This window comes from Nocardia pseudovaccinii NBRC 100343 (genome assembly GCF_001613225.1).
Classification (GTDB): Bacteria; Actinomycetota; Actinomycetes; order Mycobacteriales; family Mycobacteriaceae; genus Nocardia; species Nocardia pseudovaccinii.
Genome location: NZ_BDBY01000118.1, coordinates 1 through 57671 on the forward strand (window position 1 = coordinate 1; position 57671 = coordinate 57671).

Annotated in this window: 50 protein-coding genes and 1 tRNA gene (1 of these 51 running past the window's edge); 24 read left to right on the forward strand and 27 right to left on the reverse strand. The window is 65.3% G+C overall.

The annotated features are described in order from the left end of the window. Positions 1–190 precede the first annotated feature (190 nt). Positions 191–3193, forward strand: coding sequence for a UPF0182 family protein (locus NP3_RS13670; protein ID WP_063041270.1), 3003 nt, complete (start codon positions 191–193; stop codon positions 3191–3193). A 109-nt stretch (positions 3194–3302) separates the two neighbouring features. Here the strand turns inward: NP3_RS13670 and NP3_RS13675 are convergent, their stop codons facing one another. Next, positions 3303–3854, reverse strand: a complete 552-nt coding sequence (locus NP3_RS13675) for a transglycosylase family protein (protein ID WP_063041272.1) — start codon at positions 3852–3854, stop codon at positions 3303–3305. 567 nt (positions 3855–4421) lie between these two features. Between NP3_RS13675 and NP3_RS13685 the strand changes: the two genes are divergently transcribed. After that, positions 4422–4495, forward strand: a tRNA-Met gene (locus tag NP3_RS13685). A 199-nt stretch (positions 4496–4694) separates the two neighbouring features. On the opposite strand, the gene NP3_RS51815 is transcribed toward NP3_RS13685, so the two are convergent. The 4 genes from NP3_RS51815 to NP3_RS13705 all read right to left on the reverse strand — a co-directional run bounded on the left by NP3_RS51815 (position 4695) and on the right by NP3_RS13705 (position 6785). Then, on the reverse strand, positions 4695–5210 hold the full coding sequence (locus tag NP3_RS51815; RefSeq protein WP_157124300.1) for a hypothetical protein: 516 nt from the start codon (positions 5208–5210) through the stop codon (positions 4695–4697). 312 nt (positions 5211–5522) lie between these two features. Next, entirely contained in the window at positions 5523–5780 is a 258-nt protein-coding gene (locus NP3_RS13695; protein ID WP_063041278.1) for a hypothetical protein, read from the reverse strand. A 57-nt stretch (positions 5781–5837) separates the two neighbouring features. After that, a complete protein-coding gene (locus NP3_RS13700) occupies positions 5838–6044 on the reverse strand; it encodes a hypothetical protein (protein WP_063041280.1) in 207 nt (68 codons plus the stop codon). A 168-nt stretch (positions 6045–6212) separates the two neighbouring features. Further along, positions 6213–6785 (reverse strand): TetR/AcrR family transcriptional regulator, encoded by a 573-nt coding sequence (locus tag NP3_RS13705; protein ID WP_063041369.1) that lies wholly within the window; start codon positions 6783–6785, stop codon positions 6213–6215. A gap of 199 nt (positions 6786–6984) precedes the next feature. Here NP3_RS13705 and NP3_RS13710 point away from each other — a divergent pair, with 199 nt between their 5' ends. From NP3_RS13710 to NP3_RS13745, 8 genes are all read left to right on the forward strand, one after another. Next, positions 6985–8001: a 3-ketosteroid-9-alpha-monooxygenase, oxygenase component gene (locus NP3_RS13710; RefSeq protein WP_063041282.1), complete on the forward strand. Its 1017-nt coding sequence runs from the start codon at positions 6985–6987 to the stop codon at positions 7999–8001. After that, a complete protein-coding gene (locus NP3_RS13715; protein ID WP_063041284.1) occupies positions 7998–9098 on the forward strand; it encodes an NAD(P)H-dependent amine dehydrogenase family protein in 1101 nt (366 codons plus the stop codon). The genes NP3_RS13710 and NP3_RS13715 overlap by 4 nt, the downstream gene beginning before the upstream one ends. 113 nt (positions 9099–9211) lie before the next feature. Beyond that, entirely contained in the window at positions 9212–10792 is a 1581-nt protein-coding gene (locus tag NP3_RS13720; RefSeq protein WP_245720919.1) for an FAD-dependent monooxygenase, read from the forward strand. 356 nt (positions 10793–11148) lie between these two features. Next, the gene (locus NP3_RS13725; RefSeq protein WP_063041288.1) at positions 11149–13416 is read left to right on the forward strand and encodes a hypothetical protein; all 2268 of its coding nucleotides are present in this window, start codon (positions 11149–11151) and stop codon (positions 13414–13416) included. An 81-nt stretch (positions 13417–13497) separates the two neighbouring features. Next, a complete protein-coding gene (locus tag NP3_RS13730) occupies positions 13498–14367 on the forward strand; it encodes a MurR/RpiR family transcriptional regulator (RefSeq protein WP_063041290.1) in 870 nt (289 codons plus the stop codon). Between the two features lie 41 nt (positions 14368–14408). Beyond that, positions 14409–15173, forward strand: a complete 765-nt coding sequence (locus tag NP3_RS13735) for an HAD family hydrolase (protein WP_063041292.1) — start codon at positions 14409–14411, stop codon at positions 15171–15173. Continuing rightward, a complete protein-coding gene (locus NP3_RS13740) occupies positions 15170–17515 on the forward strand; it encodes a glycoside hydrolase family 65 protein (protein WP_063041295.1) in 2346 nt (781 codons plus the stop codon). The genes NP3_RS13735 and NP3_RS13740 overlap by 4 nt, the downstream gene beginning before the upstream one ends. An 18-nt stretch (positions 17516–17533) precedes the next feature. Further along, a complete protein-coding gene (locus NP3_RS13745) occupies positions 17534–18961 on the forward strand; it encodes a lipase maturation factor family protein (RefSeq protein ID WP_063041297.1) in 1428 nt (475 codons plus the stop codon). Here the strand turns inward: NP3_RS13745 and NP3_RS13750 are convergent. Continuing rightward, on the reverse strand, positions 18955–19356 hold the full coding sequence (locus NP3_RS13750) for a nuclear transport factor 2 family protein (protein ID WP_063041299.1): 402 nt from the start codon (positions 19354–19356) through the stop codon (positions 18955–18957). The two genes, NP3_RS13745 and NP3_RS13750, sit on opposite strands and share 7 nt — an antisense overlap. Positions 19357–19443: 87 nt before the next feature. Here NP3_RS13750 and NP3_RS13755 point away from each other — a divergent pair, with 87 nt between their 5' ends. Next, complete coding sequence (locus tag NP3_RS13755; RefSeq protein WP_063041301.1) at positions 19444–19998, forward strand: PadR family transcriptional regulator; 555 nt, start codon at positions 19444–19446, stop codon at positions 19996–19998. Between the two features lie 6 nt (positions 19999–20004). Here NP3_RS13755 and NP3_RS13760 read toward each other — a convergent pair whose 3' ends face one another. Both NP3_RS13760 and NP3_RS13765 read right to left on the reverse strand, forming a co-directional pair. Further along, positions 20005–20658 carry a VC0807 family protein gene (locus NP3_RS13760; RefSeq protein ID WP_063041303.1) on the reverse strand — a complete coding sequence of 218 codons (654 nt, stop codon included), beginning with the start codon at positions 20656–20658 and terminating at the stop codon, positions 20005–20007. Positions 20659–20779: 121 nt separating this feature from the next. Continuing rightward, a complete protein-coding gene (locus tag NP3_RS13765; RefSeq protein ID WP_063041305.1) occupies positions 20780–22102 on the reverse strand; it encodes a lipase family protein in 1323 nt (440 codons plus the stop codon). A 326-nt stretch (positions 22103–22428) separates the two neighbouring features. On the opposite strand from NP3_RS13765, the gene NP3_RS13770 reads away from it, so the two are divergent. Further along, entirely contained in the window at positions 22429–23670 is a 1242-nt protein-coding gene (locus NP3_RS13770) for a PucR family transcriptional regulator (protein ID WP_063041307.1), read from the forward strand. Positions 23671–23864: 194 nt separating this feature from the next. Next, a complete protein-coding gene (locus NP3_RS13775; RefSeq protein ID WP_063041309.1) occupies positions 23865–24326 on the forward strand; it encodes a DUF2231 domain-containing protein in 462 nt (153 codons plus the stop codon). Between the two features lie 150 nt (positions 24327–24476). On the opposite strand, the gene NP3_RS13780 is transcribed toward NP3_RS13775, so the two are convergent. After that, on the reverse strand, positions 24477–25301 hold the full coding sequence (locus tag NP3_RS13780; RefSeq protein WP_063041311.1) for an amidohydrolase family protein: 825 nt from the start codon (positions 25299–25301) through the stop codon (positions 24477–24479). Positions 25302–25320: 19 nt separating this feature from the next. Further along, on the reverse strand, positions 25321–26112 hold the full coding sequence (locus NP3_RS13785) for a phosphatidylethanolamine N-methyltransferase family domain-containing protein (RefSeq protein ID WP_063041313.1): 792 nt from the start codon (positions 26110–26112) through the stop codon (positions 25321–25323). Between the two features lie 103 nt (positions 26113–26215). Between NP3_RS13785 and NP3_RS13790 the strand changes: the two genes are divergently transcribed. Further along, positions 26216–27022 carry a nuclear transport factor 2 family protein gene (locus tag NP3_RS13790; protein ID WP_063041315.1) on the forward strand — a complete coding sequence of 269 codons (807 nt, stop codon included), beginning with the start codon at positions 26216–26218 and terminating at the stop codon, positions 27020–27022. Between the two features lie 46 nt (positions 27023–27068). Here the strand turns inward: NP3_RS13790 and NP3_RS13795 are convergent, their stop codons facing one another. Continuing rightward, positions 27069–27968 carry a sterol desaturase family protein gene (locus tag NP3_RS13795; RefSeq protein WP_063041371.1) on the reverse strand — a complete coding sequence of 300 codons (900 nt, stop codon included), beginning with the start codon at positions 27966–27968 and terminating at the stop codon, positions 27069–27071. A gap of 215 nt (positions 27969–28183) precedes the next feature. Here NP3_RS13795 and NP3_RS13800 point away from each other — a divergent pair, with 215 nt between their 5' ends. The 3 genes from NP3_RS13800 to NP3_RS13810 all read left to right on the forward strand — a co-directional run bounded on the left by NP3_RS13800 (position 28184) and on the right by NP3_RS13810 (position 30585). Further along, positions 28184–29347, forward strand: a complete 1164-nt coding sequence (locus NP3_RS13800) for a sensor histidine kinase (RefSeq protein WP_245720920.1) — start codon at positions 28184–28186, stop codon at positions 29345–29347. Continuing rightward, positions 29344–30006, forward strand: coding sequence for a response regulator (locus tag NP3_RS13805; protein WP_084508561.1), 663 nt, complete (start codon positions 29344–29346; stop codon positions 30004–30006). Before NP3_RS13800 ends, NP3_RS13805 begins: the two co-directional genes overlap by 4 nt. Before the next feature lie 171 nt (positions 30007–30177). After that, complete coding sequence (locus NP3_RS13810; RefSeq protein WP_245720921.1) at positions 30178–30585, forward strand: hypothetical protein; 408 nt, start codon at positions 30178–30180, stop codon at positions 30583–30585. On the opposite strand, the gene NP3_RS51475 is transcribed toward NP3_RS13810, so the two are convergent. The 3 genes from NP3_RS51475 to NP3_RS13820 all read right to left on the reverse strand — a co-directional run bounded on the left by NP3_RS51475 (position 30547) and on the right by NP3_RS13820 (position 33242). Continuing rightward, positions 30547–31068, reverse strand: coding sequence for an endonuclease/exonuclease/phosphatase family protein (locus tag NP3_RS51475; RefSeq protein ID WP_373864752.1), 522 nt, complete (start codon positions 31066–31068; stop codon positions 30547–30549). The two genes, NP3_RS13810 and NP3_RS51475, sit on opposite strands and share 39 nt — an antisense overlap. A gap of 99 nt (positions 31069–31167) precedes the next feature. Beyond that, positions 31168–31887 carry an aldehyde dehydrogenase family protein gene (locus NP3_RS51480; protein ID WP_373864750.1) on the reverse strand — a complete coding sequence of 240 codons (720 nt, stop codon included), beginning with the start codon at positions 31885–31887 and terminating at the stop codon, positions 31168–31170. Between the two features lie 1154 nt (positions 31888–33041). Further along, positions 33042–33242, reverse strand: a complete 201-nt coding sequence (locus NP3_RS13820) for a hypothetical protein (RefSeq protein WP_063041321.1) — start codon at positions 33240–33242, stop codon at positions 33042–33044. A 258-nt stretch (positions 33243–33500) separates the two neighbouring features. Between NP3_RS13820 and NP3_RS13825 the strand changes: the two genes are divergently transcribed. Continuing rightward, positions 33501–34649 carry an alpha-hydroxy-acid oxidizing protein gene (locus NP3_RS13825; RefSeq protein ID WP_063041323.1) on the forward strand — a complete coding sequence of 383 codons (1149 nt, stop codon included), beginning with the start codon at positions 33501–33503 and terminating at the stop codon, positions 34647–34649. A 1-nt stretch (position 34650) separates the two neighbouring features. On the opposite strand, the gene NP3_RS13830 is transcribed toward NP3_RS13825, so the two are convergent. Continuing rightward, complete coding sequence (locus NP3_RS13830) at positions 34651–35277, reverse strand: TetR/AcrR family transcriptional regulator (RefSeq protein WP_063041325.1); 627 nt, start codon at positions 35275–35277, stop codon at positions 34651–34653. A gap of 91 nt (positions 35278–35368) precedes the next feature. Here NP3_RS13830 and NP3_RS13835 point away from each other — a divergent pair, with 91 nt between their 5' ends. Continuing rightward, on the forward strand, positions 35369–36652 hold the full coding sequence (locus NP3_RS13835; protein WP_063041327.1) for a glycosyltransferase 87 family protein: 1284 nt from the start codon (positions 35369–35371) through the stop codon (positions 36650–36652). 6 nt (positions 36653–36658) lie between these two features. Here NP3_RS13835 and ctaD read toward each other — a convergent pair whose 3' ends face one another. Next, positions 36659–38404, reverse strand: coding sequence for an aa3-type cytochrome oxidase subunit I (gene ctaD, locus NP3_RS13840; protein ID WP_084508562.1), 1746 nt, complete (start codon positions 38402–38404; stop codon positions 36659–36661). 197 nt (positions 38405–38601) lie between these two features. On the opposite strand from ctaD, the gene NP3_RS13845 reads away from it, so the two are divergent. The 3 genes from NP3_RS13845 (at position 38602) to NP3_RS13855 (ending at position 42391) form a co-directional block, all read left to right on the forward strand. Further along, positions 38602–39903, forward strand: a complete 1302-nt coding sequence (locus tag NP3_RS13845) for a cytochrome P450 (RefSeq protein ID WP_063041331.1) — start codon at positions 38602–38604, stop codon at positions 39901–39903. Between the two features lie 124 nt (positions 39904–40027). Beyond that, on the forward strand, positions 40028–40312 hold the full coding sequence (locus NP3_RS13850; protein WP_063041333.1) for a hypothetical protein: 285 nt from the start codon (positions 40028–40030) through the stop codon (positions 40310–40312). A 123-nt stretch (positions 40313–40435) separates the two neighbouring features. After that, on the forward strand, positions 40436–42391 hold the full coding sequence (locus tag NP3_RS13855; RefSeq protein ID WP_063041335.1) for a cytochrome c oxidase assembly protein: 1956 nt from the start codon (positions 40436–40438) through the stop codon (positions 42389–42391). A gap of 1 nt (position 42392) precedes the next feature. Here NP3_RS13855 and NP3_RS13860 read toward each other — a convergent pair whose 3' ends face one another. Then, a complete protein-coding gene (locus NP3_RS13860; protein WP_063041375.1) occupies positions 42393–44675 on the reverse strand; it encodes a heavy metal translocating P-type ATPase in 2283 nt (760 codons plus the stop codon). 43 nt (positions 44676–44718) lie between these two features. Next, positions 44719–45453: a zf-HC2 domain-containing protein gene (locus NP3_RS13865; protein ID WP_063824763.1), complete on the reverse strand. Its 735-nt coding sequence runs from the start codon at positions 45451–45453 to the stop codon at positions 44719–44721. 65 nt (positions 45454–45518) lie between these two features. On the opposite strand from NP3_RS13865, the gene sigC reads away from it, so the two are divergent. Next, a complete protein-coding gene (gene sigC / locus NP3_RS13870; protein ID WP_063041339.1) occupies positions 45519–46085 on the forward strand; it encodes an RNA polymerase sigma factor SigC in 567 nt (188 codons plus the stop codon). A 230-nt stretch (positions 46086–46315) separates the two neighbouring features. Here sigC and NP3_RS13875 read toward each other — a convergent pair whose 3' ends face one another. The 3 genes from NP3_RS13875 to NP3_RS13885 are packed head-to-tail and all read right to left on the reverse strand — an operon-like array spanning position 46316 to position 49271. Then, entirely contained in the window at positions 46316–47185 is an 870-nt protein-coding gene (locus NP3_RS13875) for an ABC transporter ATP-binding protein (RefSeq protein WP_084508564.1), read from the reverse strand. Continuing rightward, the gene (locus NP3_RS13880; RefSeq protein WP_084508565.1) at positions 47182–48231 is read right to left on the reverse strand and encodes a FecCD family ABC transporter permease; all 1050 of its coding nucleotides are present in this window, start codon (positions 48229–48231) and stop codon (positions 47182–47184) included. Before NP3_RS13880 ends, NP3_RS13875 begins: the two co-directional genes overlap by 4 nt. Beyond that, on the reverse strand, positions 48228–49271 hold the full coding sequence (locus NP3_RS13885; RefSeq protein ID WP_063041341.1) for an ABC transporter substrate-binding protein: 1044 nt from the start codon (positions 49269–49271) through the stop codon (positions 48228–48230). Before NP3_RS13885 ends, NP3_RS13880 begins: the two co-directional genes overlap by 4 nt. A gap of 204 nt (positions 49272–49475) precedes the next feature. Between NP3_RS13885 and NP3_RS13890 the strand changes: the two genes are divergently transcribed. After that, positions 49476–49937, forward strand: coding sequence for an STAS domain-containing protein (locus NP3_RS13890; RefSeq protein WP_063041343.1), 462 nt, complete (start codon positions 49476–49478; stop codon positions 49935–49937). Positions 49938–49949: 12 nt separating this feature from the next. On the opposite strand, the gene NP3_RS13895 is transcribed toward NP3_RS13890, so the two are convergent. From NP3_RS13895 to NP3_RS13920, 6 genes are all read right to left on the reverse strand, one after another. Beyond that, positions 49950–51170 (reverse strand): DoxX family protein, encoded by a 1221-nt coding sequence (locus NP3_RS13895; RefSeq protein WP_063041345.1) that lies wholly within the window; start codon positions 51168–51170, stop codon positions 49950–49952. A gap of 76 nt (positions 51171–51246) precedes the next feature. Then, the gene (locus NP3_RS13900) at positions 51247–52110 is read right to left on the reverse strand and encodes an alpha/beta fold hydrolase (protein ID WP_063041347.1); all 864 of its coding nucleotides are present in this window, start codon (positions 52108–52110) and stop codon (positions 51247–51249) included. A 110-nt stretch (positions 52111–52220) separates the two neighbouring features. Then, a complete protein-coding gene (locus NP3_RS13905; protein ID WP_063041349.1) occupies positions 52221–53963 on the reverse strand; it encodes an N-acyl-D-amino-acid deacylase family protein in 1743 nt (580 codons plus the stop codon). A gap of 4 nt (positions 53964–53967) precedes the next feature. Next, positions 53968–55647, reverse strand: coding sequence for a steroid-24-oyl-CoA synthetase (casG, locus tag NP3_RS13910; RefSeq protein ID WP_063041351.1), 1680 nt, complete (start codon positions 55645–55647; stop codon positions 53968–53970). A gap of 20 nt (positions 55648–55667) precedes the next feature. Beyond that, complete coding sequence (locus NP3_RS13915) at positions 55668–56708, reverse strand: NAD(P)-dependent alcohol dehydrogenase (protein ID WP_063041353.1); 1041 nt, start codon at positions 56706–56708, stop codon at positions 55668–55670. Then, positions 56708–57671, reverse strand: the 3' portion of a protein-coding gene (locus tag NP3_RS13920; protein WP_063041355.1) for a serine hydrolase domain-containing protein. 176 nt of this gene lie beyond the right edge of the window; the window shows 964 of its 1140 coding nt (coding positions 177–1140); its start codon lies beyond the right edge, outside the window — the gene reads right to left on this strand; the stop codon is at positions 56708–56710. The genes NP3_RS13915 and NP3_RS13920 overlap by 1 nt, the downstream gene beginning before the upstream one ends.

The window sequence follows — 57671 nt, forward strand, 5'->3', positions numbered from 1 at the left end:
GCGAACGCGCCGCGCCGTAGGCGCGGCAAATTAGACAGAGCACGGGCAGCGCGGAAGGCGCTGCCCGTGTCACAGCCCGATTCCGTAGAGTGGGCCGAAACGGTCCCTTTGGACCACCTGCAACATCGGACTGCGGTGTCACGGCCGAGAACATCGGTGCGCGCGCCGCCGGACCTTGGAGAGTGGCATCGTGGGCATGCGGCCCCCCACCGGCTTACCTTCGTTGTCCCGACGCAGCCGAGTGCTGCTGGTGGCGGCCATCATTCTGGCGGCGCTGTTGCTGCTGGGACCGCGGCTGACCGACACCTATACGAACTGGTTGTGGTTCGGCGAGGTCGGTTTCCGCAGCGTCTATCTCACCGTGCTGCGCACGCGGATCCTGTTGTTCATCGCCGTCGCGCTGTTCGTCGGTCTCGTCGTCTGGTTGGCGCTGTTGCTGGCCTACCGGACCAGGCCGGTATTCGTGCCGGTAGCGGGGCCGAACGATCCGATCGCGCGCTACCGCACCACCGTGATGAGCCGGCTCAAGCTGTTCGGCATCGGCATCCCGCTGCTGCTCGGCGTGCTCTCCGGCTTGGTGGCGCAGTCGAATTGGGTCACCGTGCAGCTGTTTCTCAATGGTGACTCGTTCGGCCAGAAGGATCCGCAGTTCGGCCTCGATGTCGGTTTCTACGCCTTCGACCTGCCGTTCTACCGGATGGTGCTGAACTGGCTGTTCGTCGCGGTGGTCATCGCGTTCTTCGCCAGCCTGGTGACGCACTATGTCTTCGGCGGTCTGCGCCTGACCGGGCGTGAGGGCACGCTGACCCGGCCCGCGCGCATCCAACTCGCGGTGATCGCCGGAATCTTCGTGCTGCTCAAGGCGATTGCCTACTGGTTCGACCGCTACGAGCTGCTGTCGAGCAGTCGTAAGGAGCCGACCTTCACCGGTGGTTCCTACACCGATATCAACGCCGTGCTGCCCGCGAAGCTGATCCTGCTGTCCATCGCGGTGATCTGTGCGATCGCCTTCTTCGCCGGTATCGTGCTGCGCGATCTGCGGGTGCCCGCGATGGCGGCCGCGCTGCTCGTGCTCTCCTCGGTCCTGGTCGGCGCGGTATGGCCGCTGGTCGTCGAGCAGTTCTCGGTGCGCCCGAACGCCGCCGACAAGGAGAGTGAATACATCGAACGCAATATCGCCGCGACCAGGCAGGCGTTCGGCATCACCTCGGACAAGATCGAGTACAAGGACTACAAGGGCGACAGTTCGAAGAGCCCGCTGGAAGTTCCGGTCGATGCGGCGACCATCGGCAATGCCCGCCTGCTCGACCCGAATATCTTGTCGCCTACCTTCACCCAGCTCAAGCAGCTGAAGAACTTCTACGGCTTCCCGGAGTCGCTGGATATCGACCGCTACACCCTCAACGGCGATACCCAGGACTACATCGTGGCCGCCCGCGAACTGCACCCGTCGGCGCTGAGCGGTAATCAGACCGACTGGATCAATAAGCACACCGTCTACACCCACGGCAACGGCTTCGTCGCGGCGCCCGCCAACCGGGTCAACCGGCCGCAGTACGAGGACCCCAACGCCAATACCGGCGGCAGCAGCGACAGCGGCTACCCGATCTTCCTGGTCAGCGACCTGTTCAACTCGACCGACCAGCAGCAGATCAAGGTCGAACAGCCGCGCGTCTACTACGGCGAGCTGATCTCGCAGTCCAATCCGGACTACGCGATCGTCGGCGCCGTGAACGGTTCGCAGCCGCGCGAATACGATTCCGACACAGCGCAATTCACCTACAACGGCAAGGGTGGCGTGTCGATCGGGAACTGGTTCAACCGGTTGGCCTTCGCGGCCAAGTACACCGAGCGCAATCTGCTGTTCTCCTCGGCTATCGGGGACAACTCCAAGATCATCTTCAACCGTAGCCCGCGCGAGCGGGTTCAGAAGGTCGCGCCCTGGCTGACCACCGACGGCAATGCCTATCCGGCAGTCGTCAACGGCCGGATCCAGTGGATCGTCGACGCGTACACCACGCTGGACAACTACCCGTACGCGCAGACCACCTCGCTGGAGGGCGCGGTCGAGGACAGCATCGATAAGAAGACCGGAAGGCTGTTGCCGCGCAAGGAGGTCAGCTACATCCGCAACTCGGTGAAGGCCACCGTCGACGCCTACGACGGCACGGTGACCCTCTACGAGGTGGACCCCACCGACCCGGTGCTGAAGGCCTGGCGCGGTGTGTTCCCTGGCGCGGTCAAGCCGCAGAGCGAGATCTCGCCGGAACTGCGCGCGCACTTCCGCTATCCCGAGGATCTGTTCAAGGTGCAGCGCGAAATGCTGACCAAGTACCACGTGGACAATCCGCGAGAGTTCTTCACCAACAACGCTTTCTGGTCGGTCCCCAGCGATCCGACCACCGAGGGGGGCACCTTCAATCAGCCGCCGTATTACGTGCTGCTGGGCAACGCGTCGGCGAACAATAAGCCGGTGTTCAATCTGACCAGCGCCATGGTCGGCTACAACCGGCAGTTCCTGTCCGCCTATATTTCGGTGCGCTCGGATCCGGACGGCTACGGCAAATTCACGATCTTGCAATTGCCGACCGATACGCAGACACAGGGTCCGCAGCAAACGCAGAACAGTATGACGACGGCGCCCGAAGTCTCCAGTCAGAAAACGCTGCTGTCGAACTCGAACAAGATCAGATATGGCAATCTGCTGACCTTGCCGATCGCCGACGGCGGAATCCTTTATGTGGAGCCGTTTTACAACGAGCGAAATACCGGGGCAGGCAGCTCCACGTTCCCGCAGCTGCTGCGGGTACTGGTGAGCTATCGCGATGTGGCGGGCAGTGTGAAGGTCGGTTTCGCCTCCACCCTGGCCGATGCGCTGAATCAGGTACTGCCGGGGACCGGTTCGCTGGCGACCCCGTTCGGCGGTGATCCGGCCAGCAGGCCGAAACCGGGTACCACGCCACCGACGGATCACGGCGCCACGGCGCCGACGCAGGGCACAACACCGCCGACACAGGGCACCACGCCGCCGCCGGCGACCGGGTCCGCCGCCAAGGATGCGGCGGCCGCCGAGCTGAGCAAGAAGATCGAGAGTGTGCGAAATGCCATGAAGTCCGGGAACTTCCAGGACTTCGGCAAGGCGCTGGAGGAACTGGACGCCGCAGTGAAGGCGTATCAGGACGCCGGTCGCTGATCCAACTAGAACGGCCCCGTCACCCGGATTCGGGTGACGGGGCCGTTCTCATCGACGTCGAACCGACGTCCACCTCGGCGCCGTTGCCGAGTGACGTCCGATTCCTACGTCAGCGACCGAACGAGTCGATCAGTGCGCCGTTCTGGTCCAGCAGCTGCTGGTACTGGCCCTCGAGGCCATTCTGCTTGGCCAGCTGGTAGCCCGCGGACTTGGCCTGCTCGATGGCGGACTTGACATTGGTGGCCGGGGCAGGGGCGGCTTCGGCGGGGGCGGCGGGCTCCGGCTCGACGACGGCCGGGGCGCTCGGCTCGGACTCACCGGCACGCAGGTACTGACCGCAGACCGGCCAGGCGCCCGCACCCTGGGTGGCGAGCACATTCTCGGCCACCCGGATCTGCTCTTCTTTGCTGGCATGATTGGCGGAACCGGCGCCACCGTTGGCGGCCCAGGTGCTCTGCGAGAACTGCAGGCCGCCGTAGTAGCCATTTCCGGTGTTGATACCCCAGTTGCCACCGCTTTCGCACTGCGCGACGCCATCCCAATTGTGGGTCGGGGCGGCCGCTGCGGTGCCGGTGGAAAGACCGAACGGGACGGCAACGATTGCGCCGGTGACAGCGGCATAGCCGAGGGCGCGGGTGCTGAGCTTTCGGTGCTTCGACATGTTGTATTCCCTCCCTGCGCCCACCGCCCCCGGTAATGCGAAAGCCGAGTCCCTGCCCCCAGGCGTGTCGGGGATCCTCGAACCGCGGGACAGGGTCGCCGGTGTTCGGCGGTTCGAGTTCGAGCCCATCACGTTTGATCCGGGCCGCGAATCGACGGTAACGAAGAAATCTCGGCAGATCACATCTTGATAACTTCGCAATTGCATGATGCGAATAACGTGTATACCGGTGTTTGCGCAGGTCGCAAATGCCATAAGAATGGATTCCGGACGGTCGGTTATAGCATCGTTATGTGTTCGGGATCACTACGAAATAGTGGCCCAGGTCACGTTTGAAGCCATTGGCCGACCGGTCTATTGCGTTCTGGACGACTTTCGCCGCCGCCCTCGCTCAGGTCTGATGGATGGATTCGGCAGATGTCCGCTACCGACCCCTCGGAGCCATCTGTGTGCAACCTCACCCGCTCGCCCGCGACCCCGGATTCAACTCGCTGACCAGGGCAAACCCCCTGGAAGATAAGCGATTTGCCTTTCGTGCGTAGACGTGTGTAATGTTGTGTTTACCGACGCGGGGTGGAGCAGCTCGGTAGCTCGCTGGGCTCATAACCCAGAGGTCGCAGGTTCAAATCCTGTCCCCGCTACGAGGGAAACGACCCGGAACTCAAGTGTTCCGGGTCGTTTTTCATTTGGTGCTCGAGCGCGTATTGGGAACCGTGGCGAGGCTTGTTGTGGCCTCCTGTTCGCCGGTCGGTGTGAGCCTGCGATAGGTCAGGGGCAAGTCGCTGATCGAAGCTCGGTGACCGTCTGCGACGGCTGCTGCAGCTACGTCTGTGCGTGGCGCTAGGGCGACTTGGTCAGGCTGCGGACGTGTGGCCATGCTTTGGTGAGTGTGAGTAGCTGGTGTAGTTCCGTGGTGAGGTCTCGTGTGCCGGGTTGGATTTGGTGGCGGGGGTGGGCTGGGTCGTGTTCGGCGGTTTTGGTGGTGATGGCTTCGGCGATGTGGCGGGGGTAGGTGTGTGGGTCGGCGTCGGTGGTGGCGAGGTTGTCGGGTTGTGGCTGTAGCGCTTGAGGTGGAGCAGGCTGTCGCGGATGTCGATGGTCATGCGGTGCAGGTGGATGGCGGGGTCTGTTCGGTGGTCGTGCCGTTTTTCGAGGACGATTTCGGGTACGGCCGTGATCGGTCCACATCGGGTGCAGGCGGCGGCAGTATCGGCTGGTGCGGTCCCATCCGGTGTGGGTGAGCAGGGTGCTGATCAGCGGCACGGTGACAGTGGCGGGAGCGCCGACGGCTGAGAGCAGGAAGCCGCTCCAGGCTTTCCAGTGCATCTCGGGATCGAATGCCGGGTGGCCTGTCATGACACTGATGGCTGTCTCGAGCGGGTATATAACCGCTACGATCCCCAGGTCCACCGTGGTGCCCAGGACCGCTGGTGTACAGTGCCCGTTCCTGCCAGTGGTGGCCCCTGCGGCGCGCATCTCGCGCATGCTTACCCGGCTGAGGAGCATTGCTGTGGCGCCGAGCGGCAGTGAGAACGCGACGCAGGCCATGACAGTGGGCCAGCCCAGGGTTGGGTCGATCAACTGGTCAGCGTGGCGGGCGGGTGTGCCCGCGATCAGGATGACGGCGGTGGCGGTGATCGTGACGAGGTAGTAGCGCCGTTGCCTGCGTCACGTGTCGGCGGGGTCGGCGCCCGCCCGCAACTTGGCGAAGCCGTAGATATTCGACATGGTCAGCAGGGTTGCTCCCGGTGAGAGCTGCCGGGCGATGTTGACCACGTCGCTGTCGTCGCCGGGCAGCAGCCAGGTCAGTGACTGTTCGAACCATGCGTCCCGTAATAGGTTTTCGCAGAGACCGGCGGCGAGCGCGCGGTTGATGAGCCAGTCGACGTTGTTGTCCCGTAACGGCCACCACCGACCGGTGAGCACCAATGTGAGACCTGTCGGGACGGGCCAGGTGATCAGACCGGGACCGGGGCGGTCATCTCAGCGATGCCGGTTTCGGAAGTCTTGGCGGCGGGCGATCCACAGGCCGCCTCCGTTCCCCAAGAGGGCGCCGATGTCGATGGGGCACAACGTGATCGGCCGTTCCCGGTATTCTGCCACCCGCGCGATGTATTCCGTTATGTCCCACGGGTCGGGGATCGGTACCAGGCGACCCAGCTCCTCGAATCGCGCGGCGAGATCCACCATTACGCCTTCCCTCGTCGATCACCTGACCCATGCCGATATTGCGGTGAGCGTAGTCGCTGACGGAGCACTGTCACGGACATGGCTTGTCGCGCAAGCATTCTCGCATCCGCCTTCGATGGATCAGCCGCAACATCATCGGCCTTGATTCGCTCACTGGGCGAGCCGGAATCAAATTGTCGTTCGACCTGAATCCTCGAGGTACGCGACGATCGCGTTGGTGAGCCCGCGGCGGGCCTTGTCGAGGTCGGAGTAGGTGCCGAGCTGGCGTTCGGAGTTTATGCCACGCATGGCGCCGGGAATCAGCGCTGCGATCTCCTCGACGCGGCCGGGGTCCACGCCGAGGTCCGCGAAGGCGTTTTGGCAGGTTCGGAGCCAGCCGTGGCCCCAGGATGCGAGTTCGGCGGCGGTGCGCGGGTAGAGCTGTTCCAGTTCGGTGTGATCGCGCGGCAACGCGGCACGAAGGTTCTCGATCGCGCGGGAGTCGGGGGAGGTGAGTCCCGCGTAGAGCGTGTCGATGATGCCCGCGACTCGCTGACGAAGCGGTGCCGCGGTGTCGGTGAAGGTGAGCATTTCGGCTCGCCGCTCGGCGGTGTAGTGCAGCACGGCGGCCCAGAGTCCGTCGTTATCGCCGAACTGATATTTGACCGCGCCCCAGGTGGCGCCGATCTCGCGGGCGATCTTGCTGGCCGATACCGCGCCGGGGTCTCCGGTGGCCAACGAGCGCACCGCCGCTTTCAGCATGTTCTCCCGGGTGGCATCGCCACGGCGGTTCGTGCGTCGCGCATAGCTATCCCGGTCGGTCACTTTCCAGATGTTAGCTGGTGGCGCGCACCCGGCCGCATTCGAATCCCTGCCCGCTGAGCGGTTTTTCATAGTTTCACAGTACCCACTATGATAATTTCATAGCGGTCACTGTGATCTGCCGGGAGAGGACACCGAGATGGCGAAACCGCCGCTATCGATGCAGCCGACGGGATGGTTCCAAGTCGCGTGGTCGGCCGAGATCGCCGTCGGCGCGGTCCACCGGATGACGTACTTCGGCCGGGAGCTGGTGGCATGGCGGGCGCAGTCGGGCCTGCTGACGGTGATGGATGCCTACTGCGAGCATCTGGGCGCTCATCTCGGATTCGGCGGTCATGTCGAGGGCGATGTCATCGAATGCCCGTTCCATGGCTGGCAGTGGAACCACGAGGGCCGCAACGTCTGCATTCCGTACGAGAAGCATCCCAATCGGGGTAGGCGCATCCGTACCCACCCGGTCGTCGAGCGCAACGAATCGGTCTACATCTGGCACGACGTCGAGGGTCGCCCACCCTTCTTCGAAGTGCCCGACGTGTTCACCGGATTCGGCGACGACAGCAGCTCGGCCGACTACTACCCGCAGGCCACTCTGTTCCGCGAGCGACTGGAACTTCATCCGCAGTACGTGCTCGAAAACGGTGTCGACTTCGCGCATTTCAAGTTCGTGCACCAGACGCCGATCGTGCCGGTGTTCACCCGGCACGACTTCGACGAACCGGTGTCCTACGTCGACTTCACCATCACCTTCGAAGGCGATGACGGGCAGTCCATCGAGGATGTCAATAGCGGCGTCGAGGCGATCAACGGCGGACTGGGCGTTGCGGTGACCAAGAGTTGGGGCATGGTGGACAACCGGACCATTACGGCGGTCACCCCCGTCGACGACAGCACCTGCGATGTTCGTTTCAGCGTGTACATCGGCCGTCGGCCCAGCTCTGATCCGGCGAAGGCCGAGCAGCGAGCCCAGGCGTTCGCTCGAGAGGTCATTCGCCAGTTCACCCAGGACGTCGATATCTGGCAGCACCAGCGCTACTCGGATCCACCGGCACTGTCCGGAAGTGAGTACGAGGGCTTCACCGCCATCCGCACCTGGGCCGAGCAGTTCTACCCGATCCCGACCCAGGATCAACGCATCCAGAAAAGCAGGCATCAATGAACGCACCAACCAAAGCGCCGATCCGGGTGTTCCAAGTCGCCACCGGCAATGTCGGAACCGAGATGATCAAACGAATCGGCAACCATCCGGATCTCGAACTCATCGGATTGCATTGCTACACACCGGAGAAGATCGGCCGCGACGCCGGCGAGATCGCCGGTCTGGCGCCGAACGGCATCATCGCGACCGGCTCGGTCGACGAGATCATCGCCGCCGCACCCGATGTGCTCACCTTCCACGGCGTATTCCCCGACGAGGACCTCTATGTCCAGGTGCTCGAAGCGGGCATCGACATCGTCACCACCGCGGACTGGATCACCGGTTGGCATCGCGACACCAACCACCCGCATCCGTCGGGTAAGCCGGTGACCCAGCTCCTGAGCGAGGCGTGCGCGAAGGGTGGATCGACCTTCTACGGCACCGGCATGAATCCCGGCCTGAACCAGGTCCTCGGAGTGGTGTGTTCCGCCGACGTCGCCGAGATCGAGAGCATCATCACCCTCGAATCCGTCGACGTGTCGTGCCACCACTCGAGGGAGACCTGGATCGAGGTCGGCTACGGGTCACCTGTCGAAGATCCGAGCATCCCCGGCAAGCTGGAGAAATACACCAGTGTCTTCGCCGACAGCGTGCTGATGATGGCCGACTGCTTCGGTCTGGAACTCGACGAGGTGAAGTTCACCTATGAACTCGGCGCCTGCACCAAGGATGTCGACCTGGGCTGGTACCGGCTGCCGAAGGGCTCGCTCGGCGGTAATCACATCAAGTACCAGGGCATGGTCGACGGCGTTGCGCGGATCGAGACGCATCTGGAGTGGCAGATGACACCGCACACCGACCCGAGCTGGAATATCAAGGGCTGCTACATAACTCGGATCAAGGGCGATCCGTGCATTTACAACAAGCACATGATTCTCCCGAAGCCCGGCGTCGACCTCGCCAACCCGGACAACTTCGCCTCGATCGGCATGACCGTCACCGGATTGCCCGCACTCAACGCGATCGCGTCCGTTGTCGCCGCCCCGCCGGGACTGCTGACCAGTGCAGACCTCCCGCTGCGCGGATTCGCCGGTCGGTTCAAGAACCCCCGCGACTAGGAAACGGGGCGCACCCACTCGTTTCCCTTCTCAACTTATAACGCACCCGGGGGATTGCGGCAAGGCCCGGGTCGTGCTGCAGAATCGCTGGCCGAGGCCAGAACCTGCGTGAGATGGGAAGTAACCGAATGCATGTGACCGACACCGATGTGATCATCGTGGGTGCGGGCCCGACCGGGTTGATGCTGGCCGCCGAGCTGCGTCTGAGCGGTATGCGACCGCTGGTGTTGGAGCGTAAGTCGCAGCCTCGGGACATCCCGAAGGCCGGTGGTATCGGCGGGCGGATTCTGGAACTGCTGCGCTACCGCGGCCTGTTGGAACGCTGTGAAGCAGCCAATACCGACCCCATCCCGGCTCCTCGCTTCCCGTTCGGTGGTGTGCACGTGGACTTGACGCGGCTGCCGGATCCACCGCTGCACGCGCTGCCACTCGCACAGCATCGACTCGAGCGTGTGCTCGCCGAACGGGTCACCGAACTGGGCGTCGACATCCACCGCGGACACGAGGTGGTCGGGGTGAGCCAGGACGGCGCCACGGTGACCGCGGACGTGCACGGGCCGGACGGACCGTATCGAGTGACTGCCCGATATCTCGTGGGCTGCGACGGTGGGCACAGCCGGATCCGCGATATGGCGGGCATCGCATTCCCTGGCACCACATATCCGGAGGTCAACCGGCTGGTCCAGGTCGCCGTGCACGATTCGGTGACCGTGCTCGACAACGGCGACCTCGACGTCCCCGGGTTCGGCAAGATCCGTGCGGGATTCACGCAGACGGATCGCGGTATGTTCGCGAACGGGTCGACCACCCCCGGACTGCTCGGGCTCTTCACCACCGAAGACGAGTCCACCGAATACGACGACGACGAACCGATGACCCTGGCCGAGTTCCAGGACAGCGTCCGCCGCGTGCTCGGCGCGGATCTTCCACTGGGAGAACCGATTCGGCTGTCGCGCTTCACCTTCAAGGATCGACTGGCCGAACGGTACCGCGCCGGGCGGATCCTGCTGGCCGGCGATGCGGCTCACCTGTTCCCCGCCACGGGTGTGGCGATCAATGCGGGCATGCTCGACACGGTCAACCTGGCCTGGAAACTGGCCGCCGACATCGAGGGCTGGGCGCCGGACGGTCTGCTGGACACCTACCACGAGGAACGCCACCTCGCGGGCGAGCGGACACTGCTGCACACTCGGGCCCAGGTGGCATTGCGGCGCGGACAAGATCCGGCCGCCGAAGCACTTCGGCAGGTCTTCCAGGAACTGCTTCTGGACGAGCAGCCATTGCGCCGCGTGGGAGCGCTCATCGCGGGCACCGATATCCGCTACCCGCTACCCAATCCCAACGAACACCCCTTGACCGGCGCCTTCGCGCCCGACCTCACCCTGCACACCGACGAAGGCGCCACCAGCGTCGCGGAACTCATGCACACCGCACGGCCGATCCTGCTCATTCTCGCCGACCGGCCGGAGCTGCGCGAGATCGCCCGCGACTGGCAGCATCGCGTCGAAATCCACACCGCCGCAACCGATCACCGACCAGCCGATGCCCTGCTGATTCGCCCTGACGCTCATATCGCCTGGGTGGCAGGCGTCGGCGAACCCATCGATACCGCCGCGCCCACGCTGCGAGAAGCGCTCGCTGGCTGGTTCGGTGCGCCTCTCGAAACACCGGTGCCCGCCGATCAGCCCGGCTGATCGGCCGTTGTCCCGCACCACTTCTCCCGCCATTTCCCACTGACGGGAGAAGTGGTGACGCTCCCGAGGATCCCGGTGCTGAGCGCGGTTACGGTGCGGGAGTGCGGTTTTCATGTGCGCAGCGTCGATGGTGGAGATTTCGGCGAGACGTCACCGGCGCCGCACCGATGTGGCGTCGGCGATAGCCCGTGGAAAGCGTGCGAAGTGGACGTTAGGTGAACAACTGGTTTCGCAAAGGTATTGCTACGCAACAATAGTTGCGTCATGCTGAAGGCATGGCCAGACGGTCGAAGAGGCGGCCGGTCCGGCCGAGGTGGGGATCCGAGGATCCGAAGGGGTGCTGTCCGCGCCCCGGTATGTCCCATGCAATTCGTTGGCGGCGACGCGTCGGCTGGGTGCTGGCCGTCATCTTCGTCCTATTCGTCTTTCCCGGACTCGTCGGCGCGGTGGCCAACGCGCAGTACCTGGCCGCGGCGACCGGCAGCGGTGTCTCCGAAATCGACGGCCTCAGTTGGATGCACATCCGCGATTCGTCCGGAGTGCCGCTGGCGAACTACGCCTTCGCGACCGACCACGGCGGGGTGCTGGACCCGGGCTCGACGATCCTCTGGGCGATCCTCGGCTTCGAATTCATCGGCTATATCGCCATCGTGACAACCGCGATCTGGTTGATCGGCAATGCGCTGAGCTTCCAGTGGCTCAATATGTTCGGCTCGGCATTGACCGGCGTCGCGGACCGGCTGACCGGTCAGATCGCGACACCGATGCTGCTGATCACCGCCGCTACCATCGGCGCGTTCTGCGTCGCGTGGTTCTGGTTGCGTGGCTATCACGCCAAGGCGATGCTGCAGGTCGTCACGATGCTCGGTGTCGCGGTGCTCGGTCCGGTATTCCTGGCCGAGCCACTCGGCGATGTGCTGTCCTCGGACGGATTGCTCGCCAAGGGCAGGGATTTGGGAATTTCGGTCGCGGCCGGGCTGAACGGCAACAACAACCCGAATCCGAACCAACTGGTGACGACCATGCAGCGCGATCTGGCGGACAACTTCGCCCGCGGCCCGGTGCAGGTGTGGAATTTCGGGCATGTGGTCGACGAGCAACCGGCCTGCCGGTCGGTCTGGTCCACGGGGATGACCGCGGGCGACGACGAACGGGTTCGCAAGGGCATGCAGAGCTGCGGTGATTCCGCCGCCTACGCCAAGGCCCAGAATCCGACCATGGGTCAGGTCGGTACCGGTCTGATGCTCTTGATCTGCGGCGGCATCCTGTTGGCCTTCGCGGTGGTGCTCGGCATCAGGGTCATCAAGGCCGCACTGGACGCGATCTACCACGGGTTCATGTCGATATTCGGTTTCGCAGCAGGCGGATTCGTCTACGGACCGACGCAGACCTTTCTGGTCCGCAATCTCGTCGACAGTATTGTCGCGGCGGGCCGAATGACCGCGTACACCATCTTCCTCGGCGTCTACGTGCTGTTCATGGGCAATCTGTTCGCGCAGGCGAAGGGGCAGACCATGGCGGTGATCGTCATCGCGGGCACCGTCGAGATAGGGGCCATCTCCCAGCTGAAACGGCTGAACCGCAGCCTCAGCCGGGGCAACGACTGGATCGCCAACCGGTTCGCGCTGGCGATCCAGGGGCGTCCGGTCACCGCGGGCAGCGGCGGCGTCGCGCTGGGGATGGGCACCTCACGTTCCGGGGGCAGTATGTCCGGATCCGGGCTCATCACCGGCTTGGCCGCGATCAATACGGCCAATACCTCGCCGGTGCTGGCCTGGCTGGCGATGAAGACGCCCAAACCGCTGGATCCCAATGCGAGACTGCGGAAAGAGGCCGAGCTGATCAATATGCGCATCGCGGCTTCGCATATGACACTCGACCAGCAGGAGGAACTGCGGGCGGCGCGAAAGGTCCTCGACGCCAAGGCCACATCGCGCGCGGCAGAGTTCGGCGGCATCCACGATCACGTGGGCGCTGCCCATGCGTGGGACGGTCTCGGCGATATGGATGCCAGTTACCAGGGCAAGATGGGCTCGCTGACCCGGCTCGATCTCGACGCGAAGAAGATCGGCAATATCGCCGCTGTGCATTCCATTCAGAAGGCGAGCACGCCACCGAACCCGTTCGAGTTCGCGCCGCGGGCGAAGGCGCAAGCCGCCTTGCAGGCGGCGGTGAACCGTCCAGGTTCGGCCATCGCCCCCGAATTGGCCGGCCAGGCGCATGTCGCGGCCTACAACTTCCGCAACAACGCCCCGGTGGCCGCCCCCAACGCCGCCATCGATCATGGGCTGGTGAACGACGTCACGGCCGCGATCCAGAACAACCAGGCGCTCGACACGGCCATCGATCCGGATCGTTGGAGCACGGCGGACAAGGCGACGTTGCAACACATCGGAAGGAATCTCGCGAGCGACTATTTCGATGCCGTGCACACCTGGGCGTACGACTCGACGGATCAAAATCTCGCCGCGGCCATGACCAGACTCGAACATGCGCACATGTTCGATGGCCTCACCGACGGCCTGGTCAATGATCCGTGGGGAGGCTTGCGGATGCGGAACCTGAGCATCCAACCGGATGATCCATTCGCGCAGGCGAGCTGGCGAAGTCTGGGCCAACCCTGAGGGTTGGCGGCGGTTGCCGTGGGGCACTAGAACCTTACGGCCCGTCAGTTATGGTGTGGGCCTATCGTTCGAGTACACCGAATGATCGCGAGGCTCACCGTGCGGGACAGCGCTCCCACCACCTATCAGGAACTACGCGCCCTCCTGCAGCAGCGCCTGCCCGAACTGGCCGACGGCCAACAGCGCATAGCCAGGCTGGTATTGGACGATCCGGAGGGAACCGCATTCCGCAGCATCGGCCAGAGCGCCGAACTCGCGGGCGTGCACCGTTCCTCGCTGGTGCGTTTCGCGACCATGCTGGGCCTGCCCGGCTATCCGGGCCTGGTCCAACTCTGCCGCAGACAACTCGCGGCCGAGGCGTATCTGGTGCGTAGACCCGCCGACGCGCCACCGCCGAGCTCGAACGACGAGTTCTTCACCGCGATAACCGAATACGACACCAACAATATGTCTCGTACCTTCGCGCGGATCGATCGCGGCGACTGGGACCGGGCGGTCGAGACGCTGGCGCACGCCTCCACCGTGCACGTCATCGGGCTGCGGCGTTGTCTCGCGATCGCCTATGCCGCCACCTACCAGCTGCAGCTGGTGCGCCACCGGGTCCGCCAGCTCGGGGCGACCGCCCGGGTGCTGACCGACGAACTGCGCGATATCGAGCCCGGCGACGCACTCATCGCGGTATCGATCCGGCGCTACAGCAGTGACACCGTCCGTGCGGTCGAATCGGCACGCCGTCGCGGCGCCACCACCATCGCACTCACCGATGACGCGTCCTCCCCGCTGGCCCGCATCGCCGATGTGACCTTCTATGTCGGAACCGGCTCCCTCACCGTCCTGCGCACCCTGACCGCCTTCACCGCCTTGGTGCACGCCATGGTCACCGCCGTCGCGATGCGCCTGGGATCCGTCGGCGCCGATACCGACATCCTCGACGATCAATTGCTCGACTAGTCGCGCCGTTTGCGGCTGCTGTCCCCGGGTACCGCTGGGGTATGACGCCAAGCCATGATCTCCGGGGGCTCGGATTGCCCGAAACGATCTCGGTGGCGCTGTTCGACCTCGACGGTGTGTTGACCGATACCGCGGCGGTGCACCGGCGGGCGTGGAAGGCGGTCTTCGACGAGTTTCTGGCCGGACGCAGCCCCGGCCCGTTCCACCCGTTCACCGATGCCGAGTATCTGGGCTATGTGGACGGACGCTCGCGGGCGGACGGTATCCGGGAGTTCCTGAAGTCGCGCGGGATCACGCTGCCGGAGGGGGACCCCGATGCGGCGGAGGGGGAGCCGACCGTGCATGGGCTCGGCAATCGGAAGAATCGGCTGCTCCTGTCGTTTCTCGAACGCGACGGGGTGCACGTCTATCCGGGGTCGCTGGACTATCTGAACGGGGCACGCGCGGCCGGGTTGCGGACGGGTGTGGTTACCGCTTCGGCGAATGCCCATGAGGTGTTGGCGGTCGCGGATCTGACCCGGTTCGTCGATGTGTGTATCGACGGGGTCGAGATCGCCGGCCGCGGCCTGCGCGGCAAACCCGCGCCGGACGCATTTCTCGCGGCCGCGGAGGCACTCGACGCCAAGCCGGAACAGGCCGCGGCGTTCGAGGATGCCATCGCCGGGGTGACGGCCGGTCGGGCCGCGGACTTCGGATATGTGGTCGGCGTCGATCGAGTGCGTGATGGCACGCAGGCCGAGGCATTGCGTCGGGCGGGTGCGGATGTGGTCGTCACCGATCTGGCCGAGCTCGGGCCACCGCAATGACTACCGACTGCCGTGGCTTCGAGATCGCGCCATGGCACTTGCGTTGGTGTGGACTGGATCTCGAGGCATTGCACCGAACCGAGTCGATCTTCGCACTCGCCAACGGACATCTCGGGCTGCGCGGCACCTTTGAGGAGGGAGAGCCGGTGGGCAAGCCGGGGACCTACCTCAACGGCTTCTACGAAAAGCGCCAATTGCCTTATGCCGAAGCGGGATACGGCTATCCGGAGGATGGTCAGACCCTCGTCAATGTGACCGACGGGAAGATCATCCGGCTGCTCGTCGAGGACGAGCCGATGGATATGCGCTACGGCGAGGCCGTCGAACACGAACGGGTGCTGGACTTCCGGTCCGGCACGCTGCGGCGCAACACGGTCTGGACCTCGCCGACCGGCCGGTGCGTGCGCATCCGCTCGGAACGGCTGGTGTCGTTCACCGAACGCGCCCTTGCCGCGATCCGCTACGAAGTCGAACCGCTCGACGACGATCTCGAGCTGGTCATCCAATCGGATCTGCTTGCCAATGAACCGGTTCCGGCCTCGCACAACGATCCTCGGCTTGCCGCTGCACTCGACCACCCACTGGTGGCGGACTTCTGCGCGGCCCGTGATTTCGCCGCGGTGCTCGTCCATCACACCCGGCGCTCCGGGCTGCACATGGCCGCGGCCATGGACCACGAACTCGAGGTCGACGCGACCCCGCGCTGTGGTGTGCACGCCGAGGAGGATCTGGCACGCTTGACGATCGCGGTCGATGTCGCGAAGGGCCAGCGCGTGCGGTTGACGAAATATCTCGGCTACGGATGGTCGAGTCGACGCTCGGTACCGGCGCTGCGGGCCCAAGTGGACGCGGCATTGGCCGCGGGTCTGGAGACGGGCTGGGATACGTTGCTGGCCCGGCAACGTGAGTACCTGGACAACTTCTGGTCCACCGCCGATATCGAGATCGACGGGGATCCCGAACTCCAGCAGGCAGTCCGATTCGCGCTGTTCCATGTACTGCAGGCGGGTGCACGCGGCGAGACCCGCGCGATACCGTCCAAGGGGCTGACCGGGCCGGGCTATGACGGCCATTCATTCTGGGACACAGAGACTTTCGTATTGCCGGTATTGACTTACACGATGCCGGTGGCGGCGGGCGACGCACTGCGTTGGCGGCACGCCACCCTCGACCGGGCCCGGCAGCGCGCACACGAACTCGGCCACACCGGAGCGATGTTCCCGTGGCGCTCCATCAACGGCGACGAGGGTTCGGGCTATTGGCCGACCGGTACGGCGGCCGTGCACGTCAATGCCGATATCGCCGATGCGGTGGTCCGATATCTCGCCGCGACCGGCGACGAGCACTTCGAAAGAAGCTGCGGTGTCGAGCTTTTGGTGGAGACCGCGCGCTCGTGGGTGAGCCAGGGCCATTACGACACGGCGGGGAACTTCCGGATCGACGGCGTGACCGGTCCCGACGAATACTCCGCACTCGCCGACAACAACATCTATACGAATCTGATGGCGCAGCGCAATCTCGCCGAAGCCGCCGAAGCCTGTGTGCGCCAACCGGATATCGCCGAGCAGTTGGAAGTCGACGCGGAGGAGATCCGCGGCTGGCGCGACCGCGCCAAATGTATGTACCTGCCCTATAACGAGGAACTCGGGGTGCACGAGCAATCCGAGGGCTTCACCGAACATGCCCGCTGGGACTTCGCCGCGACTCCGCCGGAGAAGTATCCGTTGATGCTGCATTACCCGTACTTCGATCTGTATCGCAAGCAGGTCGTCAAACAGGCCGACCTGAGCTTGGCAATGTACTTGTGCCCCGACGCTTTCACGCCCGAGCAGAAGGCGCGCAACTTCGATTACTACGAGGCATTGACCGTCCGCGATTCCTCGCTGTCGGCTGCCGGTCAGTCCGTTATGGCCGCCGAGGTCGGCCACCTCTCGCTCGCCTTCGACTATTTCGCCGAAGCCGCACTGACCGACCTGCACGATCTGCATCACAATGTCGCCAACGGCCTGCATATGGCCTCACTCGCCGGAGCATGGCTCTGCTGCGTCTTCGGTTTCGGCGGCATGCGTGACCACGGTGGTGAATTGAGTTTCGCACCACGACTTCCCGCGAATATCGAGCGCCTGGCCTTCCGGATCATCTGGCGCGGCAGTGGTATGGCCGTCGAGATCACCGGCGATTCCGCGACTTATCGGCTGCTGTCCGGAGATTCGTTCGTCCTGCGTCATCACGGTCGCTTTACGACGCTCGGCAATGTCGCGGTGACGCTGCCGATTCCGCGGCAATCCGATCGACCCGAGCCATTGCTACCCGAGGGGCGGGCGCCGTATCGGCGGGGGTAGCGGTACGAAGGAGCGGGCATGCCATCGTTCACCGAATCCGAGTACTGGTTGGGCAGACTGGTTTTCCAGCACGGTCTGGCCGTCATCTATTTGATCGCCTTTGTCGCGGCGGCGCGGCAGTTCCGGGCACTCATCGGTGCGAAGGGGATGTTGCCGGTGCCCCGATTCGTCCGGCGGGTCGAATTTCGCCGGGCGCCCAGCATCTTTCATTTCCACTATTCGGACCGGTTCTTCGCCGTGATGGCGTGGTCCGGTGCCGCGCTGTCGGCCGCGGTGGTGGCGGGTGCGCTGAATCTGGTGCCGCTGTGGGCGGCGATGCTGATGTGGGCGGTGCTGTGGGCGCTGTACCTGTCGATCGTCAATGTGGGGCAGGCGTGGTATGCGTTCGGATGGGAGTCGCTGCTGCTGGAGGCCGGATTCCTGGCGATCTTCCTCGGCAATGATCGGGTCGCGCCGCCGGTGCTGGTGTTGTGGCTGGCGCGGTGGCTGCTGTTCCGGGTGGAGTTCGGCGCCGGTCTGATCAAGATGCGTGGCGATTCCTGCTGGCGCGATCTGACCTGTCTGTATTACCACCACGAGACCCAGCCGATGCCCGGCCCGCTGAGCTGGTTCTTCCACCGCCTGCCCAAACCGCTGCATCGCGTGGAGGTGGCGGCCAACCATTTCGCCCAACTTGTCGTGCCCTGGGGACTTTTCGCGCCGCAGCCGGTGGCGAGCGTGGCCGCCGCGTTCATCATCGTCACGCAGTTGTGGCTGGTGCTTTCCGGCAACTTCGCCTGGTTGAACTGGGTGACGATCGTATTGGCCACCACCGTGATCGATGTGTCCTCGGCGAAAGCGATACTGCCCGTGCCAGCTCCGCCGTCGATGCCCGCGGCGCCACCGTGGTTCGCCGGTCTGGTGCTCGCGTGCACCGTCGCGGTGGTTTTGCTGAGCTACTGGCCCGCCCGCAATCTGCTTTCGCGCCAGCAGCGGATGAATGCGTCCTTCAACCCCTTGCACCTGGTCAATACCTATGGCGCGTTCGGCAGTATCGGCCGGACCCGCGAGGAGGTGGTGTTCGAGGGCACCGACGAGGAGGAGATCACCGACCAGACATTGTGGCGGGAGTACGAGTTCAAGGGTAAGCCGGGGAATCCGCGCCGATGGCCACGACAATGGGCGCCGTACCACCTCAGGCTGGACTGGCTGATGTGGTTCGCCGCGATCTCCCCGTCCTACGCCCGCAGCTGGCTGCTCGCTTTCGTCGAGCGACTGCTGCGCAACGACCCTGCGACGCTGCGATTACTGCGCAGCTGCCCCTTCCCCGACTCGCCACCGACATATGTGCGGGCGCGAATCTACCTGTACCGCTTCGCAACTCGTGCCGAACTCCAGCAGGAGCACATGCTGTGGCGGCGCACGCTGGTCGGTGAGTACCTCCCGCCGATGGCGCTCGGTCAGTAGTAAGTGCGGCCGCTGGGGCCGCCGGAGGCCGACCAGACCTCGGTGATCTGCCCGGCGGTGACGCGCAGGATATCGGTACCGCTCACCTCGATCTGCTCGCCATCCGGTCCGGTGAACGACGCACCGTACGGCCTGGCCACGAATCCCGTTCGGGTGTCATCCATTTCGACGACCGGCTCACCCTGGGTGGTGAATCGGATTCCGGGACGCTGCGCGCGGAATCCGGCGACCTTGGCGGCAAGGGTCTGTGGGTCGCGGATTGTGTCGTACTCGCTCGCGCCCGGCTGGGCGTAGCGGAGGGTGAATTCGGGGGCCATGATCTTGTGCGCGAGCGCCAGGTCGCCGTTCCACATCGCGGTCCATTCATCGAACAGGGTGATGCCGAAGTCGCGCATCCATACTCCTCAATAGTCTCATTGATACGGTCTCGATGGCAGTAATTTATAGTCTCAGTGAGACGGTGTCAATGAGATTGAGGAGCCATGGCGGATCTCGGGCCGCAGGACCACATCGTGCTCGGGCTCATCGCCCGGCACGGACCGCTGACGCCCTATGAGTTGAAGGCCAAGCTCGAGGAGAGCGTCGACTACTTCTGGCCGGTGCCGCATGCGCAGCTCTATCGGATTCCTGTGCGCCTGGCCGAGCAGGGGTTGCTCGACGAGGAGGCCGAGGAGGGCGGGCGGCGGCGTCGACTTTTCCATCTGACCGATAAGGGCCGGGCCGAGCTGAAGCGCTGGCTCGCCGATCCGCAGAGCCCGCCCGCCGAGACCCGGGATCCGGCACAGCTCAAGCTCTTCTTCGCGGATCTGGGCGCGCCGGGCGATGTGGTCGACCTGGCGAACAGCGAGGCCGCGGAGCATCGTCGCCTGCTCGAGCTGTATCGATCGCTGTACGCCGACATAGATTCGAGCGACAAGCTGCGCGCGGTCTCCCGCGCGCGCATCCTGCGGCTCGGCATCCTGCACGAACAGGCCTATGTCGAGTTCTGGGAAGACCTCGCCGCCGACCCCGAATATCGGGACCGGCGGCGGAAGTAGCCGGAGTCAGGCGCGGCGGGCGTGCTTGACGAAGCGGACGCTGAGGGCGATCAGCGGGGTGAAGAAGATGATCGACAAGACCGGCGAGAGCCAGGCCATGGTGTGGATGGGGAGTTGGTAGGCCAGCAGGATGCGGACCGTGGCTTCGGCGACAAGGCCGACGCCCCATGCCATGGCGAGGGTGTTGAAGCCACGGCGCTTGGCGGGGTTCGCCTGGTAGGACGCTTCGAATTCGGCGAGTTTGGCCGGTCCGGCGGCCGCGAGTGCCTTGCGCGCGGACAGGTAGGTCAGCGGTTTGCCGACCACGGTGCTGATCAGGAAGGCGATACCGACGATCGCGGTGCCCGCGGAATCCTTGACGATCATCATGCGGGGATCGCCGCTGATGAGCGAACCGATCAGACCGAAGGCGAAGACGCCGAGCATGATCGCGGCGAACGGCTCGAGGCGCCGCGTCCGGATCGTCTCGATGATCAGCACCGCACCCGAGAACAGGGTGCCTGCGAGCAGGCCGGTGAAGTCGCTGTAGCCGAGGCCGGTCAGCAGGAAGTACGCGCCGATGGGCACCGCGACATCACGGGCGATCGGGGCGAGTACGCGGATCAAGCTGAAGCGCGGCGCTGCGGTCGGCTCCGCCGCGGGCTGTGCGGTGGTCGTCATTACGGGTGCTCCTGGCTGGTGATTCGGCTGTGCACTACGCGAAATGACGTTACGGATCGGCGCTCGGCTACAAATCTGCCAACCATCATGGGTCCGGCATGACAACTGTCATGCCCGCCGCCTACCGATGCAACTGGCGGATCGGTCTGCGTGCGAGCATGCGCACGAGGAGTACGGCGAAACGCAAGTGGCCCAGTGCCTCTCGCTTCGTGAAGGCCACCGACCACACCGTTTTCGTACCCGCCGAGGGCAGCGGGCGATGGTCGAATCGGTCCGCCAGCCAGTTCATGGTGACCGGCGCGCCGATGAACAACAGCGGCATATGCAGGCTGAGGCGGTCGCGCAGATAGTGCACATGCGCGCCGCGGACCGTGTAGCGGGCAACGTGCTGGTCGATGTCGTCGACGGCGATCAGCTCATCGTTTACGCCCTGGATGACCAGCATCGGCATGGCAGGCGCCTGCACACCGGGACGGATATCGGCCATGATCTGCTGCAGGCCGGGTTCGGCGAGCAGGTCGGCGAAGGTGCGGTGGCTGTAATGGTCGACGTTTTTGCCCATCAAGCGGAACAGCAGATGCAGTGTGGTCCGCGATTCGGCATCGGTGAGCAGATCGAGGAATTCGGTCTTCACATGGGCGCGCAGGATGCGATCCAGATCCGCGTAGGCGCGGCGCAGTCCGGCCACGCACACGGTCGCGAAACCGGCGAAGAAGGTGCCGTTCAACCGCGCGAAGGCCGAACCTGGATCGCCGACCGGTGAGCCGGCGACCGCGCCGACGATATCGAGTTCCGGTGCGTATCCGGCCGCCAGTTCCGCGGCCCACGCCGTGGCGAGGCCGCCGCCCGAATAACCCCACAGCGCAACGGGAGTCGTCTCGCTCAGGCCGAGCGGTGCGAAGCGCAGGCTCGCCCGGATGGCGTCCAGGGATCGGTAGCCGGGTTCGCGCGGCACGCCGAAATGTCCGGCCAGCCCGCCGTGATCGGGCACCGAGATCGCCCAGCCGCGGGCCAGCGCGTAGGTGATGACGGGTAGTTCGATCTGCGGAATCGAGCCGAGTGCCCGCGCGCCGCGCCGCAGTGCGTACGAAGGCAGACATTTCGAGCTGACGCCGTCGATGGCGCACTGGAACGAGACCAGCGGCCGCGGCTCGCGCGGGTCGGCGCCCCACGGCAGCAGCACCGTGGTCACCGCCGCCTCCGCGGTGCCGTGGAAGTTGCTGGTGCGGTACAGCAGCTGCCAGGCCGAAAACCGCAGTGGTACACGGCCGAACAGTGCCAGTTCGACCTTGCGTGTCCGCAGGATGGTGCCGGGGGCGAAGCGTGCGAATCCGGCGGGCGGCCGATAGAACCGATCCAGCTCCGGCGGTTGCGGCCGACCAGCACGAAACATTTCGGCAATCGGGTGCGCCGATTCCCATCCGGCGTCGGCCTGCACGCTCATTCCTGTACATCCTTTCGAGGGTGCACCGGCACGGTGTTTTATTTGAAATGACGCCGGAATACCGATACTCAACGTAGCAATGCGGGGGTGGGAAAATAATTGTCCCGAAGCACAATTGAGGCGGGTGTTTTTCTCCGGCTCGCGGTGTTGACGGTGACCGTCGTCACCCGGTACTACATGGGAACACGCAGGTGAGCAGCGTCATGCGAGTTCTGCTGTCACTGCACGCGGACGAGAAGAATCCGCGAAAATCTTGTGTTCGGAGACAAATGCCGAGCGGTTACGGGATTTATCGATAAATGGCCGCGTTGGGTAACGTGCAAGTCATGTCCGTTGTTCTGCCCCCGCTGTCCGGAAACGCGCCGATAATCGCCCGACTGGTCCGTCGGTTACCCGAAATCGCCGAACGCATGCTCGAGGCGGGCCTGGGCTCCACGCCACCGGCCGCGGATCTGCCGGACGGGCATTTCACCGGCGAGGTGCTACCCGCGATCGCCGGATGCGGCCAGGCCTTCCTGCGCGCGACCCAGGAGCAGCGGGTGTTCACCGGAGCCGAGGTGATCGAATTCGTCGGCCCGGTGGCCGAGCGACATGCCGAGGACCGAATTCCGTTGGGGCTGTTGATGCATGCCGTGCACGGCTCCGGTCAGGTGATCCTGCAGGAGGCGGCGGCGGTGGCCACGCCGGAGGATATGAACGATCTGATCGCCTTCGGCGCCCGGCTGCTCGATCTGCTGCGGGATATCAATGTCGCGGTAGTGGAGGCGTATACCGATGTGGAGCAGTCGATCTACCACGCCGAACGCGAGGCGCGCCGGGCGCTGTGCTCGGCCCTGCTGCGTGGCCAGCCCGCGGAGGAACTGGCGGCGCGCGCGGATGTCGTTCTCGCGGAACGCTATACGGTGCTCGCCATCCATATCCGCCCGGACGATCACCCGATCGTGGTCGCCGATCTGCTCACCCGTCGCCGCATCCGGGTGCTGCAGCGGGCATTGGACGGCATCGCCGGAACCAAGGCCTTGAGCACATTCGACGGCACGACCGGAATCGCACTGCTGCCGAGCGGTTCCGAATCCAAGGAGTATGAGCGGCTGGCCGCCGAACTCACCGACCAGTTCGGTGTCGATGTCTTCCTGGCCGAACGTCGCGCGGTCGAACGGGATCTGCTGCCGCATGCGGTACAGGAGGCGACCGATCTGGCCGAACTGGCCCGGTTGCTCAACCGGCCGCGCGGACTGTACGACCTGGATGATCTGCTGCTCGAGTATCAGCTGACCCGGCCGGGTCCGGCGCGGGACCGACTGGCCGACCGCATTGGCCCGCTGCTGTTGCGCTCGCACCTGTTCGAAGCACTGGAGGCGCATCTGCGGCACGGGTCCGATCGCAAGGCGGCTGCCGCCGAAGTGCATGTGCACCCCAATACCTTCAGCTACCGGCTCAAGCGCGTCGCCGAACTCACCGGTATCGATCCGAGTGAGCCCAATGGCTCGCGGTTGCTGGCGGCGGCGCTCACGGTGCATCGCTTCTATCCGGTGGGTGAAGCGGCGGAGATTGTCGAGGGGGAGTGATCGCTTTGGCGCGGGCACATCAGGGCTGGCCACGCATCGAGGCCTGCTCGGATCCGCGCTGTGGTATCGCCGCGGTGGCGCCGCTGCCGCCGACCGTCGTGCCGGGATGAACCGTGTACCGCGCTGAACCGTGAGGTGGGGGAGATACTTGGGCCGCAACCGTCGCCGCGGTCACGAACTCCGGGAGTTGCCTCATGTCGACGATCAACGGGCTACCCGCCCATGTGCTGCTGGTGCACCTCATCGTGGTCTTCGTGCCGCTGACCGCGGTGCTGCTCATCTTGTCGGCACTGTGGCCTGCGGCTCGTCGGCGGCTGATCTGGCTGGTCACGGCCCTGGCCGCGATCACTGTCGCCCTGACGCCGGTGACGACCGAAGCAGGTCAGTGGTTCCAGCGCAAACTCGGCGGATCCCCCGCCATCGATAAGCATGCCGACCTCGGCAACACGATGATCTACTTCGTGGTACCGCTACTGCTCGTCACGGCATTGCTCATCGTCGTCCACCTGCGCGACGAGCGTGGGCGTCCGGTGGGGCGCGCGGTCACCGTGCTGGCGGCGGTATTGGCGATTGCCGCAGGCGGTGCGGCGACCACCCAGGTGTACCGCGTGGGGGACTCCGGCTCGCACGCGGTGTGGGGTGCGCAAGCGCTGTAGCGGGCCACACTGGACTTCCCCGACGCCGAGTTTCCCCGCAGGACAACCAGTTTCGCATCGAGTTGCTCGCTTGGTCGCATATCCAGGGAGTATCGCGCAAAGGCCAAAAGCTTGTGTGAGATAGCGATCGGATGTGCCACCGCCACAGTGTCAGTCGGACTTGGAAAGGCCGAAGATGCGGGTGGCGTTGCCGGAGAGGAACAGGTCGCGGCATTCGTCGTCAAGGCCGAGGTCGTCGAGGCCCGCGAGGGCGCGCTGTGGCGGGATCATCGGGTAGTTGGTGCCGAAGAGGACCTTGCCGCGGCCGTGGGACTTCAGGTACGTCACCAGCTCCGGCGGATATCTGCGCACCGTGTAGGCGGAGGTGTCGATGTAGACGTTCGGGTATTTCGTCGCCATCGCGATCATCTCGGTGGTCCACGGATAGCCGATATGGCCGCCGACGATGACAAGTTCGGGGAACTCCAGTGCGACATCGTCGAGATATGGAATCGGGCGGCCGGTTTCGGAGGTGCGCAGCGGGCCGGTGTGGCCGACCTGTGTACAGAACGGGATGCCGAGGTCGACGCATTCGGCGTAGAGCGGGTAGTAACGCCGGTCGTTCGGCGGCAGGCCCCACAGCCACGGCACGATCCGCAGCGCCTTCATCCCGAGTTCGGTGACCGCACGGCGGAGCTCGCGCACCGCGACCATCGGCTTGCGCAGGTCCACCGACGCGACGCCGACCAAGCGCCCACCGGATTCCGCTACGAATCCGGCCACCTCGTCGTTGGAGATCAGCACGCCCTCCGGCCCGTACCAGGCGCTGATCAATGCGGTATCGACACCGCCCGCATCCATGGCGGCGAGCGTCGTGGAGACCGGCGGCGGCTGGTCCGGGATGGTGTCGCCGGTCCAGCGGCGCAGCGAGTCCAGCATTTCGTGCTGGAGCAGCCGTACCGTCGGATGCTGGGCCCACGCATCGATGATCGCCATCACGTCACTGTATGACGCCTCAGATAACGAAGGGAATCAAAGCCTTTCGATCGGCCGGATAGTCGGCGAACTTCTCGCGATACCACTTGTGCGTGGCGAATGCGCGCGGCACCAGATTCCCCGCGGTGATCAAGAAGATCACCACGCCCGCCAGGGACCAGGTGAGCAGGGCGAACCCGGCCCAGGCGATCAGTTCGGCGAGATACGCGGGGCTGCTGACGAGGCGGAAGCCCGCGCCGTGCGGGATGCGGTATTCGGTCGCACCCGGATTGTCCTTATCGCGCAGATCGCGCACGATCGATTCGGAGCTGACCAGCAGCGCGAAGCCGCCCAGGTAGATGACCAGACCGATCAGGAAGCGCGGATCGATCAGCCAGTCGGTGCCGTATTGGTGCAGGTAGTCGTGACTGAAGAGGGCGCCGTTGAGGTAGCCGTGCAGCGCTGTGACAAACATGCCCGCGGCGATTACCGAGACATTGAAGCTGCTGCGCTTGCCCGGGACCTGTCGGATCGACAGCGGGAAGAACCAGCCGCGGTTGCCGTAGTGCAGCAGCCAGATGGCCGCGAGCACCAGTGCGGTCGGCTCGAAGCGGTCCGGGCCGGTTAGATAGAACACCGCGAAGACAACCGTCGCGGGAATCTCCATCAACCACCAGCCGAGCTTCGGATTTAGGTTGAAGCCCATCTTGGTGGTGCCGAAACGGCCGTAGGGACTCTGCGCGAAAAGGCCGCCGATCAGCACGAATGCCGCGAAGGCGAAGCCGATCGTCAGCACCGTGTCGTAGGCGGTGTTGCCGGTGTACCAGTCCATAGGCGTCCTTGTCGACCAGGGCGCCGAGCACTTCTCACCGAACCCCCGGCGCCGAAATTAGAACATGTTCTACCATGTGACGCAGTAGCTAGGAGGAATTGCCATGCCGCTGGATTCCAGAGCCGAAGACCTGATCGCGGCCGTTCAGGCGTCACCGCGTGCGGTGGCGGCACACGACAAGGTGGCCTGGGTCGACCTGTTCACCACCGATGCCACCGTCACTGATCCGGTCGGTTCCCGCCCGCATATCGGCCGCGCGGCGATCGAACGGTTCTACGACACCTTCATCGGACCCAACACCATCGCCTTCCGGGTCGACCACGACTTCGTCGGCCTGTCCACCGTGGTGCGTGACTTGCTGATCCGCACCACCATGTCGACCGGCGCCACCGTGGCGGTGCCCATGCACCTGCGCTACGACCTCGTCGAGGACGACGGCGTCTGGAAGATCACCCGGCTGGCCGCTCATTGGGAGTTGGCCGCGATGATCGTGCAGTTACTGCGCACCGGACTGCCCGGACTCGGCGCGGCGCTGAAATTGGGTCCGCAGCTGATCGCGAATCAGGGCTTCGACGGCATGCTCGGCATGATGCAGGCGCTGCGCGGTATCGGCCGATCGGGCAAACGCGCTGCGGCCCAGGTGTTCGCGGCCGCCGCGGCCACGGATATCTCGCGGGTTCGCCGCCTGCTCAGCGAGCGCACGATTATCGAACTTCCGGCCGGAACCAGGATTTCGCTGGAGGAGTTCACCAATCGGGCTCGGAATATGCAGTGGGACAAGCTGATCGCCGCCGGACGCACGGTCAGTGCCAGCGTCCGGCTCGAATCGGCCCAAGGTGTCGCCTTCGTCGAATTCGCCCCGGACAGTCGTCGAATCACCGCTATCCGCATATTCATTCACTCGGTCTAGAGGTGGTCCGCGACGACGGTGAGCCGCCGCGGCCATCATGACGAAGCTATGCGGCGATCGATCCCTCGCGCGCTGGTTCGGGCAGGACCTCCTCGGCCTGCGCCGCTTCGGACCAACCGGGCGGCCCGAAGATGTAACCGAGCCGCCCACGCCACGTATTCGCATGGCGCACATCACTGATCAGCGCACCGAGCTCGTGGTAGTTGACCTTCAGCGGGTTATCGGTGCCGATGTTCTTGGTGAGGCCGTAGCGGATGGGTTCGCTCTCCGCGGCGAAGCTGCCGAAGAGCCGGTCCCAGATGATGAAGACACCACCGTAGTTCTTATCGATATACGGCTGATTCGAACCGTGGTGGATGCGGTGGTGCGCCGGGGTGTTGAACAGGAACTCGATCGGGCGCGGCAGGGTCCGGATGCGCTGGGTGTGGATCGGGAACTGATAGAGCAGCCCGATGGTCTGCAGCAGGAAGATCATCCACGCGGGCAGGCCGATCAAAGCCGCAGGCACCCAGGCGAATCCGCGCACGATGGTGGCCGCCGGATGCACCCACGGCAGGCGGATGGCGGTGGACAGATTGAAGTACTGACTGGAGTGGTGGACGCTGTGCGCGGTCCACAGCAGCCGCACCCGATGGTCGGCGCGGTGCGCCCAGTAGTAGCAGAAGTCGGTGACCACCAGTCCGAGCACCCACACCCACCATGTGGTCGGCGACAGGTGCAGCGGAGTGATCGCGGCCGCGACCACCACCGCCGAGAACGGAATCAGATACTGCAGCACCGGCTTCAGGAATCGGCCGAGCAGATAGGTCGCGACGTTGGAGGCCATATCCCGTCCGGAATGACCGTTAGCGGGACGATCCGGATCGCGGCGATAGTCGATCCACTCCACGAACATGAATACGGCGAACGCCGGTAAGGCGTAGATAAATAACTGCGCACCGATCACGATGGCTCCTCCGCTCTGCTGCTTCAACGCCACGTTACGGGCGCTGGCCTGGGCAAACATCGCGCTGCCGAGGGATTAGCGATCCCCCGGGCGGGGGATGCGCCGCGGCTGGCGCCCGGGCAGAGTTCGGTCCGAGGAATACGGGCGAACGCTGGGTAGGATCGCCCGCGGACGTCTCGACCCGGACTGCGCGAAGGTGGTGCGAACTGTTGGATGTGAGCAGATCGCTCGCCCGCCAATCGCTGGTCGTCGCTGGGGCGGCGGCTGCGGTCGATGCCGCGATGTTGACGTTGAACGGGATCTTCGCGGTGGCCCCATGGCAGGCCACCGCGGTGCTTATCGCCATCGTCGTGGCCGATCTCGCACTGGCCGCGCCGCCGCGCACCGCCGGTGCCGTTGCCGTGATCCAGGTGGCGCTGCGACTGGCCGAGGCCCTGATGCTGCACCGGCACGGCTTCGCCGCACGTTTCGCCGATGTCGGATTCCTGGTGGCGGGATATCGGGCGGGCGCCTGGATGGTCGGTCCGAAGTCCGTGCTGACCGTCACCGCGATGTCCGCTGGCTTCGCGAGCGCGCATCTGCTGATCAGCAGCAATACCTCGCACGATTGGCGGCTGCTGCTGGCCTCTACGGTATCGGCCGGGGTGGTGCCGTGGCTGGTCGGCCGGTATACGGCAGCGCGCGGCGCGTATATCGCGGATCTGGAGCAGCAGGCCAAATTGCGCGAACAGGAGCAGCGGACCGCACTCGCCCGTGCCGTCGCCGAGGAACGCGCCGCCATTGCCAGGGATCTGCACGATGTGATCTCCCATCACGTCAGCGCCATCGGCATCCACGCCGGTGCGGCCCGAATCGCCATGGCCGACACCGGGAATGCCGCCGCAGCTCGATCGCTGACCGCGGTGGAATCGAGTAGCCGCGCGGCCATGGTCGACCTGCGCCGCCAGCTCGATCTGCTACACGGACGCGAGGAGGACGGCCAGCGGCAGCCCGGACTCGCCGATATCGAGGATCTGCTGGAGCGGGTACGCGCGGCCGGTCTGGCCGTGGAATTCACCGTGCGCGGTGCGGTCGTCGAGCTGCCGGATTCGCTGAACCTGACGCTGTATCGCATCGTGCAGGAGATGCTGACCAATGCGTTGCGCCACGGCGACGGCGCGCACGCACGGCTGATCGTGGACTATCAGCCGAACCGGGTGGTGCTGGAGTCGATCAATCCGCTCGCCGACACCGCCGCGGTGGGCGATACCGCGGAGCACCGTGGACTGAGCGGTATTCGCCAACGTGCCGAATTATTCGGCGGCGAACTGCGATTCGGTCCGGACCAGACGCAAAACCATTGGCACACCAGGGTTTCCCTGCCGATCGGAGGTTCGTGAACGCACCGGTCCGGGTATTGATAGCCGACGACCACAGCATGTTCCGCTCCGGACTGCGCGCGGTCGTCGACAGTCAGACCGATCTCGAATGCGTCGCCGAGGTCGGCGACGGCCGCGGCGCCGTCACCGAAACCGCGCGGCTGCGCCCGGATGTCGCGATTCTGGATGTGCGCATGCCGAAGCTGGACGGACTCGCGGCCACCGCGGCGATCGTCGCGGCGGGCGGCACCCGCGTCCTCGTACTCACCACCTACGACAGCGATGCCAACCTGTACCGGGCGCTGCAGGCGGGAGCCAGCGGATTCCTCTTGAAGAGCCTGCCGCCGGAGGAATTGGTGGCCGCCATCCGGATCGCGGCTCGCGGTGACGCCCTGATCGATCCGTCGATGACCCGACGGTTGATATCCCGGTTCGCGGGCACGCTCGCCCCGCCCGACACCCCGCCCGAGGTGGAACAACTCACCGCGCGCGAGCGAGAAGTGTTGCTGCTCTTGGCCGATGCGCGCAGCAATGCCGAGATCGCCGCGACACTCGGCGTCGGCGAAGAGACGATCAAAACCCACGTATCCCGGGTACTCGCGAAACTAGGTGTGCGCGACCGCATTCACGCCGTCGTCTACGCCCACAAGCACGGCCTCGTCCCTCCGCGCAACCACTAGCAGGGCCAACGCACTCGCACCAAGCTTGCTGGCCCGACTATCCCGACACCGTTGCGCGTGGTTAACCTGGCGACCCGTTCGCGCGATAATCTCCAGTGAAGCCCCGGACCATCCCCTTCGGCCCGGGGCTTCGCCGAGCAGCGGGACTCATCGCATGGCACGCTGGCACCCGTGTCTGAATCGCCGAATCTCACAGGTCAGGGCCGGATTGCGTCGGTACTGCGTTTTGCGACCGAGCTCATTGCCTGGGTCGCGACGCCATGGGCGCTGGCCGGGTATTCGGTTGTGCTGGCCGTGCTTTCGGTGGTTGTACTGATCGGGCTGCCCGCCGTGTTCGCCACACCGGGTGATAAGAAGCAGGTGCTCGTCGCCGTACCGGGGTGGGGCACCATCGCGCTTGTGGTGTTGCAGCTGGTTGCGGCGGTCATTGCCGCCTGGGTGGCCTGGCCGGTGTGGCTTGCCGTCCTCGTCGGTGTGCTGGCAGTGCTGACGGTGATCGCGGAGTTGCCGCGCTGGCGCTGGCTGTGGGGCGGCAGTTCGCTATCCGGTGATGGTGGCGCGGACGAAATTGTGGTCTGAGAGGCCGTCGACCGCCACTACCGACGCGTCCTGAACGCGCGTGCCGCGCACGATCACATGGTCGATGAACTGTGATTTGGTGCCTGAGGTGCGCGGACGGGTCGGCGCGGAGGCGGGTGGCAGTTCGGCGATGGTGAAGTCGGGGCCGAGTGCGGTTGCCACGGCGGTGCGGTCGATATTGAAGTCGCCGAGAAGCACTGTAGTGCGGTCTGGTGCGGCGAGTTCGGCCAAACGGGCCAGCTGGCGGGCGCGACGCAGATCACCGGTCACGTGGGTGTCACGATGACCACGCCCGCCGTTTCGACCGCCAGTGCGCCATTGCCGGGATCGTTTTCGAAGGATTCGGCCGCGATTTCTCGGCCCGGTTCGTCGAGGACCAGGACGAGATGTTCGGTGGGATCTTGCAGCGGGGTGGTTCCGTTGCGTGGTCGCGGGACGCGCGGATAACGCAAGGCATGAATGTCCTTGTCGGACAGGGCTGATCGCAGACTCGCCAGTTGATCGCCGCTGACCTCCTGTAGCGCGATGACCTGTTCAGGTCGTTCGGCGATCCAGGCGGTCACCGCGGCAATGCGCGCCGCCTCATCGGGCCAGCGGGTCGCGATATCGGAGCCCCAATTCTCGTCGTGCACGCGGTGCAGGACATTCCAACTGGCCACAGTGATCACAGCTCACGATGCTAGTGCTCATCTGCCCGGAAGTTCGCGCGCGAATTCCGCCATGGGCACCTGCAACATTTGCCACCGTTCGGTGGGCCTGCGCGGCGGTGCGTCGAGATCGACCAGCAAATCCGGTGGCGACCGTCTTGGCGAGCCGGACGGCCTCGTCCACATCGGTGACCGGATAGAGAGCGACCAGTGGTCCGAAGGTTTCTTCACGGGCGCAATCCATTTCGGGGGTCACACCGGTCAGCACCGTAGGCTCGAAGAAGATGGGACCGAGATCCGGCCGTACCCTTGCCGCCGGTAACGACCGTCGCGCCTTTGGATTTCGCGTCGGCGAGATGTTTGGAAGCGATAGCCAGTGCGGCTCCGAGGTCCGAAGTCGCCGCGACGCCAGGCGTCGGGCTGGCGGGAAATTACCTGCGTGGTGCGCCGCTCGAGGTGTCGTGTTGCTCTGGTATCTGGGCGGCCGAAAAGCGATCTCCATAACGCCCCCGGGCAGCGACCAATTACCGGAGTCGCTGCGGCGCTGCATCAGGATCGCGCCACGGTCATCGACAACCAGCGCCGATCCTCCCGGAACCAGACTGTTGGCCTTGGGTGCGTTCGGGTCTCGGTAATAATCACGCCGTCTGCTCATATGGGTTACTGGAGAGTGAAGGCTATCCCGGGTTCTTCGTCGCTACCGCATTTCCTCGCCTAATGCATTGACGGCAGCATTTTTCGGCCACTTGGCCGCCATTTCGCGGTGGAGGACTCGGATGAATCCACTCAGTCGGGAGCCGGGAGTAGCAACTCCGACTCGCAACGCATCCGACGCGCGTCGGCCGGCCGCTTCAGGTTCTCCGATACCGGCCAGCGCACAAGCCAATTCGGCGACATACCAGGTTGCCTACTCGGATGTGAGCAAATCGGGATCGAAGCCAGTCAAGCCGCGCTCCAGCGACACCACCGCCTTATCCCACCGCCGGGCCAAACGGTAGGCCAAACCGCGCTGCATCTCGATCAGCGAGTCGGAGTAGAAGTACTGGGCATCGGGTCGATCGGAGTCCCCGCGGGCGATCAGCTCGGCAGCTTCGTCGAGTTTGGCCTCCAGTCACATTCACGCCCATACCGGACATCGCCGTGATCGCAGACCGCACACCGCAACCACACACACAACCACCTGGATCTCCGGCACTCGACGCGATCCAGGACTGGGTGGCTACACTTGAGGCCACCGCCGGTCCCGGCTGGCACGTGCGACGTGAACCCAACCCGCCTTACGGCTGGAATCTGCTGAGCGAGCAGGGCATGACTGTTTGCAGTGGCAGCCTCGACCGGCTCGAGCAGTGGCTCGAGCGACGTCGGCATGATGCGACGACACCGCTCCGAACCCATCTCGCCATCGACACAACCCTTCATCGAAAGGATGATCCCTCTTTAGGTGCACCGCCAAATTGCTTGCTGTCAAAGCGCATTCGAGCTACGCCCACAGGCTGGGTAACCTCGATACGCGGCGATGAAGCGTCGACGCCCTAGCGGTGGAGGTCGAGCTCCCGTCGATCACCGAGCCTGCGACGCCGGCTCAGCTCGACCGTGCAGCCAGCGCGATAGCCGTACGACTTGGATTCGGCCAACGGCGGCCACCGCGCAAACCTTCGATCGCGCCGCAGTGACCGAGCGCGGCGCGATCGAAAAGGGCCGGGAACGCACCACCGGCCGAATACGGCGACCTGCTCGCCCGGGGCGGCTTTCAGCTGCGCCGGGTGGTCGCCACGGCCGGGCCGCATTCGGTTATCGAGCGGTACCGGTCTAGAACTCGCCGCTGGTCGCCGGGTCGGCCAGTGCGCCCTCCGCGGTTCGTAATCGGTCGGTGAGCGCCGTGAGCAGGTCCATGGACTCGGTGGATAGTCCGAGCGCCAGCTGTACCAGGCGGCGGAGTGGCAAGCTCTTGATCTGACCGGCCACCAGAAGGTCGTGGTCACCAGGTCTGTCGAGGTAGTCGAGATTCACGGCGCGGTTCTCACAATCTGTCAGCTGCGTCCGGATTACCCGTCGCTCCAGCGGTTACTCGCGCTACAGCAGGTACGGCCATCGGACCTCGATGCGCAGGTCATGCGGTTCGAACACCCCGGCACTGTGACACACGTCGCACAGGCCCCTTCGCTGTGCCGTGGTCGAATGTTTCGCGGTTGATCATGGACATTAGCGTCTAATATTCCGGCAAGCGGAGGCTACCCCTCCGACCGACCCCTACCGAAGGGCAGAACAGTGGCGTTCGCGGACTATCAGAACGAGATCTACTTCGCCGCTCTCGGCGGGCATGCCCCGGAGTTCCCGATGGACTTCGCGACGCTCGAGGCGAAGGCATCGGCCGCACTGCCCGCGACGCTGTACTCCTATATCGCGGGCGGAGCCGGTGACGAGCTGACTCAGCGGCGCAACGTCGAGGCCTTCGAGGACTGGGGTGTGGTGCCGCGGATGCTCGCCGGTGCGACGGAGCGCGATCTGTCGGTGCAGGCTTGGGGAATCACCTTTTCCAGCCCGATCTTCATGTCCCCGGTCGGCGTGATCGGCTTGGTCGGCGATAAGCACGGTGATATCGCGGTCGCCGAGGCAGCGGCGAAATCCGGTGTGCCCGCGGTCTTCTCGACGCTCATGGAGGATCCGCTGGAGGACGTCATCGGCCACGCCGGTGCGACGCCGAGCTTCTTCCAGCTGTACACGCCGAAGAATCGCGACTTGGCCGCGAGTCTGGTGAGCCGGGCCGAGGCCGCCGGATATCGCGGCATCACGGTCACCTTGGACAGCTGGGTTCCGGGCTGGCGGCCGCGTGATCTGTCGATCGGGAACTTCCCGCAGCTGCGCGGCCATGTGCTGAAGAACTACACCTCCGATCCGGTCTTCCAGAAGATGGTCGGCTCGGACGATCCGCAGTCCATCGTGCTGCACTGGGTGCAGACCTTCGGAAATTCGCTCACCTGGGGCGATCTCGAGTGGCTTCGATCGCTGACCGAACTGCCGATCGTCCTCAAGGGCATCTCCCATCCCGAAGACGCGCGCCGCGCGATCGATGCGGGCGTCGACGGCATCTTCTGCTCGAACCACGGTGGGCGCCAAGCCAATGGCGGTCTCAGCTCGCTGGAGACACTGCCCGGGGTGGTCGAAGCCGTCGCCGACCGCGTGCCGGTGCTGTTCGATTCCGGTGTGCGCTCGGGCAGCGATGTGATCAAGGCGCTCGGCCTGGGTGCGACGATGGTCGGCATCGGCCGCCCGTACGTGTACGGCCTTGCGCTGGGCGGGGTTTCGGGTCTGGTACACGTGCTGCGGATGATTCTGGCGGAGGCCGATCTGCTCATGGCGGTCAACGGCTATCCGGATATCGCGGCAGTGCGCGAGAATATCCGGCCGAGGCGCTGAATCACGGTGTCATCAGGCTGATCAGGAATCGGGTCAGTACCTCGGTGATCCCGGCGAGGTCGGTCTGCTCGTCACCGGTGCTCCACTGGTGTACCAGCGCGAGCAGTGCGCCGACGTATCCGGTCACGGCGGTGTGGAACCCGCCGGGTGGCACGAATTCGGGTCCGAGCGCTCGCCGCATCTGGTCCTCGAAGAATGCCGTCCACAGCGCCCGCTGCTCCATCCTGCGCTGCTCGACCCGCTCACCGACCCCGACGACCTCCACATGCGCGATCCGGGCCACCCGCGGGTCACGCCCGATCGACTCCGCATAGGCCCGCACCGCCGCCTGCGCCAGACCGACCGCATCACCCGAGGCCGCCGCCGTCGCGGCGGTGACCGCCTGCCTGGCCTCGGTCTGGATCCGGTCGTACACCGCGATCAACAGATCCTCGCGGTTCTCGAAAAGCTCATAGAACTGGCTGCGCGCCAATCCGGCTGCCCGGCACAGTGCGGTAACCGAACTGTTCTGGTAGCCGCTTTCCCCGAATACCGCCACCCCGGCGGCCAGAAACTGCTCTCGCCGCTGCGCACGGCGGTAGGCGACGGGCCGTCCGTCGTACATCCGCGATGAGCCGCCAGCAGTCATCCGAGGACAGTACCGGTCTTGCCGAGCGGTGTGCGCCGCACGAGGAGTGCCACTACCGTGGGGCGGCGAGTCCGGACCCCGATCGCTGGAGATGAGCGTGCCTGTATCGACGATCGAGAATGCGGCGGCGCCGACCGCGGCGCCGACCGAGCCCGAACGCCGCACCATCCCCACGACCGCGTTCTGGGTGATCTCGGTCCTCGGGACGGTCGCCGGTGCGTACTACATCCACCAGGTGCGCGAAACGATGCAGGTGATGATGCATCTGATGGATCTGGGCGTCTATCAGATCGCCGGGCACCGGGTGGTCGACGGCGCCTCCATCTACGACATGCCGCTGCTCGGCCACACCCGCGGCGTCTGGGAGTTCGTCTACACACCGTTCGCCGCGCTGCTGTTCGTGCCGCTGGTGAATCTGCACGGTGACGTCTTCACCTATGTCGGTGCGTTCGGCAACTTCGCCATGCTGACGGCGTCGGTGTGGGCGGCACTGTCGATGCTCGGCTATCGGCGCGACCTGCGGCTGGTGCTGCTGGGCGTGCCGATCGCCGGACTGCTGATGTGGTGCGAGCCGGTGCGCGAGACCATGGCCTTCGGTCAGATCAATATCTTCCTGCTGTTGCTGGTCCTCGCCGATATGGCACTGCCGGATACCTCGCGCTGGAAGGGCGTGCTGACCGGGATTGCGGCGGGCATCAAACTCACCCCAGCCTTCTTCGTGGTCTATCTGCTGGTCACCCGCAGGTATCGGGCCGCTGGGACGGCCATCGGTGCGTTCGTGGCGACCGTTCTGATCGGTCTCGCGGCCATGCCCAAGGATTCGCTGACCTTCTGGAGCGGCGCATTCGCCGACCCCAAGCGCGTCGGCGTACCGGAGAATCCACGCAACGAATCGCTGCGCGGCCTGCTCGCGCGGACCGTCGGCGTCCAGGGTGTGCACCAATTGCTCTGGCTGGCAGGCGCTTTCGCCATCGCGGCGGCCTGCCTGTACCTGGCACGCCGGTTGTCGCTGACCGGATATGAACTGCCCGCGGTGGTACTGGTCGGACTCACCACCACCGCGGTGTCCCCGTACAGCTGGGTCCATCACTGGGTCTGGCTGGCACCGCTGCTGGTCTATCTGGCTGATCTGGCCTTGCGCAGACGCGGTGTGGTCGCGTCGATCGGTCTACTGGTCGCAGGGGTGGTCGCATCGGGTGGTGTCATCGCCTTCTTCGACCCGACGATGAGCAGCATTTACGACTATCCCGCAGGCAGCCATCTCGCGACATTCGTCCACAACGGATACATCTGGCTCACACTCGTATTATTCGCAGCCGCAGCCGTTCAGCTGCGACGTTCGGCACGTGACGCGCTACCCGCCGTGGCGCGATAGCCAGCGTCAGGACTCGGACGCGGGAGCCTGCGCCCTGTCCTGTTCCGCGACCGCTGCGGCGTGTTTGGCGCCCGAGCCCCAGCCGACGTGCAATTCGCTGCGCATGCGGTCGACCATGTGCGGGTAGTGCAGCTCGAATGCGGGTCGCTCGGAACGGATTCGGGGCAGTTCGTAGAAGTTGTGCCGCGGCGGCGGGCAGGTGGTGGCCCACTCCAGCGAGTTGCCGTAACCCCACGGATCATCGACGGTGACCACTTCGCCGTAGCGGTAGCTCTTGAAGACGTTCCAGATGAACGGCAGCATCGACGCACCGAGGACGAAGGCGCCGATGCTGGAAACCGTATTGAGCGCGGTGAATCCGTCGCCGGGCAGGTAGTCGGCGTAGCGGCGCGGCATACCCTCGGCGCCCAGCCAGTGCTGCACCAGGAAGGTCAGGTGGAAGCCGACGAGTGTGGTCCAGAAGTGCCACTTGCCGAGGCGTTCGTCGAGCAGTCGGCCGGTGATCTTCGGGAACCAGAAATAGATGCCCGCGAACGTCGCGAACACGATGGTGCCGAAGAGCACGTAATGGAAGTGCGCGACGACGAAGTACGAGTCGGTCACGTGGAAGTCCAGCGGCGGCGAGGCCAGGATGACACCGGACAGACCACCGAACAGGAACGTCACCAGGAAGCCGACCGAGAACAGCATCGGCGTCTCGAAGGTCAGCTGGCCGCGCCACATGGTGCCGATCCAGTTGAAGAACTTCACACCGGTCGGGACGGCGATCAGGAAGGTCATGAAGGAGAAGTACGGCAGCAGCACGGCGCCGGTGGCGTACATGTGGTGTGCCCACACCGCGATCGACAGCGCGCCGATGGACAGCGTCGCGTAAACCAGTGTGGTGTAACCGAATAGCGGCTTGCGGCTGAAGACCGGGAAGATCTCGGTGACGATCCCGAAGAATGGCAGCGCGACGATATACACCTCGGGATGGCCGAAGAACCAGAACAGGTGTTGCCAGAGCAGGATGCCGCCGGTGGCCGGATCGTAGATATGGCCACCGAGGTGGCGGTCGTAGGCCAGCGCCATCAGCGCTGCGGTCAGAATCGGGAAGGCGAGCAGGATCAGGATGCTGGTGACCAGGATATTCCAGGTGAATATCGGCATACGGAACATGGTCATACCGGGAGCACGCAGGCAGATCACCGTGGTGATCATATTGACGCCGCCGAGGATGGTGCCGACACCGGAGACCGCCAAGCCCATGATCCACAGATCCGCGCCCGCTGTCGGTGCGTGCTCGATGGTGCTCAGCGGGGTGTAACCGGTCCAGCCGAAGTCGGCGGCGCCGCCGGGCGTGACGAAGCCCGCCGTGGCGATGGTCGCACCGAACAGATACAGCCAGTAACTGAAGGCATTGAGCCGGGGGAACGCCACATCCGGCGCACCGATCTGCAGCGGCAGCACGCAGTTGGCGAAGCCGAACAGGATCGGCGTCGCATAGAACAGCAGCATGATCGTGCCGTGCATGGTGAACAGCTGGTTGAACTGCTCGGTCGACAGGAACTGCATACCTGGGCGGGCCAGCTCGCCGCGCATCAGCAGCGCGATGAGACCACCGATGAAGAAGTAGGTCATCGCGGTGGTCAGATACATGACCCCGAGCACCTTCGGATCGGTGGTCGTGATCATTTTCCAGAAATAGGAGCCCTTCGGCCCGACCCGCTGCGGATAGGGCCGAACTACCTCGAGTTGAGTAGTGGTACTCACGGGCCGTCGCCACCTTCCGATCGCCGAGCAGCCTTGTCCGGATTATGCGCCTTTTCGGTCTCCGACATGCGCGGTTTGCCCCATTGCCGCCGTCATGTCTGCTGCCACGGTATGAGCCCGGCTGCGACCACGGTGGGATGTGCGCCGGTCACGCGCGCCGTAGCTTGGATTACGTCAATCGGGGACGTTGGAGCGCAATGAAGAGCTTGATGCGATGGGCGATGCTGCACGGCACGCCGGGACTGTTTCTTCGGCTGCAGGCTCGTCGCGGTGATCCGCTGGGCGTGCTGCTCTCGGACCCGCGGGCGAGGGAGAATCCATATCCCTACGGTGACCGGATCCGCGAGCAAGGGCGCATTGTGCGCACCCCGTTCACATGGGCCAGCGCCGATCACGAGATCTGCCGGAATATCCTGCGCGACAAGAATTTCGGTGCGACACCGCCCGAGAGCCTGCAGCTGCCGCGACCGATGCGCGCGCTGATGCGGGCCAGCGATCTGAAACTGGCCAGTCCGGTCGAACCGCCGTCCATGCTGGTGGTCGACCCGCCGGAGCACACCAGATACCGCAAAACCGTCGCGCAGGCCTTCACCCCGCGTGCGGTCGACCGGCTGCACGACCGGATCGTCGAGGTGACCGACGAACTGCTCGACGGACTGGCCGGACGTGATCGGGCGGACCTGATCGGAGATTTCGCCGTCCGGCTGCCGATCGCGATCATCACCGAAATCCTGGGCGTACCCGTCGAGAAACGTGACTTCATGCTCGAGGTCGGGCATGCGGGCGCACCGCTGCTCGATATCGGGGTTTCGTGGCCGGTGTTCCGCAATGCGGTGGCCGCACTGCGGCGCAGTCAGGACTTCCTGGTCGGGCATATCGAGCGGCTGCGCAGTGCTCCGGGTGACAACATTCTGAGTGATCTCGCCACCGGCGGTCAGCTCAGCGCTCCCGAACTCATGGCCACCGCAACCCTTGTCGCGGGCGCCGGTTTCGAGACGACCGTCAATCTGATCGGCAATGGTGCGATGCTGCTGCACCAGCATCCGGACCAGCTCGAACTGCTGCGTGCCGACCCGGAACGCTGGCCCGGTGCGATCGAGGAGATGCTGCGCTTCGACTCTCCGGTGCAGATGACCAGTCGAACGGCCCTGTGCGACACCGAGATCACCGGTGTGCGGATTGCCGAAGGGGAGATGGTCTCGCTGCTGCTCGGCTCCGCCAATCGGGATCCGGCGGTATTCGCGGACCCGAACACCTTCGATATCGACCGCCCGAATGCCAGGGACCACCTGTCGTTCAGCAGCGGTGTGCACGCCTGCCTCGGCGCCAGTCTGGCCCGGATGGAGGGCGCGATCGCACTGCGGACTTTGTATGAGCGGTTCCCCGATCTTCGGATCGTGGGTGACGCGCCGCACCGTGGATTGGCGAATCTGCGTGGCTACCAGCGCATTCCGGTTGCGCTCGGCTCCGCCCGCACACAAGATCCGGTGTCGCTGTGAACGCCGCGAACGTTGGTGTGCCGCATATCACGAGTAACGGCTAATGCTTGGCTAACGATTGTCCGGAGTGTGGGGACGCACCTGGTCACCGCATTCGGATCGAGCCGCAGGGAGGGCATTGCCGATGGATACCGCAACGGCCCCAACGTTTTTCGAAGAGGTCATCGAATCGCTGGACGCACTGCCCGGCTGCACCTTCCGCTTCGACGATGTGCCCTGCCGACATCGCGCCGAATGGCATATCCGCAAACGCCCATGCTGTCGGCGCAGCGGCGTCGACCTCATGTGCGACACCTGCTATTTCCGCATCCACGGCTTCTTCGCCATGGGCGTGCGATTCCAATGCGCCGGTTGCGGTGCGCTCTCGGACACCTTCGGTGCCATGTACCCCGTCGCCGTCCGGCTGTGACCCCTACCGGATCCGCGATGTGAGCTGCGTCGCATCGCCCGCGGCTCGGGAACCAACATCGGGCAGCGGCCGACCTGTGTGCGGGGGCTGGCACCTCCATTGCCCATTCGGTACCGAGGATTGGTGGAATACGTGCAGGTCAAGCGCTCGCTCGACCACCTCGTCTGGCTGATCGCGGCACTCGTCACCGGGGTGCTCGTGCTGCTGTCGGTGCTCGCGGCCGGAGATATGCCCTACCGGTCGGCGGGTATCGCCTATCCCGGATTCCTGGATGTCCTGCTCTATGTCGCGCTGCGGCTGGTCGCCGCGCTGTCGGGCGCGCTCACCCTCGGCGCGTTGATCTACGCGCTCTGCTGCACCGTTGTCACCGCGCGCGGCCGGGTCGATGTGGACGGGTATGCCGGGGTCCGGGTGGCGGAGCAGGCGAGTCTCGGGTGGCTCGTCTCGGCGCTGATCCTGATTCCGGTGAGTGCGGCGAATGCGGGTGGGCTGTCGATGAGTGCCGCGCTGGAGCGGGGTGCGATCGGCGCGCTGATCGATGCGAGCGAGAAGCCGAAGGCCTGGATCGTGGTGGCGGTGCTGGCCGGTGTCGTCGCGCTGGTGACGCGGCTGACGTTGGCGTGGACCGTACTGGTGGTGCCGACCGTGCTGGCGCTGATCGCGGTACTACCGCCCGCAATGGTCGGCAATGCGGGGGAGGGGCCGAATCACGACTTCGGCACCGGCGCGATGATCATCTTCCAGCTGGCGGTCTCGGTGCTTCCGGGGCTGGCGTGGTGTGTGGCGGCGCAGGTGCGGCGCAACGGTTTCCAGGTAGCGGCCGCGGTTCGGCGATACGTGCTCATCGGGTCGCTGTGTCTAGGCGCGGCAACGCTCAGCGGGTTGGTGCTCGGAGCCATCCTGCTGCCGTGGTCGGCGCTGTTCGGCACCGGCTACGGTCGGCTCGCCCTGGTGGTTGTCGTATCGGCGGTCGCCATCGCGATCATGCTGAGAAGGATTACCGCCGAACATGTTTCGAGCGCCGTGATCTCAGGAACCGGCGCGCTGTCCGTGGTGGCGACTGCCGCGTTGGTATCGATGGCCGTCCAACCGGCTCCGGCTTTCGCCGATCGCTCGTTCACCGCGCAGGAGGTGTTCCTCGGTTTCGATCTGCCGGCGCAGGCGGACCTCTGGCGGCTGACGACCACGTGGCGCTTCGATATCGTCCTCGGTACCGCCGCCATCGTCGGGATCGTGCTATACGCCACCGGAGTGCTGCGGCTGCGGCGACGCGGCGACAACTGGTCGCCATGGCGCACGCTGTCGTGGACGAGCGGCTGTGCGGCCCTGCTGATTTCGACATCCTCGGGCATCGGTGCCTACGGCTACGCCATGTTCAGCATGCACATGATCACGCATATGGCGCTCAATATGTTCGTACCGGTGCTGCTGGTGCTCGGTGCGCCGGTGACCCTGCTGTTGCGCACCGTGCCCGCCGCCCCCAAGGACGCGGTTCCCGGTGTGCGCGAATGGGTTCTGTGGATTCTGCATTCCCGCCCGACCGCGATGCTGGCCCACCCCGGCACCGCGATCACGGCCTTCGTGCTCTCGCTCTACGGCCTGTACTTCACGCCGCTGTTCCAGAACCTGATCCGATACCACTGGGGGCACGTCTTGATGAACGTGCACTTCCTGATCATCGGCTATCTGTTCTACTGGGCCATCATCGGCATCGACCCGGGTCCGCGCCGACTGCCGCATCTGGGTCGGCTCGGTATGTTGTTCGCCATCATGCCTTTTCACGCCTTCTTCGGCGTCGCGGTGATGTCGATGAACACCGTCATCGGCGAGCGCTTCTACGGACAACTCCAATTGCCTTGGCATATGGACCTGATGGCCGATCAGCGGGTCGGCGGCGGCATCGCCTGGGTCTCCGGTGAGATCCCGATCCTGCTCGTGGTCGGTGCGCTGCTGACCCAGTGGGTTGCCCAGGATCGCCGCACCGCGGTGCGCACCGATCGCAAGGACGACGAGTACGGAGACTCCGAACTCGCCGCCTACAACGCCATGTTGGAGAAGTTGGCGCAGTCGCGCCGCTGATTCAGCGCGCGAACCGAACCCGCCGCAGCCGCAGGCTGTTCGAGACCACGAAGAACGACGAGAACGCCATGGCCGCACCGGCGATCAGCGGATTCAGCAGGCCGAGTACGGCCACCGGGATGGCGACCACGTTATAACCGAAGGCCCACACCAGATTTCCCTTGATGGTGCGCAGGGTGGCGTGCGCGAGTCCGATCGCATCGGCAACGGCCGCTAGATCGTCGCGGACCAGGATGACATCGGCGGCCGCGATCGCGACATCGGTACCCGCTCCGATGGCCATCCCGAGGTCGGCGGTGGCCAGCGCGGCGCCGTCATTGATGCCGTCGCCGACCATCACGATCCGCCGCCCCTGCTCCTGCATGCGGGCGATCAGTTCGACCTTGCCCTCCGGAAGCAGTTCGGCGACGACCTCATCGATACCGATCTCATCCGCGACCGACTGGGCGGCGTAGGCATTGTCACCGGTGAACATCATGACGCGCAGACCGAGCGTATGCAGCCGGGCGACGGCATCGGCTGCTGTGTCCTTCACGGTATCGGCGACCGCGATCACCGCGCGGGCGGCACCGTCGATCACCACGAGCACCGCGGTGCGTCCGGCGCGTTCTTCTCGGCGCACTGCACGACTCAGTGTCTGCGGCACATCGATCCCGCGATCGTTCAGCAGACGCAGGCGGCCGACCATCACCTCACGACCCGCCACCAGACCGCGTGCACCCAGACCCGGTAGCGCTGTGAAGGATTCGACCTCCGGCAATTCATCGAGCACGGCCCTGGCGTGCCGGGTGACGGCTGCCGCAACGGCATGTTCGGAGGCTGCCTCGACCGCCCCCGCCAGTCGCAGCACCTCGTCCTCGGTCACCGAATCCGTCACTGTCATCCCGACGACGCTCATCACGCCGTTGGTGACGGTCCCGGTCTTGTCCAGCACCACGGTGTCCACATCGCGAGTGGCCTCGAGCGCCCGATGCCCCTTGATGAAGATGCCCAGTTGCGCACCGCGCCCGGAGGCCACCATCAGCGCGGTCGGAATCGCCAGCCCCAGCGCGCACGGACACGCGATCACGAGCACCGCAAGGGCGGCCGAGGCGGCCCGGTCCACACCGGAACCGAGCAGCCACCAGGTTGCGAAAGTGCTTGCCGCCACGGCGAAGACGAACGGCACGAAGACCGAGGAGACCCGGTCGGCCACGCGCTGCATGCGCGCCTTCCCGGTCTGCGCCTGCTCGACCAATCGGATCATGCCGGAGAGCTTTGTATCCGCGCCCACCGCGGCCGCCTCCACGACCAGCCGACCGGTGAGTGCGGTAGTGCCGCCGATCACCGCCATCCCCTCGGTCACCTCGACCGGAATGGATTCGCCGGTCATTGCACTGGCATCCACGCTCGACTCGCCGGAGACCACGAGACCGTCGGTGGCGATGGTCGCACCGGGGCGAACCACGAACCGCTGTCCCTCGACGAGTTCGCCGATGGGGACCCGCATTTCGCGATTGTCGCGGGTCAGCACCGTGACCTCGCGGGCGCCGAGCGCGGCGAGGGCCCGCAGCGCACTGCCCGCCGAACGCTTGGCCTTCGCCTCGAAATACCGTCCGGCGAGTACGAATGTGGTGACGCCCGCGGCGGCTTCGAGGTAGATCGAATCGCCGGACCAGAACGCGTCCCACACGCCCTTCGGGACGTCGGTCCGGTCCGCGTGCAGGAACATGGTGTCCAGCGACCACAGCGTCGCGGTCGTCACGCCGACCGATACCAGCGTGTCCATGCTCGCGGTGAAATTCCTCGCGCCCGCCAGTGCTTTTCGATGAAATGGCGCGGCCGCCCAGACCACAACGGGCAGCGCCAGCACGGTCAGGATGATCTGCCAGCCGGTGATCCTGGTGGCCGGGACCATCGCGAACATCACCGACAGATCGGCGAGGGGAAAGAACAGCAGCAGCGCGACGACCAAGCGGCGGAACAGATCCCGGACCGCCGCCTCCTCGGGGGCGGAGGATACGGGTGCGGTGCTATCGGTTCTCGGTTCCGCGCCATAACCCGCCGCGACTACCTCGGCGCAGAGCTGATCGGCCGAAATGTGCTCGGCCGCATCGACGGTGGCGACGCCTGTCGCGTAGTTCACCGAAGCGAGTACGCCGTCGACCTTGTTGAGCTTGCGTTCCACTCGGTTCGCGCAGGCGGCACAGGTCATTCCGGATACCGCGAGCGAAATGCGGGTGGTCGCAGCCTCGGGACGGGTGGCGAGATCAGACCCACCCGTCGCCCGACCGCCACCCCTCATCGAATCGCTGCGCAATGCTGTGTTCATCCAATTCCGTTCGGTCTCAGGCGGCGGGATCTTGGGTCGAGCGGAGATGGCCGGTGCGGCGGCCGAATCGCGCGCCGGGCGGCAGGACGAGTTCGGTGGGCGCGGGATTGCTGGTCCGGGTCGGCGGTGAGATTTCCGGTCGGCGGGTGCGATGCACCACCACGACCAGCACCAGCGCGGCGACCAGAATGCCGTGCGAGAGCACCCGGGAGATCGGCACGACACCGGAATACAGATCACCGATGACAAAGGCGGTGAGCGCGGTCACCAGCACGCCGAGCACCGGGAGCACACCGGAGGTGGCGTACGGCCGAAGTGCGCAGTAGATGAATCCGATGCCGATCGCCAGGCTCCATGCCGTCGACTCGTTCATCAGGTGCCGAGTCATTTCGGCGCCGTGGTGATGGGTCATACCGAAGTCGAATCCGGCGAACTGACCGATTGCGAGCGCGCACTGCACGATTCCGAGCAGGCCGAGCAGCAGCCGGGTCCAGCCGCCCCCGGAAAGTGATGTCCACCACCCCGCTCTGCGCGGGCGTTGCAGGTCCGCGGCGGCGAATATGGCGTCGGTGAGGTCGGGTGCGTACGCCGAACCGCCGCGCAGCAGGCGCGAGGTTTCCACGGCGGCCGCGTACCAGGAACAGCACTGCGCGCACTGTTCCAGGTGTTCGTCGACGCGTACCGCGGGCACGGTTTCGCGTTCGCCATCGATCCGGGCCGACAGCGCGGTCCGGCATACCTTGCACTCCACATCCAGATTGTCGTCTGCCGGAACCACAAAGTTCCCAGGGTTGCGCACGGGTTATTCTCGAGCCCATGCCGACGCCCGCCGAGGATGACGAGACGACTCAGCTGGCACTGGCGGCGGCGCGTGGGGATCGACGAGCCCTGGAAGCTTTTATCCGGGCCACCCAGAAGGATGTCTGGCGGTTGCTGGCCCATCTCACCGAGCTGTCGCGTGCCGACGATCTGACACAGGAGACCTATCTGCGCGCGCTGGGCAGCATCAAGCGCTTCGAGGGTCGCTCCAGCGCTCGAACCTGGTTGCTGTCCATCGCGCGTCGCGTCGTCGTCGATCAGGTGCGGATGGCCGTGGCCCGGCCGCGTATCGCGCAGGGTGTCGATTGGGTGGCGGCGGCCGACCGTCAGGTGGGTCGCCGCGATGGGCTCGCCGACATTGTCGAGCTGAAGCTATTGCTCGACGATCTGTCCGCCGAGCGGCGGGAGGCGTTGGTGCTGACGCAGGTGCTCGGGTTGTCCTACGCCGAGGCGGCGGCGGTGTGCGGGTGTCCGGTGGGGACGGTGCGGTCCCGCGTAGCACGCGCCCGTGAGGAGCTCGTCGCCGCAACGCGCTTCGGCGGGAAGCGCCGCGCGAACGGCTGACGGCTTCCGCTGGGTGCGAAGCCTTAGAGGGGAATGGCTGTTTCGCGGGCGGCCGAAGGCTGTGTGGCCGATGCAATCGGTCGTCGGCGCGCGGCCGCGCGAATGGCTGACGACATCCGCTGAGTATGAACCTCTACCGGCGAGCGGCTGTGCAGTGGGCGACCAAAGGCTTTGCGGCGTAAAGCAATCAGGTCGTCGGTGAGTGTGAAAGGCTGTCTCCGGGCTTCCGGTCAGTACGAATCCTCACAAGAAGTGGCTGTTTGGTGGGCAGCTAAAGGCGCTGCGGCGTAACACAATCGGACGACACCATCATCATGCAGCTCGGCAGTAGCATTGACACCGAAGACATTCCGCAGCAGCTCTGGGGTCATGACCTCGAGCACCGCACCGGCCGCGACGACCTTGCCGTGGTCGAGCACGACCAGCTGATCGCAGCAGCGCACGGCCAGATCCAATTCGTGCAGCACGGCCAGCGTTGTGATGCCGGTCGAGCGGACCAGGTCGAGCAGTTCGAATCGGGCACGCACGTCGAGATGATTGGTCAGTTCGTCGAGCACGAGCAGGCGCGGTTGCTGTGCGAGTGCTCTGGCCAGCAGCACTCGCTGACGCTCACCACCCGATAGCGAGCCGATCGGGCGTTCGGCGTAGCCGGTGACATCGGTGCGCGCCATGGCATCCGCGACCGCCGCATGATCGGCGGCGGTATCCCGGCTGAACAGCGCATGATGCGGACTACGACCGAGCCAGATCAGCTCCGCGACCGTCAATTCCGCTGCGCCCGAACCATTCTGGAGCACTGTGGCCGTGGTGCGCGCCGCCGCGCGCGCCGACATCGCACTGATATCGGCGCCGTCGATCAGCACCATGCCCTGCACGGGCCGCAGCGAGCGATAGATGGTGCGCAACAGCGTCGTCTTTCCGCTCCCGTTCGGCCCCACCACCCCGACGAACGCCCCCGGCGGCGCCTGCAACGTCACCCCATCCAGCACCCACGCGCCCCCGAATCCGATCGTCACCCCCACCACCGACAACTCGGCGATCCGGGCACCGTGTGTCTCCACCGGGCGCCCACCCGACTTATGGACGGGGTGCCCGGTCATGCGGGGCCTCCCTCACGCCGGAGTAACCAGAGGAAGAACGGCGCGCCGAAGGCGGCGGTGAAGATGCCGAGCGGGAGTTCGTTGGGGGCGTCGATGGTTCGTGACAGCAGGTCGACCAAGACCAGATATGCCGCGCCGACTAGAGCGGCAAGGGGGAGTACCCGACGGTGGTCCATGCCGAAGACCAGACGTATCAGATGCGGAATCATCAAGCCTACGAAGCCGATTCCACCCGCTACCGCAATCAGCACGCCGGTCAGCAGCGAGGCCAGAACCAGCAGGGTGATCCGGGTGGTGCGGACATCGACGCCGAGCGCGGTCGCCTGTTCATCGCCGGTGCCGAGCACATTGAGGCGTCGACCGAAGGCCAGCACGACGGTCACGACAACGAGGACCACAAGCGTCACCGGTCCGAGTCGGGACCAGCTCGCGCCGGAGACACTGCCCATGGTCCAGAACATCACCGCGCGCAGCTCGTTCGGGGTGGCCCGCAACTGGAGGTAGTTCGTCGCCGCCAGCAGTAGGTATCCGACGGCGACACCTGCGAGAACCAGACGGGTCGGAGCCAGGCTGCCGCGCCGCTGTCCGAGTGCGAAAACCACTGCGGCGGTGCCGATTGCGCCTACGAACGCGGCCGCCGAAACGCCCATACCGCCGAGTGCGGCACCTGCGGTGACGATCACGGTCACCGCGCCGAGCGAGGCGCCGGAGGACAAACCGAGCACATACGGGTCGGCAAGCGGATTGTTCACCAGCGCTTGCAGAATCACGCCCGAAATCGCCAGGCCGCAGCCGCAGAGTGCGGCGAGGATGACCCGGGGAAGCCGATAGTTCCAGACGATCTGGTCAACGGTGAATCCGACATCCGGTGACTTACTCGATAAGTGGGCGAGGATGACTCGGCAGGTATCGGAGACCGAGACTGTGACCGATCCCGCACCGATGGATACCAGCATGACCACGAACAGGATTGCCAGCGATACGGCAATCGCTAGAGGCAGGGGTGTCGTCGCCAGTAACCGCCGTTGTCGAAGCGTATTCGTCATGCGAACTGTTCGGGGTGTACGAGTCTGGCGATCTTGTCCACCGCGATGTCATTGCTCGGTCCGAGGTAGATCGAATCCGACAGCACCGTGTAATCGGTGTTCTTGCTCGCGGTCCACTGCGGGAACTGCTCGAGGATCCGCTTGGCCGCGCCATCGATATCGGGATTGCGGTAGTCGACCACGATGAGTCCATCGATCGGGGTGACGGCGAGCTGCTCCTTGCTGATCGAGACGAAAGTCGTTCCGTCCGTGCGCTTGAACGGATTCACCGCATCGGCCCGATCGATGATGTCGTTCCAGATGCCGCCCGCCGCAATGGCCGAAAAGTCGCCCCCATCGCCCATACCCATCCCCGGGTAGATGAGCATCACATTCTTCCTGGGCTGTCCGGCCACCCGCACGGATGTCTCGGCGATCTTGTGCTCGATGTCATCGATGAGCTTCGCGGCGCGACCGGGTACATCGAAGATCGTCCCGAAATCGCGCAGCATGGCGTAGCTGTCCTCGATGGACGGCATGCCGGTGACCGCGCCGGTCACACCGCAATTGGATCGGGGCACATAGGTATTGGCGCCCGCACTGGACAGCTCGGCGCGGGTGGCGAAACCCTGATCGGCGGAGAAGCCGCCGCCTCCGGTGGAGATGACGAGATCGGGATGCTGGGCGAGCATGGCCTCGCGGGGGATGTCCTGCAGGTTGTTCGGGGTGATATCGCCGGTCGGCAGGGCCGCGATGGCATCGGCGCGACCGGACACATCGGAGGAGCCGTAGGACTGGGCATTGGCGACGACACGGTCCGCGACACCGAGCGCGACCAGCGACGAAACCTCGCCGATCGAACCGCCGTTCATCACCACGACCCGCTTCGGTGTCTCGGTGAAGGTGTAGCTCTTACCGCAGTTCTCCACGGTGACGGGATATTTCGTGACGCCCTCGGTCGCGGCGGCAGGTGCGGTGGTCGCGGATTCGGTGACTGTGGTCGAACATCCGGTGACAGCGACGGCGCCAACGGCCATGGCCAGCGCCGCTGCACGCTTCATGGGCCTCCGGGTGCGCTCGCCGGTTTCGGTAGGGCGCATCCGCAGTGCTGTGTACTGCATGGACACTTAGTCGTACGGTGTCACGCTCTGGTTCCCGGAAATTTTTCGCATCCGTTACCGTGTGACGCGCAGGATCCCTGTACAGACCCGGCCGACCCTGCTTGACTTGTGTGACAGGTCCGACCGGACCGCAGGAGCCAGCGCATGTCGACCCATTTCGCTTATCCGGCAGGTAGACCCGCTGACCGTGACAAAACGGAACACGGTGAGCGCGTCGATATTTCGACCGTGCCCGGAGCTCGGATCATCCAATTCACGGTGAGCCATCCGCGTGGCGATGTCACGCTGGTGGTCGTCACGGGCGAGGTCGATCTGTGGACCGCGCCGCGACTACGGGACAAACTATTGCGTGCCTTCGGTTCTCGGGGCTCGATCATGGTCGTCGACCTGTCCCCGGTCACCTTCTTCGCCGCCGCCGGACTGGCGACCCTGATCGAGGCTCAGGCGGCGGCCGAAAAGGCCGACCGCCGAATGGTTTTGATCACCACGGTGCGCTGTGTCGATCGGGCCATCGAGCTCACCGGACTTGCCACGAACTTTCGCCGCGTCGGCTCCTTGGCCGCGGCGCTCGCGGACCCCGCACCGGGATGTGCCGCCCCGGTGTAGGGTCCGCGTGATTCAGCGGAACCGCGCCTCCACACGGGCACGCGCGTTCGCGATCCGTTCCTGCGCCAGCGCCGCCCGTTCCTCAGCCTTGTCGAGACGGCGCAGGGCCCTATCGACCCGCGGCTGTGCCTTCTTCCCACGCCGCTCCGCCTTCTTGGCCAACCGCGCGCCGCGCTTCTGCGCCTTTTCCGAGATTTCGGCGCCGCGTACGCGTGCGGTCGAGGCGAGTTCCGGCCCGCGTTCCCTGGCGAGTTCGGCGATTTCGGTGCCGCGGTGCTGGGCCATTTCAGCCAGGTGCGCGCCGCGTTCCCGCGCGGTCGAGGCGATTCCGGGCCCGCGTTCCTTGGCGAGCTCCGTCAGCTCGATGCCGCGGTGCTGGGCCTTCTCGGCCAACCGCGCGCTACGTTTCTGTGCTTTGCCCGAGATTTCGGCGCCGCGTTCGCGTGCGGTCGAAGTGAGTTCCGGGCCGCGTTCCTTGGCGAGCTCCGCGAGGTGCACACTGCGCTCCCGCGCCGCCGCGGCGATTTCCGGCCCGCGCTCCTTGGCGAGCTCCGCGAATTCCGCCGCCTTCTCGGCCCACTTCGCACCGCGTTCCTTGGCCAGCTCGGCCCATTCCGGACCGTGTTCCCTTACCGTCTCCGCGATATCGGCCCCCCGCTCCTGCGCGACATCGCCGAGTTCGCGGGCCCGCACGGCGGCATCGTGAGCGCGGCGGCGCAGTGCGTCGCCGGTGGCCGAATCCGTTGCGGTGAACGGCAATGCGGCCGAAACCGCCGCCGTGGCATTGCTCGCGGCCCGTCGGCCACGCCAGCCGAGCGACGGCCTGCCCTCGGTGTCCGCGCTGGCGATCATCAGACCGCCGAGCAGACTCACATCCTTGACGAAGGCCTTGCGCTTGGCCGCCTTGCGTTCCGGATCCTTTTCCGCCCAGAAGTCCTGTTCGGTGACCGTCGCGGGAATCACCGTCGCGGCCAGGGTGAGCGAGGCCAGGCGCGGAAACTTACCGAGGGCGAGCAGCACACCGGCCGAGACCTGGGTGAGCGCATTGATCCGCACGAACGTCCCGGGATCCGCTGGCAATTTCGCGGCGATATTGTCGGGCAGCGACTGCTGTCCCTGCTGGACCAGGGCCGATGCCGCTTGGGTGCGCGGCTCGGGGTGGACCAGCGCGTCGACCCCATCGGCGACGAACGCGGTCGCCAGCAGTGGTCGGGCAAATCGGCGTAGCAACATGACGTCCCTTTCCTCGATGGCTGAGGTTCGGGTAACCGCGTTCGGCGCCGTCAAACAACAAGATCAACACCCGGAATCAAGGTTTGACCGGGTGTTCTGTCGCGCCGAACGGCCGTACCTCCGGACTGGACAGAAAGGTGGTGATGATGTTCGTTACGGTCTCTGGATCCTCCACCATAGGCAGGTGGCCGCATTCCGTGAGCTGAATTCGGGTGTGCGGATGCAGTGTGTCGTCGAGTCGGGCGCCGGCCTGGGCCGACAGGATGCGGTTCTGCTCGCCCCAGATGGTGCAGATCGGCGGGAATCCCGGGCCGGGGTGGAAACCATCGAGGTCGGCATAGGTCGGGAAATCCTGCACCAGGCCGTGCAGCGCCTGCAACCGGCCCTTGTCGCCCCAATGTGCCATGAGACGCGGCGAGTGGTGCAGATCGCGCCGCCGCCCTTTCGCGCCGAGCTGGTCGGCGACGATCCGGGAGATGACCGCATCCGGCAGCGCCACCCTGCGGGCCACCGGCGCCAGCGGGAGTCTGGCATCGACCCAGGCCAGACCGGACTGGCGTCCGGCACGCATGGTGTTCCAGGTCAGGGGGTTGCACAGCACCAGAGCGCGCACGTTGTCCGGATGCGTCATCGTGTAGCGCAGTGCGGTGGCGGCCCCCAGACAGTTGCCGATCAGCACGACATCGGTGAGTTCCTGTTCGGCCAGGAAGGCCTCGAGCATGCTGACGTAATCGGCCAGGTGATAGCCGTCCGCGGGTTGGTCGGATTCGCCGTAACCGGGCAGATCCAGCGCGAATACCTCGTGCTCGTGCCGCAATTCGCCGACCTGATCGTCCCAGATGTGGCGCTGGGCGCCCGCATTGTGCAGCAGGATGACCGGTGCGCCGCTGCCGACGCGGTCATAGACGACATCCCGACCGCGATGCGTGAAGATCGCCACGGCGCCTCCTTGCGAGTGGATAGGCGAACACCTGTGTTCGCCAGTAACGCTTAAGGTAGCGCGGATCCGGCGGCGAAGCGAATTGCCAGCGGGCGGTCGGTACTGCCAGGTCAGGCACCCGCCCGGAGGAAGCGACCCGTGCGGCGGGCACCGAGGACCGGTTCCGCTAGGCCCCCGCCGAAGACGTACTCCCCGCCGACAAGCACCGCGACCACCGTCGCGTCATTGCGGTTGACCATGCGCGACAGGTTGTCGAATACGGCGATCGGTGCTTCGGCGTAGGCCTCGACGGACTCGTCCAGATGGGCGGGATCGATGACGACCAGATCGGCGCGATCACCGGGACGCAGGTGGCCCGCGTCGATGCTGTACCAGTCGGCGAGTTCACCGGTGATGCGATGCACCGCGCGTTCGAGGGACAGGAACGGATGGCCAGCGCGCTCGGCGTCGTACACCCTGCGCAGGAACCGCAACCCGAAGTTGTAGAAGGCCATATTGCGCAGGTGCGCGCCCGCATCCGAGAAGCCGAGTTGCACACCGGGATCGGCGGCGAATTTGTCGAGCACCTGCGGTCGATGATTGGAAATGGTTGTGCGCCAACGCACTTTGCCACCGTGCTCGACAACCAAGTCCAGGAAAGCGTCCACCGGATGCAGGCCACCGCGCTCCTGTCCGACCTGACCGAAGGTCTTGCCGATCACCGAAGCGTCCGGGCACTCCACGATCTCGGCGTCGAAGAAATCGCGATGCCACACCCGCGGCCCGAACTTCTTGTCGTAATCCTTGCGGAATCGGCGTCGATAACCTTCGTCGCGCAGTAGTTCCCGGCGCTGCTCCAACTGGTTGGACAGGTGCAGTGCCGCCGCGCCCGAACCGAATTCCTCGAAGACCGGCAGATCGATACCGTCGGAGTAGACCTCGAACGGCACCGGCAGATGCTGCCAGCGGAAGTCGCCGCCCAGTCGATCGATCACCCGCGCGATCAACGGAAAGATCTGGGCGACAGCGGGAATCGCCTTGATATCCGCCGCGGACAGCAGGCTGACCTTGAGCGGTTTGCGGAAGATGCCCAGGCTGCTGGCCGCCATCGCGATCAGACTCTGCGGCCGGGCCACATCCGGACCGCCCTGTAGTGCGCGGCCGCGACGGCGCAGGATCGCATTGAGCATGCGGCGTTCCCTGGCGGTCGCATAGGTCGAGGGCAGGGTGCGTGAGCGGCAGAGCTCGCCGTCGAGCTTGTCGAATAGCAACTGTTGGGAGGACATGCCGACAAAGCCCGCGTCCAATGCCTCATCGAGTTTCGCTGCCATGGAGGTCAATTCGGCATCGGTCGGCCGAATCTCCTTGCGGGTGGCGCGATCCAGTCCCATCTCGGCAGCCCGGATATCGGAATGTCCGATAAAGGCGGCCAGGTTCGGTCCGAGCGGGAGTGCCTCCAGTGCCTCGACATATTCGTGTGCCGAAGTCCAGGACTTGATCTCGGCCATCGCCGCGATGACGTGCTTACGCGGAATGGCCTCCACCCGGCCGAATAGATCACCGGCGTCCGACGCGTCGACGTGCACCGTCGATAACGAGCACGACCCGAGCAGTACGGTCGTGATGCCGTGCCGGATGGATTCGGCGAGCGCCGGACTCTGCAGCACCTCGACGTCGTAATGAGTGTGGATATCGATCATGCCGGGAATCACCCATTTCCCGGCGGCATCGATGACGTGCGGGCAGTCGGTCTCGTCGAGCGGTTCGGCCGAAACTGCGGCTATAGCACCTTCCCGGATACCGAGATGGCGGATGGCCGACGGCGAGCCGGTGCCGTCGAACCACCGTCCGCCTTTGATGATCGTCTCGTACATGACTTCACTCCGCGACGGAATCGGACAGGGCTTCGGCGATCCCGGCCCGCACGACCTTGCCGGTCGCATTGCGGGTCAGGGGCGTTGTGGTGATCCGCCACTGTGCGGGCACCTTGTAGTACGCGATGCGCTGCTTCGCGAACTCGGCCAGCTCCTGTTCCGTTGTGGCGGAGCCGTCCTCGACGACAACCAGTGCCGCGATCACCTGGCCGAGATCGTCATCGGGCAGTCCGACGACGGCCGATTCGCGCACCGCGGGATGTTCGTCCAGGCACTGCTCGACCTCGGTCGGGTACACATTCTCGCCGCCGCGCAGGATGAGATCCGAACGCCTGCCGGACAATCGGAGTCGGCCCTGCTCCAGGACACCGATATCGCCGGTGCGCAACCAGCGCTCGGGCGTGATGGCGGCCGCGGTCGCGGCCTCGTCCGCCCAGTAGCCGAGCATCACATAGGGGCTGCGCACCCAGATCTCACCCTCGACGCCCTCGCCGACGGGTTCGCCGAGCGCATCGCGGATCTGCAGGTCGACCCCGATCACCGGGCGGCCGACGGTATCCGGGAAGGCGGCGAGTTCGGCCGGTGCGGCAATGGTCGCCGCGGTACTGCATTCGGTCATGCCGTAGCTGGTCACCAGCGCGGTCTTGGCGACCGGAAGCTGTTCGCGCAGTTGCTGTTGCAGTGCGGCCGAGGACGGCGCCGAATTGAGCGAGAAGGCGGCAAGCGAGGTCAGATCGTACTTCGACAGATCCACTTCGAGCAGGCGACTCGCCATGGTCGGCATCGCGCCCCAGTTGCTGATCCGCTCCCGTTCGATCAGCCGCAGAATCCGCTCGGCATCGAACGCGCCCTGGTAGATGACGGCGGTATCGCCGGTCACCATCCGCGGCAGCACCAGATTGTGCAGGCTGGCGATGTGGAACAGCGGAGAGGTGAGCAGGAAGCGGCGCCCCTTCGGACTGCCGTCGTCGACGCCACCCTGGAAGGCGGCGGCGAGTGCGTCGTTGAATCGGTGATAGTCGATGACCGCCACCAGGTTTCGATGCGAATGCACCGCGCCCTTGGGGCGGCCGCTGGTGCCGCTGGTGTAGAGGATGATCGCGGGATCGTCCTCGTCCACCGGAGTATGCGGTAGCTCCCCTTCGCCGAATTCGGCGATCAGCGCGGGCAGGTCGTGCTCCATGGTGAGCACGGGAACCCGAACGTCCAGCTGCGCCACCTGACCCGCGCGTTTCGCGTCGACGATCAGGACCTTCGGACCGGTGTGCTCGAGGCCGTAGGCGATTTCGCGCGGCATCCACCAGGCGTTGTAGCCGACCGCGATCGCGCCGAGCGTCTGTGCCGCCCAGAACGTCACCACCCATTCAGGGGTGTTGGCCGCGAGAATACCGATCCGGTTGCCCTTTTCGACGCCGTACCGGTCTCGCAGTGCACGAGCCAGGGCGCCGACGGCGGCCGCGTGCTCGGTGTAGGACATTCGCCGGTCCTCGGTGACCAGGTAGTCGCGATCACCCAGGGTAACCGAGGCCGCGAGCACTTCGCGCAGTGCGCGGACACGGTCCTCGAGCACCGGAATCGGCGCGCCGAGTACGTCTTCGACCGTCATCTCGAATGATCCGCCGGGACCGGTCAGCCGCGCGACGGCCTGCGCGGCCATTGCCTGTGGATCGAAAGGCTTTGTCATAGAAGGAACTTCCTCGTGGTTCAGGGCACAAGTACGGCACGGCCGGTAATGAGCCCGCGCTCCAGTCGGTCGAGGGCCGCGCGGCCGTCCACCAGATCGAAGCGTTCGGTTTCGACGGTCAGCCGACCCGACTGGGCCAGAGCAACGGAGTTGATCAGGTCGGATTTGGTGCCGCCGTAGGACTTTCGGATCGAAGCGCCCCACGGCCAGCCCGGACCGCCCGCCGGTCCAGCCGTGATTTCCGGTGTGCCACCGCCGAGCCCGATCATGCGGTACGCGCCGTTGGGGGCAACCGATTCCACCGCCAGCCTGGCGGTCGCATCGACACCGACGAAGTCGAAGACCGCGTCGGCACCGCGGCCATTCGTGCGGTCCAGGATTTCGCGCGCGGTGTCGGCGCCGGAGAGCAGTCCCTCGGCCGCGCCGCAGCGAGTGGCCAGGGCGAGTTTGTCCTCGCTGACGTCGACGGCGATCACGTGCGTCGCGCTGGTCGCGGTGAGTATCTGCACCGCGACATGGCCGAGTCCACCGATGCCGATGACGACCGCGACAGAACCGGGGTACAACTGCTCTCGCGCACCGTTGATGGCGTGATAGCTGGACAGCGCGGCATCGGCCAGCGGCGCGGCCTGCAGGAAATCCAGCTCGCCGATGGGTACGAAAGAGCTTGCGGGGATGCGGATGTACTCCGCCATACCGCCGTCCGGACCGAGTCCGGGACACGGCGGCATGGCGGTACGTCCGGCGGCGAGGCAGACATTCTCATTGCCGCTCACACATTCTCGGCAGACGCCGCACGACCAGCAGAGATAAACAATGCCGCGCTCACCGGCCACCCGACCCTCGACATCGCTGCCGACCGCCTCGATGGTGCCTGCCACCTCGTGCCCGAGCGTCAGCGGATCCTCGCGCATCTTGAACGGAATATGCAGCACATGCAGATCGGAATGGCAGATACCCGCGGCACCGACGCGCAGCAGCAGATCAGTCGGACCGATCGCGGGCACCGCGACCTTGCGTAGTTCGAGCACACCGGGTTCGGTGAGCTGCAATGCCCGCATCATCCGCGCACCACCGAAAACACAGCGCGCAGATAGGCATTCGCACGATCGGAGCCGATGAGTCCGGGCGCCATTTTGTTCATGGTGTAGGCGAAGGTGACTCGATGATCGAGATCGTTGACCACGATGGCGCCGCCGAATCCGGCCCACCAGCAGACCTTCCCGCCGGGCACCTCCGGGGCGGTCTGCGGCTGGGGGAGTCCGTAACCGAGGCCGAAGCGCAGCGGCAGCAGTAGCGCCAGATCCGCACCGTCGGACTGCTGTTCGAAGATCAGATCGATTGTCTTCTCCGATAAAAACCTTCGCCCGCGCAGCTCGCCACCGCAGGCGACCAGTGACTGCACCGCCGCCACGGAATGCGCATTGCCGTGCCCGTTCACCGCGCCGATCTCGGCCTTCCGCCATGCGGCACTATTGGCCTCCGGAATATCGAGCAGAGGACTGGTGAGCGTTTTGACCAGGATGCTGTCCTGATCGAGCGTGGCCATATCGAATTCCAGCAGCGGCGGCGGGACGAGTGGTGCGATGCGGTGATGATTTTCCGGTGCGGTGCCGATATGGAAATCGGCATCGAGCGGTCCGGCGAGTTGTTCGGCGAAGAACTCGCCGAGGGTGCGGCCCGTAATTCGACGGATCACTTCGCCTACCAGATGCCCGTAGTTCAGTGCGTGATAGCCCGATGCGGTGCCCGGTTCCCACCACGGCGGCTGGTTCGCGAGACGCGCGCTCGCCGCTTCGGCGTCGTAGATATCGGCCAGCTCGATCGGCCGCTCCCAGCCCGAGACTCCGGAGGTGTGGCCGAGTAAATGGCGAATCTCGATATCGCCCTTGCCGTTCGCGGCGAATTCCGGCCAGTAGTGTGCGACCTGCTGCTGCACATCCAGCTCGCCCCGGTCCACCAGCAGCAGCGCCGACAGCGCGGTCATGGTCTTGCTGATGGAGAAGACGTTGACCAGGGTGTCC

Excerpts from the sequence above, each read along its gene's own strand:
- NP3_RS13700 (WP_063041280.1), bottom strand. The coding sequence starts at position 6,044 with ATGGTGGATCTCGCCGCGCGATTCGAGGAGCTGGGTCGCCTGGTACCG.
- NP3_RS13725 (WP_063041288.1), top strand. The coding sequence starts at position 11,149 with ATGTCCCATGCAATTCGTTGGCGGCGACGCGTCGGCTGGGTGCTGGCC.
- NP3_RS13765 (WP_063041305.1), bottom strand. The coding sequence starts at position 22,102 with ATGAGCGTGCAGGCCGACGCCGGATGGGAATCGGCGCACCCGATTGCC.
- NP3_RS13775 (WP_063041309.1), top strand. The coding sequence starts at position 23,865 with ATGTCGACGATCAACGGGCTACCCGCCCATGTGCTGCTGGTGCACCTC.
- NP3_RS13720 (WP_245720919.1), top strand. The coding sequence starts at position 9,212 with ATGGGAAGTAACCGAATGCATGTGACCGACACCGATGTGATCATCGTG.
- NP3_RS13830 (WP_063041325.1), bottom strand. The coding sequence starts at position 35,277 with ATGACTGCTGGCGGCTCATCGCGGATGTACGACGGACGGCCCGTCGCC.
- NP3_RS13780 (WP_063041311.1), bottom strand. The coding sequence starts at position 25,301 with ATGGCGATCATCGATGCGTGGGCCCAGCATCCGACGGTACGGCTGCTC.
- NP3_RS51815 (WP_157124300.1), bottom strand. The coding sequence starts at position 5,210 with ATGACAGGCCACCCGGCATTCGATCCCGAGATGCACTGGAAAGCCTGG.
- NP3_RS13845 (WP_063041331.1), top strand. The coding sequence starts at position 38,602 with ATGAAGAGCTTGATGCGATGGGCGATGCTGCACGGCACGCCGGGACTG.
- NP3_RS13750 (WP_063041299.1), bottom strand. The coding sequence starts at position 19,356 with ATGCGCGACTTCGGCATCACCCTGTTCGATGAATGGACCGCGATGTGG.
- NP3_RS13710 (WP_063041282.1), top strand. The coding sequence starts at position 6,985 with ATGGCGAAACCGCCGCTATCGATGCAGCCGACGGGATGGTTCCAAGTC.
- NP3_RS13905 (WP_063041349.1), bottom strand. The coding sequence starts at position 53,963 with ATGTACGAGACGATCATCAAAGGCGGACGGTGGTTCGACGGCACCGGC.
- NP3_RS13755 (WP_063041301.1), top strand. The coding sequence starts at position 19,444 with ATGGCGGATCTCGGGCCGCAGGACCACATCGTGCTCGGGCTCATCGCC.
- casG (WP_063041351.1), bottom strand. The coding sequence starts at position 55,647 with ATGACAAAGCCTTTCGATCCACAGGCAATGGCCGCGCAGGCCGTCGCG.
- NP3_RS13890 (WP_063041343.1), top strand. The coding sequence starts at position 49,476 with ATGTCGACCCATTTCGCTTATCCGGCAGGTAGACCCGCTGACCGTGAC.
- NP3_RS13705 (WP_063041369.1), bottom strand. The coding sequence starts at position 6,785 with ATGCTGAAAGCGGCGGTGCGCTCGTTGGCCACCGGAGACCCCGGCGCG.
- NP3_RS13875 (WP_084508564.1), bottom strand. The coding sequence starts at position 47,185 with ATGACCGGGCACCCCGTCCATAAGTCGGGTGGGCGCCCGGTGGAGACA.
- NP3_RS13760 (WP_063041303.1), bottom strand. The coding sequence starts at position 20,658 with ATGACGACCACCGCACAGCCCGCGGCGGAGCCGACCGCAGCGCCGCGC.
- NP3_RS13785 (WP_063041313.1), bottom strand. The coding sequence starts at position 26,112 with ATGGACTGGTACACCGGCAACACCGCCTACGACACGGTGCTGACGATC.
- NP3_RS13880 (WP_084508565.1), bottom strand. The coding sequence starts at position 48,231 with ATGACGAATACGCTTCGACAACGGCGGTTACTGGCGACGACACCCCTG.
- sigC (WP_063041339.1), top strand. The coding sequence starts at position 45,519 with ATGCCGACGCCCGCCGAGGATGACGAGACGACTCAGCTGGCACTGGCG.
- NP3_RS13850 (WP_063041333.1), top strand. The coding sequence starts at position 40,028 with ATGGATACCGCAACGGCCCCAACGTTTTTCGAAGAGGTCATCGAATCG.
- NP3_RS13730 (WP_063041290.1), top strand. The coding sequence starts at position 13,498 with ATGATCGCGAGGCTCACCGTGCGGGACAGCGCTCCCACCACCTATCAG.
- NP3_RS51480 (WP_373864750.1), bottom strand. The coding sequence starts at position 31,887 with ATGAGCAGACGGCGTGATTATTACCGAGACCCGAACGCACCCAAGGCC.
- NP3_RS13835 (WP_063041327.1), top strand. The coding sequence starts at position 35,369 with ATGAGCGTGCCTGTATCGACGATCGAGAATGCGGCGGCGCCGACCGCG.
- NP3_RS13715 (WP_063041284.1), top strand. The coding sequence starts at position 7,998 with ATGAACGCACCAACCAAAGCGCCGATCCGGGTGTTCCAAGTCGCCACC.
- NP3_RS13740 (WP_063041295.1), top strand. The coding sequence starts at position 15,170 with ATGACTACCGACTGCCGTGGCTTCGAGATCGCGCCATGGCACTTGCGT.
- NP3_RS13860 (WP_063041375.1), bottom strand. The coding sequence starts at position 44,675 with ATGAGGGGTGGCGGTCGGGCGACGGGTGGGTCTGATCTCGCCACCCGT.
- NP3_RS13735 (WP_063041292.1), top strand. The coding sequence starts at position 14,409 with ATGACGCCAAGCCATGATCTCCGGGGGCTCGGATTGCCCGAAACGATC.
- NP3_RS13745 (WP_063041297.1), top strand. The coding sequence starts at position 17,534 with ATGCCATCGTTCACCGAATCCGAGTACTGGTTGGGCAGACTGGTTTTC.
- NP3_RS13915 (WP_063041353.1), bottom strand. The coding sequence starts at position 56,708 with ATGCGGGCATTGCAGCTCACCGAACCCGGTGTGCTCGAACTACGCAAG.
- NP3_RS13770 (WP_063041307.1), top strand. The coding sequence starts at position 22,429 with ATGTCCGTTGTTCTGCCCCCGCTGTCCGGAAACGCGCCGATAATCGCC.
- NP3_RS13790 (WP_063041315.1), top strand. The coding sequence starts at position 26,216 with ATGCCGCTGGATTCCAGAGCCGAAGACCTGATCGCGGCCGTTCAGGCG.
- NP3_RS13885 (WP_063041341.1), bottom strand. The coding sequence starts at position 49,271 with ATGAAGCGTGCAGCGGCGCTGGCCATGGCCGTTGGCGCCGTCGCTGTC.
- NP3_RS13895 (WP_063041345.1), bottom strand. The coding sequence starts at position 51,170 with ATGTTGCTACGCCGATTTGCCCGACCACTGCTGGCGACCGCGTTCGTC.
- NP3_RS13675 (WP_063041272.1), bottom strand. The coding sequence starts at position 3,854 with ATGTCGAAGCACCGAAAGCTCAGCACCCGCGCCCTCGGCTATGCCGCT.